Here is a 56,057-nt window from a genome sequence, read left to right on the forward strand (position 1 = left end):
GGACGCCGGCTACGACGCACCCCGCATCGCCCACTTGCTGGGCGAGCTGCCCGTCGAGATCCTCGGCCGCCTCCGCTCCGACCGCGTCATGCGGCGGTCGACTCCACCGCGGGTGTGCCGCCCGGGCCGGCCGCCCAAGCACGGTGGCGAGTTCGTCTTCGGCGACTCTGCCACCTGGGGTGCCAAACAGGCCGTGACCGTCACCGACACCCGGCTTTACGGGAAAGCGACCGCACAGGCGTGGGACCGGCTGCATCCGAGGCTGACCCGGCGGGCGGCTTGGCTCGACCACGACGGGCCGTTGCCTCCCATCGAGGGCACCGTCGTCCGCCTGGTCTTGGAGAAGCTGCCCAGCGGCGGGGTGAACAAGCCGGTCTGGTTGTGGTGGTCGGGCACGGCGCCACCGAGGACGACGTGGACCGCTGCTGGCAGTCCTTCCTCCGCCGCTTCGACATCGAGCACACGGTTCGCCTGTTCAAGCAGACTCTCGGATGGACCAAACCCCGGCTTCGCAGTTCGGAGGCGGCCGACCGGTGGACGTCTACGCGGTCACGAGTCTCACCGCCCACCAGGCCGCCCCGGCCCAGCTTGCGAAGCTGGTCCGCGGCCAGTGGAGCATCGAGTCCCTGCACCACGTCCGCGACACCACCTTCGCCGAGGGCGCATCCCAACCGCGGACCGGCAACGCACCACGCGCGATGACCGCCTGGCGGAACCTCGCCATCGGCGCCCTGAGGCTGAACGGCGTCACCAACATCGCCACCGCCCTCCGCCGCAACGCCCGTGATCCACGACGCCCACTGGCCCTCCTCGGCCTCGCGTGATCACAAAACGGAGATCAGGTGACTACGCCGAAGCCCTGCCTGCGGGATGCGTGCACGGTGGGACCGCCTGCCCCACGTTCACGGCAATCGGATTGCAGGCCAGCATGCAGCGGGAAACAATCTCGCCTCCGTCGGCCGTTAAGGCAGGCGGAGGCAAGAAGGGGTGGACGTGTCAGGTCTGAAGTTGTTCAACGTCGGGGCGGGCGGCGCGGAGGAGATTCCTGCGCGACCGGTAGCGCGCGAGCGATGCCTGCAGGAGCTGGTCGAGCAGCACATGGAGACCTTCCTCGGCGTGCGCTTCCTGGCCAGCGAGTACAGCACGGGACCACGGCACGGCGGCCGGATCGACTCCCTCGGGCTTGATGAGAACGGGGCGCCCGTGATCATTGAGTACAAGCGCGGCCAGGATGCAGGTGTGATCAACCAGGGGCTCTTCTACCTGTCGTGGCTGATTGACCACAAGGCCGAGTTCCAGCACCTGGTCCGCGAGCGCCTCGGCGCAGCCGCCGCGGCCCAGGTGCTGTGGAACGATCCCAGGCTGATCTGCATCGCTGAGGACTTCACACGCTACGACGCCCATGCCATCGGGGAGATCCAGCGCACGATCGACCTGGTCCGCTACCGGTACTTCGGCGGTGACCTGCTCGCGCTTGAGCCGGTCGCCTCCGTCACGGGACGGGAACGCCAGCCGCGTCCTCGGCGGGTCGGTGCTCGTCCAGGTCGGCACTTCGGTGGTGTGGCCGAAGAGCTGAGATCGGCCGTCGGCGAGGTCTTGGTCTCCCTCGGCGATGACGTGACCCACGTGGACCGTAAGCAATATCGCGCCTACCGGAGACTGCGGAATTTCGCCTGTGTCAGCCGCATGCATAAGCAGCATGTCCTTATCTATCTGAATGCTGACCCGGGCAAGGTGGATCTGATCCCCGGTTTCACTCGTGATGTGACGAATGTCGGGCATCACGGTACGGGCCCGTTGGAGGTGCGCCTTCGTACGGAGAAGGACCTCGAACGGGCCGTCCCTCTTTTCCGTCTCGGGTATGCAGGCGCGTAATTGGTGCGCGATCCCACGCGTGGCGGTGGCGGATGGTGCATGAACTACCGCGACGAACTCGATGTCGGTGCACGCGGGGCTGAGTAGCTGGGCCCGAAAGGGTTCACCGGGGCGATCCTCGGGGGTGGGCGAGTCACGGAGCGTTGTGTCGGGGGCCGGGAGGAACGTAGAGGCGGGGCCGGCGGTCGTTGGTGTGCATGGTGCCGCCGTAGCCGCACGGCGGTGAGGTCTCGAAGGGCGCGGCGGCAGACCGTGATGAGTTGTTGTGGCGTCATGGTGGGGTCGTCTACCGCGAGTTTGATGTGTTCGGCGGAGGCGGCGGTTGTGCTGAGCAGCGCGTGGTCCAGGATCCGCGTGGCCCAGTAGTCGGGATCGTTGCCGGAGCGGGCGCAGGTGGTGAGGACGGTTTCGGGGGTGGTGCTGGCGAGGACTCCGCGGTGCTGGGCTTCCCAGAGCACGGTGATGGGGTCGATGGGCTCGCCGCGGTGATGCAAGGCGGTCAGGCAGCGGTAGAGCTGTTGGTGGAGAGGGTCGGCGAAGTCTCCCGGGCTGAGGTAGGAGCGGATGCCCCCCAGTTCGTTCGGTCGGGTCGTGACTGCGGAGAGGAAGGCTTGTTCGTCGGCGTGCCGTTGGTCGTTCGGGGGAAGCTCGCGGAGCGGGGGAGGGGAGCCCCCGCGAGGCGTGGCTCCCGAATGGGCGCGCCAGCGCCGGGATATTCCAGCTCGGCGCGCCGCTTCATGGTCGACCGCCATGTCGCCCACGAAAGTGGCTTGCGCCGGATCAGCACAGAGATCGACGAGCGCGAGCAGCAGAGGATCGGGGGCCGGCTTGCTGCGGCCAGGACCGCCGGCTGCGCGAACCGAGCCGAAAGGGCACCCGAGCTGCGCCAGCAGAGGGGCCGCACGATCCAGTGGCTTGGACGTGACGACACCGAGGAGCCACCCGCGGGCGACGAGAGTGTGGAGCACTTCCTCCACGCCATCGAACGGTCGAGCGAGATGGGCGACGGCCTTCGACGCTTCCGAGTACGTCTGATGCACCGCCTCGGCATCGGTCACGGTCAGGCGCCTCATGATGTCGTTGAACGGGCGGCCCAAGTGCTGCTCGTACTGTTCGAACGGCACCTCGATGCGGTGGCGCTGCTGGACCGCGCCCCACGCCTTCTGCATCACCGGTCGTGTGTCGAGCAGGACTCCGTCGAGGTCGAGGAGCAGCGAGCGCTGTCCGCCGCGGCGCGCCGGATCGGTGTGACGGCTCTGTATCGCGGGGCGAGGTGTCGAGGCCATGTTCTTCTCCCTCGAGTCCGGGGTGGGACTGCCGTGGTTCGAAAGGGCGTGCCGAGCCTTCGGATGCCGGTGAGAGCGATGCGTGGACGATCACTCCTCGGCCGGCAGATCGGGCACGCTGGCCGACGGCGGGTTCGGGACGGCGTTGTGGTGGTGTTCGAGCCGGACGAGCTGCCCGAGCAGCCCCAGCGTGGCGAGGACGCCGACCCCGTACGTCCACTTGCACACGGTGCCGACGGGGTCGTACCAGGCGAGTCGGCGTCGAGGCCGTGCACGGTCGTTCATGAAGCGGCCGCCGGAAAGGGCTGCTCGAAGCCCGGCTCGGCGAGCGCGAGAGCGAGGAGGCCGCGACAGATGTGGGCGAGCTCTTGGGCGTACACACAGCGCACGACCGCGGGTCCGGTCTTCGGCTCGTTGTTCAGCCTGTCTCGCACGGACGCGGTCATGAGGCGGATCTGGTCGTCCTGGCCGTACCGCGCCCAGCCCTTGGCCTCGATCTCGGGCAGCAGCAGCTGGATGTGGCCGCGCAGGCGCAGCAACAGGTGCTCGACGGTGGCGGCCAGCGGCAGCCTGCCGAGGGTGACGCGGACCGTGCTCATGATGTCGTCGACATCGATGGGGTAGTCGACCTGCCTGGCCGGGGGAGCGCCCCGGCGAGTAGCGCGAGGTCGGCGACCAGCGGCGGTCTTGACGGTTCTCACGACACGACCACCCGCCCGGATGCGGTCGGCCTCGCGGCGGATCGCGAGGCGGGCGCGAAGCCGCGGAGGAGGGGGAAGCGGGGTTCGCCGAGGACGCGCCAGCACAGGCGGTTGCCGGTGAAGGATTCGCGGGCGTGGAGCCAGCGCTGGTTGTCGATCAGGTAGCCCTGGCCGGCGTCCAGCGGGAGCCGGATCTGGTAGGTGGTGAGCGTGCTTCGGAGATCCGGCAGGTAGCTCTGCACGGTGGGGTTGAAGCGGGCGAGGCCGTCGAGCCTGAGCCGCACGGACACCCGGCCATCGGGATGCTCGGTGAACACCTGCGTCGCGTGGCCGTCTCCGCCGCCGAAGAACGCCGTGCGCTCCTTGCTCAGCGCCACGATGGCATCGCGGTGGCGTGCCGCGATGTCCGCGTAGACCGCTCGGCCGTCGGTGAGCAGGCAGTCGCCGCCGTGGTGGGCGGGGGTGCCGCAGACCAGGAGCATGAGCCGGGGCGGCTCGGGGACGCCGGAGCGCTCGGTGTGCGGGGCGAGTTCGCCGTTGCCGAAACCCCCGTATCCGGCAAGGCGCATGTGGCGGCGGGTGTCGCGGAGGGTGGTCAGCCCGTCGGGGTCGCTGTCGCGGTGAGGAGTGATGTCCATGATTCGGGAGGCGAACTCGCGAACGACAGTTCGGGAGGTGAAGCCGCTGAGGGTGATCATCCCGATGTCGCGTAACCGTTCGCGGACCACCTCTTCGGCCCGCGACGACTGGACGTCGACGTAGTGGGCCGTGAACGGCTTGGCCTCGCGCATCAGTGCGCTCCTCTCCTCGGGGACGGTGCGGCCAGGGTCGACTCGGAGCGGCGGCGTGGTACAGCGACGGATTGTCGACTCGGACAATTCGCCTACGCAGGCAGAGAGTTGCCGGGCGCGTGCTATGTTCCGCACGCTCCAAGGACCGGCGACGCACGAAGGACAGCGATGACCTACAAGCCCCCGACCTGGCCCGTTTCCGTCAAGGCCGTCGCTCTCGACATCCGCCAGCGCGTGCTGCTGCTCAAAAACGAACGCGCGGAGTGGGAGCTGCCCGGCGGCCGCCTCGAGCACGACGACGACAGTCCGGAGACGACGGTCGAGCGGGAGCTGCTGGAGGAGACCGGCTGGGAGGTGAAGACCGGGCCGCTCATCGACGGCGGCGTGTGGATCTACGAGCCGATCCCCGGCCGACGCGTGCTGATCGTGACGTACGGCTGCACGGTGCTCACCCCGGATCGCGAGCCGGTCGTCAGCCATGAGCACAAGAGCATCGGCCTCTTCACGGCCGACGAGGTCCCGGAGCTGAACATGCCCGACGGCTACAAGCGCGCCATCGCCACCTGGTACGGGCAGCGGCAGCGCTGACCGGCCGCCGGGAGGTGCGACGTCATGCCGTCGGCGCCCCGCCCCGCCGCCCGCCATGTGGTCTGGCACTGGGCGACCCCGCAGGCCGAGGCTGTCCTCGCCAGCCGCGAACTCGGCACGATCCTGCGGTTCCACCGGGCCGTCCACCGGCTCAACCAGACCGAGCTCGGCGAGGCCCTGGGCTACGACAAGACGTACGTCTCGGCCCTTGAGCTCGGCAAACGCTCGCTGGACGATGTCGGCTCCCGCCGCCGCGTCGCTGAACGGCTCGGCCTGCCGCCGCACGTCCTCGGTGTGACCGACGTCGCCGACACCGACCACCGGGCCATGGTGCAGTTCGGGGAGTCGACCGTCCGGCTCGCCGAGATCGCCCGCCAGTCCGGCCACGCTTCCGAAGCCGTCGCCGAGCTCTGGCCCCTCGTCGCCCGCCTGGAAGCCCGTGTCGAGGACGGGCACAGCGAACGTGACGTCGTACGGCTCCTCGCCCGTGCCCGCGTGGGCCTCGGCGTTGCCCTCGGCAACGTGCTCCCCGAGGAGCGACTGGCCACCGCGGCCCGCTGGACCGCCCGCAGTCTGGAAGCGGCCCGCCACCTCGGCGACGACCCCGCCCTGCTCTCCGGCATCCTGCGCATGCACGGCAACGAACTGCGCAAGGCCCGCCTCACCGGCGCCGCTGTCGAACGCCTGCGCCACGCCGCCGCCATCGCGCCCACGTCCGACGACCGCGCCGCCGTCCTGCCGCTCCTGGCCCGTGCCGCCGGGGCCATCGGAGACCGGAACCTGTTCGACACGGTGATGCGCGAGACCGACAGCCTTCTCGAGCGGGCCGCGCACACCTCGCTGTTCAACCCCTACTCGCTCCACGAGATCCGCCTGCGCGGACTCCTGGCCACGGGCCGCGCACCGGCGGCGATACGGCTCGTCGAGGAACGGCCGGCACTCACGACCAGGGTGGCGCCGCAGTGGCGGGTGATCGAGCTGGTCACCGTCGCCCAGGTCCGTCTCATCGGCGGGGACCGTGCTGGGGCGGCCGAGGCCCTGGACGTGGCGCTGGGCGAAGCGGTGGTGCAGCGACTGCCGCACCAAGTCCAGCGGATGATGCGCGCCGCCGGTCAGCGGCTGCCGGACATCCGGGTCGCCGCAGGCGAGGCGCTGGACCGGATGCGACAGGAGATGGCCGCGTAGGACCGCGGCCGCGAGCCCGCTCACCGGATCTGCCCGGGGCCGAGATCGGGGAAGGGGACCGCGCGGGCGAGGTCGTAGTAGACCTCGAAGTCGTGGGCGGGCCAGGTCGTCGCATCGCCGTGCGCTTTCCGGTAATGGGCTCCGACGGGGGATTCGGCGGGGCTCTCGAGCTTCTGCTCCGGACGGGGGGTGGGTCCGGACATGGCCGTGCCAGGAAAAACGGGCATGGGGAGGCTCCAGCCTGAGCGGTCTGCGGGTGCGGCGAGTCATCGTTGTTCATCGCTTCGAGACGATGGCCCACCGCGTTGTGTACGGGGGATGGAAGACGGTGCCCAAAACCGGGGAGAATCATGGTCGTTGGGCCTTGTGCCTGGGCACGGATACTGCACTTCGCTGCCACGGCTGTGAAAGCAGCGGATGCGTACGGTCCCCGGGTGTACGCATCAACGGCGTGGACGATGAAGGAGACGCGATGCCGCAGTCGCCGAAGCCACTGAACCCGACAGGATCGGTCAGGGAACGGTTCGGTGCCCACCTCCGCCACTGGCGCATGGTCCGGCGCCTGTCGCAGACGCAGCTCGGCGCCCTGGTCCACGTCAGCGGCAACCAGATCGGCAAGATCGAAAAGGGCGAGCGGATATGCCGGGCCCCGCTGGCGCGCCTTCTCGACGCCGCGCTCGACACGGGCGGAATCCTGGAGTGGATGTGCTCCTACGTCGAAGCCGAAGCGGACAACGGCCGGCCTGATGCGTACAAGACCAAGGACGGGACAGACTCTGGCCGTATGGGTGTTCCCGAGGCGGTCATGCTGTCACTCGACGATGACACGCTGAGTGACAACTGGAGTGACGTGCGACGCCGTTCCTTCCTCACCGCTGGAGGCGCAACCGCGATAGCGGCCTCTCCCTTCTCCCACCTGCTCGCGCCCACCGAGCCCGCGCAGCTCCCGGCCGTCGTGCGCCTTCAGGACATCGAGCAGATCCAGGACGCCGCGAACGTGGTCTCCGGCTGGGACAACGCCTATGGCGGGGGCGGCATCGTCCGACAAGTGGCCACCGCACAGCTGAAGTGGGCCTCTGCCCTCCTCGAGTGCCGCTGCCCGGAGAAGATCCGGCCGCAGCTGTTCGCCGCCGCCGCGCGGCTCGGCATGGTCGTCGGCGCCACTGACTTCGACGCCTACGCCCACGACGACGCTCGCCGCGTGTTCGCCTTCGCCGCAGCCTGTGCCGAGGAAGCCGGGGAATGGCATCTGCGTGCGAAGATCTACAGCTTCCGCGCCCGCCAGGCCATCTGGCTCGACGACGGAGACACCGGCTTGACCCATGCCGAGCTCGGCCTCGCCCGCTCCGACCGGCTGACCGCCACCGAGCACGCCATGCTCCACACCGCCCGGGCCCGCGCCTACGCCAAGCTCGGCGACACCGAGGCGGCGCTCAAGGCCATCGGCCTAGCCGACGATGCCTTCGCCCGGCGCGACCCCGCCGTCGACCCTCCGTGGATGGCCTACTACGACGAAGCCCAGCACCAGGGCGACACCGGCCACGCTCTGTACGACCTGGCCCTCGCAGGCCACCACCAGCCGGCGGCCGTGGAGCGCTTCGACACCGCGGTGAAGCTCCACACCGATGCCTACGTACGATCCCGGGCGATGTCCAGGACGAAGCTCGCCGCCCTGCACATGGCCGTCGGGGATCCCCACGAGGCCGTCGCCATGGGAACGCTGGCCTTTACCGACGTCGGGCAGATGCGCTCTCGACGCGCAGCGGACGGGCTGCGCGAACTCGCGAGTCTCGGATACCGACACCGCGGCATCCCAGAGGTCACGGAGCTCCGCGAACGCATAAAGGAGACGATCAACGCGTGAGCACCGTTGCCGTAGAGTCCCGCCGGGTCCTGGAAGCCGCCTGCCACCAGGTCGGGGTCTCTGCCGAAGGTGCGCAGCCGATCCGCATCGCGGGCAATGCCATCTGGCGGCTCCCGGGCGGGATCGTCGCCCGCATCGGCCGCCCCAACGGCCAGGAGACCGCTGAACGAGAACTGGCTGTGGCCCGCTGGCTCACCGGCAATGGCGTTCGCACCGTCCGTCCGGCCGTCGTCGATCAACCTGTCCTCGTCGATGGGCAACCGGTGACATTCTGGGACGAGCTCCCATCCCACCGGCCGGGAACCGCCGCCGACATCGCCCGGCTGCTGAAACAGATGCATCAGCTCACCCCACCGGCCTCCCTCACCCTGCCGCCGCTGGAGCCCCTCACCAAGCCCATACGCCGCATCGCCAACGCCGGCATCCTCACCACCGATGACCGCCGCTGGCTCCAGGACCACGCTCGCCGGCTCACCGCGGACTTCGCTGGCCTCCCGGCCGGCCTTCCGCCGTGCGCTCTGCACGGCGACGCCTGGGACGGCAACGTCGCCGTCGACACCGACGGCACCGCCTACCTCCTCGACCTGGAGAACACCTGCTACGGACCACCGGAATGGGACCTCGTCTCCACTGCGGTGAAGCACCTCACGACCGCCACCGTCACGGCAGCCGAGTACGAGGACTTCTGCTCCACCTACGGCATGGACGTCACCTCATGGTCCGGGTACCCGGTCCTGGCAGCCATCCGGGAACTGCGCATGGTCGCCTTCGCCCTCCAGATCGCAGACGAACACCCCCACGCCCGCATGGAAGCCCAGCACCGTGTCGACTGCCTGCGCGGTCGCAAGGGCCCACGCCCGTGGACATGGACGGCCGTACCGTGAACGAAACGGGTTTCTCTCCGGCCCGAGCCGTCCGGTGTTCCGGACAGTCGATGCGCTGGGCCGTCCGCTCGCCTTGGTGGTCACGGGCGCGAACACAGCGGCTGTGCAGTACGCCGGTCTCCGCCACCTGGTCGTAGTGTCGTAGGAGCGCCTTGTCGAGGAGCCGCAGCAGGTCTCTCTGAGCTTGGCCAGCAAACACGTCCTGCTCGAGCGCGGAGGTCAGCGCCTGACGCACCATACCGAGTTGACGCCGACGTGACGTTCCTAAAGGTGATACCGCAATGCTCGATAACGGCTGGATCGCGGTTTGCCTCGGCTTCCTTCTCGTTGGTCTTCGACAGGTACGCGGTCTTCGTGGCTGCCGATGTCACAGTAAACTCCGGTAGAGGGGGGTGGAAAAGTAGGCAGAGTGCGTCGAGTTCATAATTTTCATTCGCGTGCGACCTATAGCCGGAGCGTCAGCGATGCTCAAGCATCGGAGTGCAGCCGCACGACGCGCTTCGCTCCATCACGATCGCTTACTCGGCCCGCACACCCCCGGCTGGCGGGGCGTCCCGGCGGGAGGCATGAAATCTGCAGGCGTGTCGATCCCCCGGGGGTGGGACAGCGCTTCAAGTCGAAACGCTGCCGGCCGAGCCGTTCCCGTCCCCCAGCCTGCAAGGCGATTGGCCGTTAAACATCGATTTATAGGCACATTCAGTGTTAAGACAAGTATTCACTCACTCCGTCAGCTCGTCTTTTCACCCAGGATGGCCGGGTCAGTAGCGGCTCGGGGAAGGATGTTTCGGCATGGCGGATTGGGTGAAGGTCGCAGGGGCTCTCACGGCCATCTCCGCGGGGTCCAGGACGACGGTGTGGGGTGTGAACGCAGCCAGCGCGATCTACCGGTACACCAACTACGACGCCAACCCGTGGATCAACATCCCAGGAGGACTCAGCGACATCGGGGCGGCCTCCGACGGTACGACATGGGGTGTCAACGGCGGCAATCAGATCTACCGGTACACCGGGGACACCGACGGCGCCAACCCCTGGAAGGGCATCTCCGGAAGCCTGGTCCGCATCGACGCGGGCTCGCGGACGAACGTGTGGGGCGTGGACTCCGCAGGCGGCATCTTCCGGTACACGAACCACGACGCCAACCCGTGGATCAAGATCCCCGGGGCCCTGAGTGACATCGGCGCGGGCGCCGACGGTACCGTGTGGGGGGTCAACGGCGGCAACCAGGTCTTCCGGTACACCGGGGACCAGGACAGCGCGAACCCCTGGAAGAGCGTCAACGGCAGCCTCAAGCGCATCGCGGTCGGCTCCCGGACGAACGTGTGGGGCGTCGACCCCGCCGGCAGCATCTACCGGTACACCAACAACGACGCCAGCGGCGGCAACCCATGGATCAAGATCCCCGGCACGGCCATCGACATCGCCGCCGGCGCTGATGGCACCGTGTGGCACATCAACAGCGGCGCCGAGATCTACCGGTACATCGGCGACCAGCCGAGCTGATTGCTGCCCCGGCCCGGCACTTCACCCTGACAGCGGTCCGGGCCCGGCGGGAGACGCCAAGAGGGCCTTTACTCTCGTCGAGCCCGAGCCTGGCCGCGGCGTCAGGCCGATCGGCTGTGCTAGAAGCTCATGATCATCGGCTTAGCGTTAACCGGTGTACCGATGTGCCCCAAGGCCGTAGAGCCCCGCGGGTTCGCGGAAACTGAAGGTTCTTCAGCCTGAACCCGAGGGTGGGGTGCCCTGATTCCGGGGGATGGACCCGCGGGTTCGCGGTCAACTCGCGGGGTCGGTCTCGGCGGCCTGCTCCAGCAGGGCCCGTGCGGAGTCCGCATAGCGCATCGCGGTCTTCTCGTCGAGCCCGAACACCTCGGCGAGGTGGAGCGGATCGGGCCCGTGGGTCAGAGCCTCTTCGAGTTGCCGGTCGACGCGGAGCCGTTCCAGCGTGGCGTCCTGCCCGCGCATCGCGGCACTGATCCAGTGGTTACTGGCGCGACTGGTCTTGGTGGCGGTCTGGTTGTTGATCAGTAGATGGAGGTTCGCGGTGTTCGGCCACCGGCGGCGCCGGTGCTCCAGCCAGTCCAGCAGCAGCTTCCGGGTGAGACCGTCGAGCGGGCGGACGCGCCCGGCGATGGTCAACCGAAGGTTGCCGAGGTCGACGTCGTCGAGCATGAGGTTGGCGATCTGGGCGACCCGGGCGGCATGGACCGCCGCGAGGGCGAGGATGAGCCGTGTCGCCGGGGTGGTGGCCGCCGCGACGGAGCGATCGACCTGCCCGGGGACGAGCGGTTGCAGTACGGCGTACTCGTATTGCCCGACCTTGATCCGGCTGGTCGGGTTGCGGAAGATCAGTCCGTTCCGCTTGGCCCAGGTGAACAGCGAGCGCAGGGCGACGAGTTGGTCGTGGCGCTGGTGGCTGTGCAGTGTCTTGATGTAGGTGAGGACGTCGTCGCGGGTCACTTCGCGCAGGTGGTCGTAGGGATTCGACCATTCCAGCAGGGCCGGGCGGACTCGGTTGAGGTAGAGCCAGACCGTGCCTTCCCGTCGCGGGAGGCTGCGGGGGCCGCCGTCGCGCAGGACGCGGGTCCAGCGCTCGGCCTCCGAGCGGATGCCGGGTGCGAGACCCTCCAGCCTTTCTGCGATCCAGCGTTCGAAGGAGGGTTCGCTGTCGTCCTCGAAGATTCCCATCTCCTCTAGGACAGTGACGGTGTGGCCGACCGGCAGGTCCAGGGCCCTCAACGGGGCGAAGACCTCTGTGTGCCGGATGACGTCGCCCTCGACGTAGCCGGTGAGGACGAGTGCCAGGCCGCGGTTGACGGCGAAGCGGATGTTGCGTCCCCAGCCGCGGGTCTCGGCAAGCCGGTGAGCGAGGTACTTTGCCCAGCCCAGCCACGGGCTAGCCAGGTCGGCGTCGGCCAGGGCGAGCCGGCTGTAGTCACGGGGGATCTGCGTGAACAGCGGTAGCTGCCGCCAGCCGGGATCCGGGCGCCAGGCCGGTGCAGGAGGCGGCTTGCGCGGGGCTCCCCGCCGTCCTCCGCGCGTCCGAGCCGCGGGGGTCGGTCTCCTGCGGTAGTGCATCCCGACGAAGAACAGTTGGTGATGCCGGACGGCGGCAAGCCGGTCCCGCACGTCCTTCTCGTCCGCGGGCTGGCCGACGACGGCCTTCGCACTGAGGCGGGCCTGGCACCAGCACAGGCGGCAGTAGTTCCACTTCAGCGGCTGGACGCGGCGGCAGCCGGTGCATGCGGCCGAGTCGTGGCCGCGACCGAACATGTAGCAGGTGGGGCAGAGGCGCCCGCTGAAGATTCCCCAGGCCAGGCAGCCATCGCAGGAGTCGGTGGGCTTGACGTAGCCCTTCGGGAACCGTGCCATCGGCTCACTCCGGCGGCAGCGACCGGCCGTCCCGGCGCTTGGGGATCACCTTCGGCGCGGCGGTTCCCGCACCGACCGCGGCCCGTTCCGTCTCCTCTGCCTGGCCGGGGTGGCTGACCTTCTCCGGTTCAGGGATCAGCAGGTCGCCGATCTCACAGCCGAGGACCACGCAGATGACGTCCAGGTCCTCCAGCTTGAGTGAGACCGGCTGGCCGGACCACAGCCCGGACATCTTGCCGGCCGAGATCACCAGGCCGTGCTCGGCCAGGCCCCGCTGGAGCTCGGACGCCTTCCAGATACCCTTGTTCGCGGCGGTCAGCCGCAGGTTCCACCTCATCGGGCCAGTCCTTCCAGCCGCTTCGCGGCCCGTTCCATCCCGGCGACCCAGGCGTCCTCGACCCGGGTCTGCTGCACGTGGATATACCGCATGGTCGTGGCGATCCACGAATGCCCCAAAACCTCCTGGGTTGCGAGCAAGTCCAACCCGTTTCTGTAGAGTTGGGACGCGCAGAAATGCCGCAGGACGTGCGGCGTCAACTTGTCCGTCCAGCCCGGCAGATGAGCCTTGACGGCGTTGTCGAGACCATTGCGCAGGGCGTCGTCGCCGACCCGGCGGGCGGAACCGTCGGTGTTCTTCCGCTCGCTTGGGAACAGCGGGGCGCCGGGCCGGGTGTGATCGTCGTCGAACTGACCCCACACGTCCTCGATGAACCACCGCAGCGTCCGGTCGGCACCGTTGATCAGCGGCACCATCCGCTCGCGCGGCCCCGAGCCGCGGGCACCCTTGCCGTGGCGGACATGGAGCTTGCCGAAGCGGCCCAGGTCCCACTTGATGTCGTCCAGGTCGAGCCCGCATGTCTCGCTCACCCGCAGGCCGACCTGGGACATCAGCTTCGAGGCGGTGTAGTTCCGGGCGGTCGGAGCGAACTTCCGGCAGGTCGCCAGCCCGCCGCCCCAGCCCGTGAACAGCGTCCCGATCTCCGGCTCACTCGGCGGGATCCGCAACTGGGCGTCCTTGGCCCCGCGCGGCCGGTTCATCTCGTCGATCGGGCACTCGACCACCCGGCCGGTCATCCGGTGCAGTTCGACCTTGTGCCGCAGCTCCAGGAACATGAAGTACGTGCTCAGCGCCTGCGACCGGCCCAGCCGAGTGCCGCTGGGCGAGTGCCGCAGAACCTTCCCGAAGTACACGTCCGCGTCGGCGGGCCCCATGTCCCACAACGGCCGGCCGAACCAGGACCTGATCTGATCCAGGTGACCGACGTCCCCGCGGATGGTGCCGTCCGCCAGCCCTGCCGAGGCCCGCGCCAAGACGAACCCGGACAGCACGTCGGTCTCGAAACGCTCCAGTTCCTCCGCCGACGCGGGCGCCCAATGCTCACGCAGGTCCCGTACGACCGCCAGCGCCGCCAACCCGAGCCTCCTCACCTTCGGCCCGACTGCGGATCGGTCGGACGAGATGAGAACGCTTCATGAATCCCGAAGTTACGTCACAGGCCAGCAGGGCACACGAAGGAGGAAGAACCTCCCGGTCACGGGCCCGGGGACTCAGCAGGGCTCAGGGGAACCCGCAGGGTGTCGCACATTCCTCTTCGAGAGCGCGACGCAGCTGTTCGAGCTTCGGGGGCAGAAGGTCCGTGAGCCCGTAACGATGGCGTCCGCTGTTGTAGCTGCGGATCAGCCCGCGCTGTTGCAGAGGCATGCCCTGACGACGCCTGGTGTACGACCCGTCGTCCCGCAGCGTTCCGGCGTGATTGTGGGCGAGCGAGACCCACAGCGCCTCGGCGCTGCCCTCGAGCGTCTCGGTCAGCTCCGCGCGCATGGGCAGCCAGTGGTCGAGGGCGGCTCGGCTCAGGGGCGACAAGGGCATGGTTTCGCTGTGCGGTGGGGCATCCGTGCCGTGTTGTGGACGGCGCAGGACATCAATGCTGCGGCCATCTCCCGACAGGTGGTCGATGCGCTGGGCCACCAGCTCGCCGGCCCGCGCGCGAGTGTCGAGAACCACCGCCAGTACGGCGACGAACCTTGCTTGACCAGGCGATCTCACCCCGGACATGTCGCGATGCAGCCGACGTCGCAAAGCTCTGAGCTGCTCGCTCCGGGGGGGGACGGGCCTCAGCGCGACAGGTTCCGCAATCTTCACGGTGAGGGCCGGAAGTCCTGCCACCCGGCAGATGATCTCCAGGCAGGCCAGCCGGGCCGCGTTCGTCGGCTCCGATGTGGGGGCTTCTCCCCGTTCACCAGGCGGCTACGCAGCACGCCCGTTTCTGCCACCTGGATATAGCGCCGCAGGACCGCCTCGTCGAGGAGCCGTGGCAGTTCTTGTCGGGCTTGCCCGGGCAGCAGGTCCTGTTCGAGCGCGGCGGTCAGTTCATGACGCACCATGCCGAGCTGACGTCGGCGTGCCCCCCGACGGCCAGACCGTCGATGAGCTCGTCGAGAACCGCGATGGACGGATGTGACACAGGGACATTGTGCTGCAAGCCGCAGCGCGAGCATTAATAACAGGCCCCAAGCCCGACACAGCACCGGTACGACGACTGCTGTAGTACGTGTTTCCAAACCCGGCGGCGAAGCGTTCGGCGAGCGTGCGCCATTGCTCGCGTTTGCGGTGCCAGTAGACGAGGTCGGCGCCGGAGAGTACGAACTTGTCGCAGTTATGACCGTCCAGTTTCCAGGGGCAGGAGTCGCCGCTGACGACGGGCTGGAAGGTGCAGAAGCCTCCCTCGGCTGGCGTCGAGCGGCGGGTGAGGTCGATGGACAGCGCCATGGCCTGTTCTCGGGACATCGGTTCGTCGCCGGAGAGGACGAAGCCGGGTTCTGCGGAGCCGGGACCGGTGCCCCAGACGGCGTTGAGGGCGTCGTTGAGCCGGGGGTCGGGGTTGGCGATGTGGGTGTAGTGCTCGGCCATGCGCTCGGAGACTTGTCCGAGGTATCGCTTGATGTGGGCGAGGTTCGCGCCGGCTTTGAGGAGGTTGGTGGCCAGGGTGTGGCGGGCCTGGTGGGGGACACAGTGGGCGATGTCGAGGGTGTCGACCCAGGCGCGGAATGCCTTGTGGAACCAGGGGTAACTGATGCCTGAGGTCGATCATTCCTGAGTGCATCGAGGTCAATTGCCGCCGTGCTGACCAGCGCGCATCGCACCCTGGTCGGCCAATTCTTCATGCGGCTGAGTACCCCCGCACCGGCACCACGGGCCAGACCGCAATCATCGATGCCACCGAGATCCAGGTCCGCGGCCTGGCCGCAACCGGTTCGTCGCCGGCAAGAGCAAGCAGGCCTCCATGAAGGCCCTGGTCCTCAATGAGACTCGCGGCCGCCCGCTGTTCTGCGGCGAGACCAGGCCGGTTTGTGCGGACCTCACCCAGGCCCGCCAGACCGGCAGTGTCGCCCCCCTGGCCGCCGCCATCCACGTGCAGATCCTCACCGAAGTCGGCAATTGCGAGCAGTGGACTGCTGCATGCGCGTCACCGGTTGCCGACGGCTGGTCGATTTCGTGGGGAGGATGCGGCGGGCGTACGCGCCTTCTTGTGTCGGCGGTCGCTCAACGCGCAGGACCCTGCTCGCAGGATTCACTCTCCTGCTCTTTCGCGTCCAGGGGGCTCGGGGCGATCGAGTCGGCCACGTTGCCGAAGGGTAGCCAATAAAACCTGCATGCAGCCTCATCTAGGTACGGAGCATCGAATCCGATGGTGAACTTCTGGTCTTTCGCGACAGGGACAATGAACGTGCCTTCTCCTTTCTCTGTCACCGTGGCCAAGTCCGTCTGTACGCTCATTTCCCCGGTTTTTGCAGGGGTATAGGTATACGTCATATAGCCCGTACCGCTCCCGTTAGAGCCCCAATATTGACTCTTTGGAAGGGGGCCCGTTTTCCGGCCATACACGACTCCCGCTGTTTTGGCCGTGAAGGCCAGTCGCGACCAGCCACTCCCGAAGTGTGCGATTTCGGTGAGAGGTCCGGTGATGGTGACCGGCCCGTCCACGGTGATGCCGCGTCCCTGGACGATGATGCCGCCCGCCAACGTGGTGTCGTCTTCCATCCGCGCCGGGCTCTTGAGTGTGATGGGGGTGTCGGAGTTGCTGTGGATCTGGTCGACGTGCAGCTCCTTGTTGATGTGTACGGTCTCGTTGGCGGTGACGGTGCCGTGGATGGTGAGGTTGCCGACCTCCAGGTCCGGCTTGATGACGCTCACCGTGGTGGTGAGCGTCCGCCCGTACCGTTGTCCGTCCTGCTCGAAGAGGGCCTGGAGCATGAAGCCGGTGGGGGCGTGGAGGGGCCGGGAGACCCAGGTGCCGAAGGGGCGGTCCTCGTCGAACTGCAGGTTCCTCTCCTCGCCCTGATCCCAGAACATCGAGTACGCGGCGGTCTGGGTGCCCTGCCACCCCAGCGTGACCGTCTGCCCGTTCTCGACCATGAGGTCTTGTGGGCTGAAGCTGTGGAAGACGAACTCCTTCGGGGCCTTCTGGACCCGGTGGCTGGTGGTCTTCGGCGTGGTGCTGCCGCTGGTCGATGTCATCTCGTCAATCTTGACGTCGGCCCAGCCCGGCGCGTTGTTGATCTCGATCTCGAAGACCTTGAGGGTGAGCTGCCAGCCCTCGAACTCGGCGTCCGTGGTGGGCTCGAAGTCGAAGATGCGCCATTCGCCGTCGTCGCGGGCGCTCCAGCCCCAGCCGTCGCCCTGCCCTGGCCCGTCGCCGCCTTCGATTCCGCCCGTCATCACCGATGGGTTGTCGGTCCAGGCCGAACCGCCCTCCCCGGTACGGAGCCAGAGCGAGAGCTTGCCGCATCGCACCTTCTCCGACGGTGCCTTGCGGCGGACGGTGACCATCAGCGTCGCGGTGACGGGATCGCTCGGGGTGCTGGCGTTGAGCTGCGGCGGGTAGGTCTCGATGGCGTACTCGAGCAGCGAGGAAGCGGAGCGGATGAGCTGGGACATGGCGCGGGTGTCTCCTTCGTCTACTCGGGACGGGTCGGGTCGAGCTGGAGGTATCCGGCGCGGGCTTCCGGGGCGGGGTCGTCGGGGTGGAAGCGGGTGTCGGCCGGGGCGATGACGGTCTCCGACCACTGCGGGACGTCGCCGTCGCCGTTGAGGCGGGATGGCTCGGCCCATGTCCACGTCCCGTGCCAGGAGGCGGGCTGCGGCATGACGAGGCCGGGAGGCAGCGGTACGTCCTGCTCCTGGGGCGCTGTCTGTCGTACTGGTGCCAGCAGCGGGTTGAGCCGGAACGACGCCCGGATCCGGAGCAGGGCCTGGTGGACCAGGTCGGCCGGCAGGGCGAGGGAGACGACCGGCAGGATTCCCGTCGTGGCGTGCACGGGGACATGCGGGTCGGCGAGCAGGGTGAGGTGGTGGGTCAGCGGCTCTTGGCAGGTGGTCCTGGCGGGCATGGCCAGTCCTTCGCCCTTCCCGATCGGGACGGTGTAGCCGCTGTCGCCGAGCGGGTCGACCGCGTGCAGACGGTCATAGCTGATCTCGTCACCCGGCTCCCCGTTTGTGGCGTAGTACCCGATCAGACCGTCCGAGAGGCGGTCCGCGTCGCCGAGGCGGATCGGCCACCGATAGGTGGGGTAGTCCTCCTCGGGCGGGGACAGGACGTTTTCCCAGCTGCTGTCGGTGAGCGGGGGCCCTTTGAGGTCGACGCCCAGGCCGGCCCGGATGAGTGCCACCGGGCGGCCGACGAGCCGCGCGACCGTGCGGTCGTCCTCGGCGTGCGGGGAGTCGATGCTGTCCAGCGCGCCGTCGATCGTCTCGAGCAGGTCCTCGAACCGCCCGGTGTTCTCGCCACGGAGTGGGATGACCCAGCGCGCGAGGTGGGGGTAGGCGGCCTCGAACGCCTCCGGATCGGGGTACGGCGCATGCGGGAGCGGGTTCCAGGCGGTCTCCTTCTGCCCGTCCTCGTTGTGGATCACGCGGAGTTCGCCGAGGCCGGTGCCGTCCGGGGCGTACACCAGCAGGGTCTTGTCCAGGTAGTTGAGCATCAGCCACCCGGCCACCGGTCCGCGCTCGGCGTCCGCTGCCTGCGGACCGCCCGCGTACCGCGCTCCGTCGCGTGCCTTCACAGCCTCCAGGCGTACGCGCGATTCCTGGAAGATGCGTGGCGGGAGCTGGACGAATCGCTGGCCTCCGCGCAGGTGCGGGTAGAGCTCCGTGCCCTCCGTCGGTGTGACGCTGGCGGCTCGCAGGAGAGGGAACTGCTCCGGGCGGTGGTCGTTGTCGGCGACGATGTCGTAGACCCGCCCGAAGCGGTCGATGATGCGCAGGTCCATGAAGAAGAACTGCCCCGCGCGCACGGGCTGGAAGGTGTCCTCCGGCTCCCCGGTCCGCGCCGGTGACCCCGGCCGGGGTACGACACTGCCGTCGCCGGTCAGATGCGCCGTGGCGGCGTCCGGTACCAGTCGGGCGGCGCCGTCCTGGCGGAGCAGCCAGTCGTTGAAGCCGTCGAGGCTCTGCGAGAGCACGTCGATCTTCTCGCAGTCCCGGGCGAGTTCGCGCAGCCCGGCTGTCTCCCGTTCCGGGAAGGTCTGCAGGTAGCGGCGGATCTGTGAGCGCAGCACGTACACGGTCGTGGGGGCGAGGAAGGACCGCCCGCGGAAGGCCCGCTGCCGGGCGTCCTCTTCGCTGCCGACTTGCGACCCGCTGCCGGCCCAGTCGTAGTCGGTGCCGTTGAATGTCCAGTTGTCGGTGTCTGCGGTGCGGTACGGCACCGGGCTGTAGCGCAGGTCCCATTGCACGTACATCGGCAGCCAGGGCTGCTTCCATACCGCCGTGTACTCGGCGAGGGAGCCCCGGACGTACTCGCCGTCGGATCCGGAGAGGATGGTGTGCAGGGCGGTCGGGCCGGCGCCGGACCCCGGAGTCATGACGGCCCGGTCCAGGAGGGCGAACTCCGGAACCAGCTGTTCACACATGGGTGGGATGTCGCCGCCGAGGTTCGGCAGTGCGTACTCGCCCGGGACCGGGACCCAGTCGCTGCCGATCATCACTTCCCGGAGCAGACCGTTCAGCAGCCGGCACGGCAGGGGATTGTCGGGGTCCCGGCCGAGCGGCTGGCGGGCTCCGGAGCCCTCGATGAGGATCACGGGGTCGGCGGGCTGGTGGAACGGTTCGTGGGCGATCCGCTTCAGCTCCAGGTGGTCGGGGAGCCCGTTCCCGGCGGCGAAGTCGTCGATGGCGGCTTGCAGCGCCTCCGGAGTGCTGCCGTGCGGGATCGCCTTCAGCAGCGCCTCGGCCCGGTCGTGCAGCTTCCTGGCGTCGTCGGCGAGGTTGCCGGGTTTGTCCGGGCGGATGTGTTCCCATGCCTGGGCGGCGAAGCCCTCCGGCCGTTCGTGCTCGGGCAGGCCGTGCAGCCAGGACAGGGTCCAGAAGCGCTGTTGGCTGCGCCTCAGTTCGGGCTCCAGGGCGTCGTAGGCAGCCTGGTTCGCGTTGAGTGTGTCCAGCCAGGCGGGCTCCTCCGCCCGCAGGTGGCGCGCCGGCGCGTCGCCTGCGCCGGGCCGGTCCACGATCTGCCAGGCGTATCCGCCGTTGCGGCCGGCGAACCAGGTGGAGCGGGTCGCGTCCGCCACCTCGCATCCGCCGTCGGCGCTTTCGAGGGTGTCGATCACCCCGTGGTACAGCGCCTTGAGCAAGGACGCGGTCCGCAGCGAGCCGGTCTGCTGCTCGGCCAGTGCCTCCGCGGCGTCGTCGGTGCTGTGCCCGGCCGCCACCTTGACCCGTCCGACGGCCGGCATCTCCGGCGGTGGCGCCTGGGTCCGGCGCCAGGTGACGCCGAGTGCGCTGCCGACGTACCGCGAGTCGGTCAGCTCCTGGCCGTCCGTGCCTTCGGGCAGTGCCCATCCCAGCGCCTTGAGGACGTCCTCGGGACCGTCCGCGTCCGGTGGCAGCAGGCCGGGAATGTCGGCGGCCCGGGTGAGGAGGTCGATGTCCCTCTCGGAGTACCAGCCGACGGCCAGATAGCTGAACGTGCTGTCCTCCGGGGGGAGATTTTCATCCTCGCGCAGGTCACCCAGGTCGTCGTAGAACGAGAGCACGTTGCGGTGGTACGGCTCGAACGCGGCGAAGGCCGGAAGGCCGGGGCCGATCGCGGTGAGGAACGGCTGGGAGAGCTCGGGGTCGCGGGGCCGCGGTTCGCGCCACGGCTCGTGCGGCCCCAGCTGGTGCCACCGGCCGATGAAGTCCAGGAACGGGGCCCCGGGCCCGCGCGGGTTGAGGAAGTGGGTGCTGCGCCCTGGGCTGGGCGGCACGTCGTACTCCGAGCGCAGGTAGTCGCTCTGCACCACCCACCCGGCGGCCTGCCGCCTGCCGTTGCTGCCGTTGGCGTACCGGACGATCAGCCAGCGGTTGGGCATCAGAGGGAAGGTGGTCTCGCCGCTTTCCGGGTCCACGTGGCCGGTGGCGATGGCCTCCGGCAGCTGCCACTGCAGATACACCCCGAACTTGTCCTCGAGGTCCGCCAGCGGCGGCGCGGGGCTGGCCTCCGGCTCGGCCGGGGCCTGTTCCTGAAGCATCTTCTTGAACGTAGGGTTCCAGCGGTGGAAGGGTTGCGACTCCTGCACGCCGAGGTTGTAGACCAGCGCGTGGAGCTGGATCGGGACGATCAGATCGGTCTGGCTCATCGCGGATCGGGCTCCTTCGTCACGGCTGGTGCCCAAGGACGGTCAGGTGCTGCTCCAGGGGTGCGTTGACGAACTGCACGGCCAGCTGCGCCGGGTGCAGATCATCCAGATCGATTCCGGGTGCCTGGGCCAGGGACCTGACGAGGCCGGGCCGTCCCTCGCCGTCGAGCAGGTGCAGGACGCCGTTCGGGCCGTCCTCGCCATTGCGGCGCAGATAGGCGGAGAAGACGGTGTCCTCACTCGTGCGCGGAGGGAAGTCCTTGCCCGTGAGGGACGCGCCCAGCGGCGGCTGGGCGTTCTCCTTCAGCTGCCGCAGGTTGATCTGGTCTCCAGCGTCGATGCCGAAGTGGATGCCCTGCCCGGGCTCGCGCAGCACCACATGGTCCGGCACGCCGTCGAAGAGGCAGAGCAGGACGTCCTGGTCGGGGTGGTCGCGGCGCAGCTCGGTGAGAGCGTTGCCGTCCTTGTCGGTGGCGAAGATGCGGATCTCGGGCCAGGCCGGCACCAGTGCCGACCGGATCAGCAGACCGGCCCTGGGCTTGGAAGAGGGGGAGCGGTGGGCGGCGGTGGCCTGCCGGAGCAGCGGGGCGAGGCGCCGGTCCATCGAGGTGTGCAGGCCGACGCTGTTCGCTCCGTCGACGAGCGCGTCGATCCAGGCCTCGTCGATGCGGAAGAACCGCAGCGATTCGGGCGGCAGCATCCGTGCGTCCGGTACGAGGTAGGGGAACGGTACGCCGCGCAGCAGCCCGAGCCGGTCCAGCCAGCCGGGCATGGTGCCGGTGTTGCGTGCGGCGACGGTGCTCAGCACGGCCTGTGCGCGCTCGCCGGCGAGTGCGGCGCGGGCGTCGGCGCGGCTCATGCGCGGCCTGCGGGCCGCGGCGGTCCGCAGCTGCGGGTCGGGGGTGCGCAGGGGTGCGGTCAGGGCGTCGACGAGGGTGCGGCCGCCGCGGTCGCGGGCGAGCTCGCGCAGGGCCCGGAGGTTGCGCCCGTCGTCGGGGTCGTCCAGGGCCGCCGCACAGCGCACGGGGTCGGCGGAGCGGGCCATGAACCTGGCGGCGGTATTGGCGAGTTCGCGCCGGGCGTGGGTGGCCTCGGTGGCGTACTGCGGGTCGGCCAGGGCGATGGTGCGGCCCAGCGTCCAGGCGGTGGCGTAGCTGACGTCGAAGAGACCGTGTTCCTGGTCGTAGATCAGGGCGTGGTCGGCGGTGGTGTGCCCGCCGCCCTGCCCGCCCCCGGGGACGGGCGGGGCGGTGACGGGGGTGAGCGGGCCGCGGTACCAGGCGTAGGTGCGTTCTCCCGAGAGGACCCGGTGCGGGACGGGGACGTAGCCGAGGCGGAGCCGCTCCAGGGCGACACGCTGGGCGGCGTCCGGGGCCGGCGGCGTGGCGGCTTCGGGGACGAGCCGCAGCTCGAGCTTCTCGGCCTTCTCGCTGCCGGGTGCTACCAGGTTCTCGAGGATGGCTTTGGCATCGAATGCGGCGTCGGTGTCGCAGCGGAAGGACCACGACCACAGCGAAGCGAGACGAACGTGGTCGTATCCCGGAGGAGGTGTGGGGCCCAGCCGCCCGTTGAAGCCTTCGAACGACACCAGGTGGACGGCGTAATTGCCGGCGTCGCGCGGGAAGCGGTTGGCGGTCAGGACGGAGAACTCGCCCTTGGTGAACATCTCGCCGTCGGCGAGGAGGCGGGGCTCGGTCACCTTCCGCCCGTGCGCGAGGTAATACATCTCCTCCTCGCGCGGCACGAGTGCGCTGAACAGTGCGACCGGCACGTCGATGGTGGTGCACTTGCCGGCCAGCGCCGTCTCCGGCAGGTCCGTGAGTTCCGGGCCGAGGATCCGGTCCCCGGGCGTGACGAGGTCGGGGACGCTGCGCTGGACGCCCTCCCCCAGCGCCTCGGGGTCGTCGGGAAGTTCGCCCTCCCGAAAGACCAGCAGGGCAAGCCACGGCGCCCGCCGACTGGCCCGTGACCAGCGCTGTTCACGTTCCCAGGGCAGCGGTGCGCGGCTGAGGGTGATGTGGGGCAGGACGCGGGTGAAGTCGCCGCTCGCGCCGGGGGCGGGGTAGAAGGCGTGGAGGGAGCCACGGTCCAGGACGAACTGCGGGGCCCGGATCTCGAAGGCCTTCTCCGTCGAGATGGCAGCGTTGCTGGGGTCGAGCGAACCGCCCCCGCTCTTCTTGAGCGCCTGATCGACCACGACCTTGTACGTGCCCGCGGTGGCCTTGGGACGCAGGTGGTCGAGGAAGGTGATGTCGAGGTCGGGCTGCATGGTCATCCGGTCACCTCGTGGCAGGGGCGGTCAGGGGTGGGGAGGTGAGAGAGCTACCGGCCTGCACGGCCCAGTGGTCGAGCGGGCCGTCGGCATCCCCTTCCGGGCCGCCGGGAGCCACGCCGAGAAAGGCGAGGGCGCAGTGCACCGCGGTACGGTCGTCCTTCGTGGCGATGAGGGTCCGGGTGATGATGCCGACGCTGTCGTTGTTCTCTTCCGGCGCAGGCCCGTCCACGCCGGCGTGGCGCAGCGGCACTTTGCCGTCGTCCAGCCTCTCGACGTCGAGGGCGGCGGAGGTGATGGGGCCGACCTTGTCCCCTTCGGCCGGCTTCGGCACGTCGAAGCGCAGGCCGATGAGATGGTCCGGGAGCAGGTCGGAGTCCCCGGGGCCGGGCTTGCCCTTGCGCCACAGGGCTCCGGGAACGCCCTGTTCGACAGCCGTAGCGGTCCAGCCGTAGTCCTGCCAGTCGTCGAAGGGACGGCCGTTGCGGTAGAGCTTCACCCGGTGTTCGGAGGTGATCCGCTCTTCGCCCATGGGGCGTACGTCCACCTGCTTGCCGTCGTAGACCTTCACGTCGTTGACGAAGGCCTTGGTGACCGGGACCGCTGCCCTCGTTGTGAACGTGAACCCGAAACCGGAGACCAGTTCGGGCGCCTCGGCGGCGCTGCGGGCGGCGAGCTCGGCCGCGTCCACGTCCGGCAGCGTCCCCCGTTCCGGGGTGATGGCGAGCAGTTCCGGAAGTTGCTGGCGGAACTCACCCCAGCCGATCGGTGGGACCGGCGGGCGGCCGGCACCGAATGAGAAGGAGAAGGAGATGAACCACACCTTCACCGTCACACGACCGCCCAGCGGCGGAGTCCACAGGTCGAGGTTGATGCCGACCTCGATGGAGACCCGCACTTTCACGAACCACACCTTGATGGTGAAGGCGACGCCGATGCGGATCCCGAGGGAGAGCTCGAGGCGGAAGGGGTTCCACTGGATCAGCGCGTCCAGGTATGCGGTGAACCAGGCGGAGAGGATGCCCTTGTCGTACCGGGCGTCCAGCTTCCCGCCGAGCATGAGGGCGTTCGGAGTGAGCGCGGTGTAGCCCTGGGCGCTGACCCGCAGATTGTCGTCGGGCGACCAGACGAAGCCGAGCCGGGCGGGGGTGGGGTAGTGGGCGGGTTTCCGGTACGCGGGGTGGTAGCCCCCGATGCTGATGACGAAGTCACCCGCCCGCTGCCCGCCGGTCCACACGTAGACGGCGATCCCGCCGGTGAGCTGCATGGCCGGGTCGAAGACGAACGAGCCTTCGGCCACCGCGATGTCCAGGGAGAGCAGGCTCTCGGCGGACACGTACGCCAGCTTCAGATCGATGTTGATGCGGGCGTGCACCTTGCGGCCGGCATCGGCGTTCTTGGGGAAGGTGAGGGAGGTACGGCCGAGGATCATCACCTTCAGCGCGTCGCCGAACTCCACCAGCGCCAGGGCGCGGGTGTCGATGAACTTGAACGAGGTGAAGTCGATGCCGACCGCCGCCCAGTAGCGGTCGGGATGCGGGGTCACCCAGCCGACCTGGCCGGGCGCACCGATCAGACGGTCGAGCATCTCCTCCGGCTTCGTCCCGTCCGGTCCCCCGGCCAGCCGTCCGATGAGCGGAAAGTCCGGGATCTGGGTGACGGCCGGAGTACGTACGGTGCTGTTCACCCCGAAGCCGGCCGAGAGTCCCCGGACCTGGAACGCCGGCGGCCCGAAGAGCGCGGCGCCGCCCGCCGCGCCGGCCTCGCCGAAGAGGAAGACGGACGACCAGCCGTCCTGGCTGCGGGCGTAACTGCCCACGGCCTTGAGGGAGAAGAATCCGGTCTCCACCGCGAGCGCCCCGGTGATCAGCTCCTTGTACCCGGTGCCGGTCCGCCGCTCCAGCGCGCCGACGACCCTCAGCGGTGGCTTCTCCAGCAGCAGGGCCGCACCCCGCAGCACCGGTACGGGACGCATCTGGGCGTCGATCCCGATACCGAGGCCGAGCAGCGCGAACTGTACGGGGCCGGTGGTGAAGACCGCGTCGATCGCGACGAAGACCGTGCCGTTGGCGAATCCGAGCGTCAGGCCATTGAGGCGTACCGGACCGAAGGCGAGCTCCAGGTCGCGGGAGGCGCCGTCGCCCGGCGCCGCGGGTTCGGCGCGCGGGCCCTCGATGGCGGCCGCGGGAGTGCGGCCGGTGCCGGTGGTGATCGGGAGGACGAGCGGGGCCTGCCGCACTCCGCCGACGGCCAGCTCGATCTGGACGGCGGTTCCGGGCCCGGCCGTCGCATCGGCGGCAAAGCGCGGCAGCCGGCGCTCGGCTCCGGAATCAAGGAGGTCCAGCGCGGCGTTGAGGGCCACAGCCTGGGGTGGGGTCCACCCCAGCGGCGTCGAGGTGAAGGCGATGCCGTCGAGCACGAGGTCCGAGCCGGGCGGAATCGACTCACCGACCAGCGGAAGGTGTGAGGCGCGTGCGTCCAGGTCGACTCGTACCGCTGTGAGGTTTGTGCGCGGGGCACCGGGGACAGCTCCCGGCTGAGTGACGAACACCCAGCCGGTGTGTTCGGTGGCGGCGGTGAGAATGACGCGCTTGGTTGTGGTGTCGTAGCGGATGCCCAGGGACTCCAGCTCGGGCTGGAGCACTTCGGGCAGACTGGGCAGCTCCATGCCGAGCGCGGCGACCAGATCGGTGAGCGCCACGCCGGGGCGGGCCGTCCAGCTTGCGGTCACGGTGGCACCGCTGGCGGACTCGTCATAGATGACGGCGAACTCCAGGACGCGCGGGCCGGGCTGTTCGGTGCCGAGAAGATGATCCCGCAGGGCCAGGGCATCGCCTTCGCCTGTGTCCGGGGCGGGGAGCGTGAGCCGGAGCACCCCGCTGATGTCCTTCTCGTAGCCGGACCCGGCCCCCTGCCGGGTCAGGGAGGCGGTGAGCGTGAGGGCACAGTCGGCGTCGCCGAGAGGGAAGGCCAGCGTGGTGGACAGGCCGATGTTCTTGAGAGGAACGTCGAAAGCGGCGTGGAGAGAGGCCAGCTCCAGGTCGTCGAGGATGGCGGGCGGATCGGTTCCGAAGACACCGAACAGGTCAGCGGCCGTGACACCGTACGCCGTGCCCGCGAACTTCCATACGTTGTCCCGGCGCTCCGCACTGATCCGCAGTGAACCGCTGCCCAGCAGCCAGTTCGCGGCCACGAGCCCCTCAGTCTGTTTCCCGTCCACGAGGACGGACAGCTCCATCCCCGAGAGCGCGATACCGTCCGTGATCTGCCAGGCACCGCCGATTCCCATGTCGAGCCCGTATACGGGACCGCTTTGCCCCCTGGCGGCCTCGAACCGCAACCGGTGCACGGAAAGATCCCCGGCGGGCAGACCGGAGCCGGGCAGGAACAGCTCCAGGAGCGGCTCCAGAGAGACCTCCTCGACCAGCTCCGCGACCACGCCCAGTTCGGGAACGCGGACAGCGGCCGACAGTTTGACGTCCTCGGCGAGAGTGAGCAGCCCACCGAACTGTGCGCTCACCTTGAGGCCGCCCGGCCTGGGCAGCACGGCGAACTCCGCACGCAGCCCGGAGATCTCGAACAAGCCCGGGAAGACCTCCCAGCTGGTGTCGAGGTCCACCCGCACCCACGCGGAATAGACCTTCCCCCCGGGGCCGTCGGCGAAGTTCACCGACAAGCCGGTGACGGACAGCTCGGCGCCGTTCGAGAAGATCTCGGGTACCTGGAAGCCGTTCGCCCCGGCCCCGGGCGCAAGGAAGCCGAGGTCGCTCAGGGAATGGAGTGCGACGGGCGGGAACTCGCCACTGACGTTCCAGGCCACAGACGCGGAATCGGGTGGAAAACCGCTCACGTACGCCTTGCCGTCACTTTGCGCACTGCGCCCGGGAAGCGGCAGTTCTGCACCGAGGCCGACGCGGGCCCTGGTCGTCCCGAGACCGTCGGGGCTCACGTCGAGCAGCAGGTGCAGCACGTCGAAGCCCAGGTCGCGGAGGGCGGCAGGGTCCGCAGCGAGGTGACCTTCCGGGATGGGCCCGTCGGGCAGGGCCACATCCACCTGCACGCCGGTCACCGTAGCGCTGTCGTCCTCGAGGTCACCTCCCTCCGGCAGGAAGGAGACGGACGCAGGCAGGAGCTCGGTCAGGTGGAGCAGGCTCAGTTTGCCGGCGACGGTCAGGTGCTCGGGATCCGTTTGGGCGCCGGAGATGGCCAGCGCGGGATCGCCGAGGTGCGCGGTGAAGAGGGCATCCGCCTCCGGGATCCCCAGCTCTCCCGGGGCCAGACGGAACTCCTCGCCCGCACTGTTGGTCAGTTTCTCGCGCAGCACGGCAACAGTGAGTGGCATAGTGCGCTTCCCTCCGCCTCGTCAGGAATAGGTGAGTCGGTAGGTGTTCGGGCCGGCCACGTCGATCGTCAGGTGCCAGTCGTATCCGACGGACTCGATATCTGTACGCCCTGCGGCTTCGTCGACGTACCGAACGAGGCTGGTAGCCACACCCCGGATTCCGGGCTCCGTCAGGAATTTGTTGAGCGGCTTGTCCGGAGCGACAATGCGCGGCAGCTCTCCCGCAATATCGTGGTAGTACCCGATCTCGGGGAGCAGCGGGTCCGCCGGAATCAGCTGGACCTCCGGGATCACAGGAGAATTACTCTTCCACTTCTGCACAATCTTCGCCAGGTGGGAGAGCCTCGGATGCTTGTAGTTCTTGGACGTCCCTGCACTGATGAAGATCCCGTCGGGCTTGATGAAATCAAGCCATTCTGGGGTAGTCGAGACGGCGCTGCCGTGGTGTCCTGCTTTGAGCCAGGACATTCCGGTCTTCCGGAGTCCGATGTCCCAGTCAGGGCCTGTCCTGCTCATCAGAACCGACTCCACCTCGTGGCCGGTGTCAGCCATCAGGAAGACCCGCTGGGCCTTGCCGTCCGCTGTCGCCGCTCCCAACAGCATCAGCGCGATGGAGTGACGGTTGGCCCTCTCCTCCGAAGGGAGCTCTGCGTCCGGCTTCGCCTTCTTCGCCGCAGGCGGACCCAGGTCCGGGCTGGCGGTCATGCCCGCGATCAGATAAAGACCCGCCTTCGCGCCGCCGCCTGGCATCGGCACGAGGAGTTCGGGGGTCACCACTTCCGCAGCGAGTCGGCGCGGGAGGTTCTCGATCGCCTGGTCCCCGGCTGCGGTTTTGTGCTTGTTCCAGTCCTGCAGGACCTTCTTCATGTGCGGGCCCCGGACCCGGATACTGGTGTACTCGTCCAGCTTTCCCGCGTAAAGCACGTTCCTGACCTTGAACCTGAATGTGGTGGTCTTCTCCTCCTCCGTTGTTCCGCGCGTGAACAGGAGGTGGGACATCAGGTTGTAGTGGTCCTGGTCGGGGTGAGTAAGAATCAGGAGGTCGAGCGTGTTCGGCGACTTGAGCGCGGCCAGCTTCTTGGCGATCTCTTCGGGGACGTGGTTGTACATGCGGACCGTGTCTTCAGCCACTGGGCCGTTGAACTTGTGCGAGATCTCGTTGGTGGTTCCGAAATCCACAAGGACGGCCGCCTCACCCTTAGCCGGATCCTTTCCGTAGAACACGATCAGTGTGCAGTCCCCCTGACCGACGTTGAAAAAGGTCACTTCTGCCGGCATGGGAAATCCCCCCAGTCGTGACGCGGATTCGGGAACGTGAAGCTGCCCCGCAGGGGCGCCTTGAATGGCCGAGGCGATGGAGAGACAGAAAGGTCACCACCTCGTGGCGCGTACCGTCAGATGCTTAGCGGCGATGACCTGCCCGGTGATCCGAAACCCCTTCGGGTCGCACGCCACGTTCCCTGCCGCAGTCCGCCGCCACGCAACGCCGGGCACACGTCGGGGGCGCGGCCACGCAGCGCAGAGGCCGGCACCTTGACCGGTGCCCCCGGAGCCGCTTGCTCAAGGATTTCCTGGACGCCGCCCACACGCACTGCCACAGAGACCCAGCCCCCGAACCACAGCAGAAGGGAAGAACAGACCAGCAACTCGCCTTACCTGAAGGAACCACCCATATCTGACGCCGGGCCGCCGCCAACTGTGCCTGGCATGTGACGGGCGACACAAGCACGCCTGACCGGCGCGGGCTGCGGACCAAGCATTTTCCGCCAGCAAACCCCTGGGCAACGCCCGCCACATCCACGCGACAGAGGCACACCCCCAGCACGCCTACCGGACACGGACGCCGACCGGCACCCGGCCGCGCCGGGCGGGCATGCCACCCGGCGGTGCGGGGCTACCCGGCCCGCCGGATCCTGCCGGCCGGGCGATTTCCGCGACGGCAAGGCGGTGGGACCGGGCCACAACTGGAAGCCGGAGGCGGCTTCCAGGCGGGCCAGAGTGCCCAGATCCGGCATGACCTTGCCATGCATGACACGGCTGATGGTGGAGTGGGTGATCCCGGTGTTCTCAGCGAGCGGGCGCAGACTCTGATGCGTGACCTCCAGGGCACGCTCGAGGTTGCGGGAGAGGGCCCGCCCGTAGTGAGCGCTGTCCGGAGCGTCGCCCGCCAGCGTGGTGGCAGGGGGTGCGGCGACCGACCGGCATCGGAGATGGTCAGCTGACGGCACGTGGGAGAAGGTCCTGCGGGCCGTGCAGACCGATGCCGATGCAGAGGGCCGGATCGACCGGTCCATGGTCAGCGTCGATTCCACATCATGCCGCGCCCATCAGCACGCCGCCGGGGCCCGCCACCGCCCGGCGCGGTTACCAGGCCGACGCAGGCAACCCGTCCATCACCGGCCGGACGAAGCGATCGGCCGCTCACGTGGCGGGCTCACCACCAAGATTCATCTGGCGAGCGACGGAGGCTGCCGCCCGCTCGCCGTTCTGGTCACCCCGGGGCAGTGGGGTGACGCCCCGCAGATGATCCCGGTCCTGGAACGTATCCGTGTCCCGCGCCCGGACGGCGGGCATCCGAGGACGCGCCCGGACCACGTCAGCGGCGACAAGGCGTACAGTTCCCGCCGCAACCGCCGATATTTGCGACGGCGGCAGATCCGGCACACGATCCCCGAACGCCGGGACCAGCGAGCCAACCGCCAACGCCGTGGAAGCCGCGGCGGCCGACGCACCGGCTTCGACCGGGCCCGCTATGTGCGCAGGAGCAAAGTCGAACGGACCGTCAACGCCCTTAAGAGCTTCCGGCCGTAGATACCAGATACGACAAGAGAACACGTCTTCCAAGGCACGGTCACCGTCGCCGCGATCCGGCTATGGCTCCGGTGAGGACCTGACGAAAGCCCCTAGTCGGGGATCTAGGGCGTGTCCGATGGGTCACTACTGCGGCCCGACCAACGATTCGTGCTCAGGCTCGTCTTTAATGATCACGTCCGGTTTCGTGTGCCGGGCTTCCGTCACGCGAGACCGTCCGCTTCCGACAGAGGAGAGTGCATGGACATCGAAGAGCGTGTGAAGAACATCGTTGCCGCCCAGTTCGGGATCCCGGTGGGGGAGCTCACGAACGACGCCTCTTTCATCAATGACCTCGGCGGGGATGAACAGGGCGTCAAGGAGCTGTTCACAGCCCCGGAAAAGGAGTTCGGGGTGGAAATATCCGGCGAGGAAGCAGAGAAGATCCGCACCATCCGGGACGCCATCATGTACGTCAGCTATTCAGGCTGAGCCCCGCACGTGACACCTGATCGACAGGCCCTGGTCCCTTCCGGGGTCAGGGCCGTCGTGCTGGCGTGTGCTCTGGCGCCTGTGCTGACAACGGTGTGCCTGTCTCCACAGTCCAAAGGTGTCCCGTCGTCGGTGAGTCGCCGGCCCCCCGTTGGGGGCCTGCTCGGCACCGGCGGGCTTGATGCCTGGTCAAGCTGTCGATGGATGGTTGCGGCGGTGACCCCAGGAGTCGTTCGCCTGGGAACGAGTTCTCGTCTCGGTTCGTCACCGACCCATCAGACAGCCCCTAGGTGTATTGACCCGCAGGGTTGTTCACGCAGGTGATCGGTGGCTTGCCGCCGAGTGCGGTGTGGCAGCGGTGGTGGTTGTAGGTGTGGAGGAAGCCTGTCAGGGCGGCGGTGCGTTCGTCGTTGCTGGTGTAGGGCCGCAGGTAGGCCCATTCGTCGAGGAGGGTGCGGTTGAAGCGTTCGACCTTGCCGTTGGTCTGTGGCCGGTAGATGCGTGTGAGCTTGCCGGTCGCGCCGAGGTCGGTCAGTGCCTGGCGCCAGGCGAAGCTCTTGCGGTAGGGCCAGGCGTTGTCCGTCAGGACGCGTTCGATGCGGTCGATGCCGCAGGTGGCGAAGAAGGCCGCGGCCCGGGTCAGGAAGGCCGCGCAGGTGGCGGCCTTCTCGTCCGGGTGGACCTCGCTGTAGGCCAGGCGGCTGTGGTCGTGGCCCTGTCCTCCCGAAGCTGCCGCGAAGTGACAAGTAGCTCTCTGTAGCAAGGAGGGGGTGCGCTTGTCCGGGTTTTCGATCTTCTGGGGTCGCTGAGAAGGCAGTTCCGCGACGTTGGTCCGGTCACGACGACCTTGCCCCTACGTTTACCGGCTTCGAGATCGGTCAGTGGGCTTGCCGGGGTGTCTGGGAGCGGAAGCTGTGGCCGAGTTCAGGGCCCAGTCCGTAGTAGTGACGGAAGTTGTAGATCAGCGGGCTCCACGTGGCCGGGTCGACGTGCTGGGAGCCGGGGACGACGATACGCGGATCGGCGTGGACCTTGAGCACGTGGGCTTCGACGATGAGGAACGCCCCGGAGGCGTCGGGTTGGACCCGGGCTGCGCGTGCCTCCAGCTGGATAGGACATTCGGCGGCCCTGGGCGGCCGGACCAGCTCGGAGGGTTCAGGTCGCAGGCCGGCTGCGGCGAACTTGTCCGGCTCGAAACGGAAGGTGTCGCGCTTGTCCACGGGTACCGGGGTGCGTCCGGTCAGCGGCGCCAGCCGCTCCACCGCCGGCCACTGGGCAGGCTCAGGGAGGTTCACCACGAGATCGGGTCGGCTGCGGAGATTGTGCGCGGTCTGTCCCCCGGGGCCCAGACCGAGGACGATGACGTGGCCGAGTGCCCAGGCCGAGGACATCGGCGCGAGGTTGAAGGAGCCGTTCTCGTTCTCTGTCGAGAGCAGTACGACCGGCGTGCCGAAGTACAGGATGCTCGGCTCGACGGTCACATGGGCGGCCGACGTGTTGCCGGGCGTGGTGCTGCGTGTAGCGGTGTCCATGGGAGTCGACCGTAGGGTGAAGACACTTCGGCCCTCACCGAAGGATCGCTGGTGGATGATGGACGGCGATGAGAAACCATGACGCGCACCCGGAGGGCCCGGACCTCGCCGCTCTGGCCGGACTCCTGGCGGACGGCACCCGCGCAAGCTTCTGCCTGGCCCTCCTGGACGGCCGGGCATGGACCGCGACCGAGTTGGCGCGCCATGCCGGGGTGGCCGCCTCGACGGCCACCGAGCACCTGAACCTCCTGGTCGGCGGAGGACTGCTCGCCCAGGAGCGTCAGGGTCGCCATCGCTACGTGCGCCTCGCCGATCCCGAGACGGCCCAACTGATCGAGACCCTTGCCTCCATGGCGCCTCGTCGCGTCAATCCGCCCCGTTCACTGCCCGCCGTCAACCGGAGCCGGGCGCTGGCCCGCGCCCGCACGTGCTACGACCACCTCGCGGGCGCCCTCGGGGTCGCGATCACCGAGGCGATGACCGACCGGGGGCTGCTGGACTGGGAGCAGGGGCTGACGCTCACCGGCAACGGGATCGCCTGGCTGGCCGGTCTCGGCATCGCGCTACCGCCCGCCACACGGCGTCCGCCCGTCCGCGCGTGCCTGGACTGGACCGAACGCCGCCCCCACTTGGCCGGTGCCGTCGGTGCCGCCCTGTGCCGCCACGCCTTCGACTCCGGCTGGATCACTCGGATCGGCACCGGCCGCGCCGTCGCTCTCACCGAGATCGGCCGGCGTACGCTTCAGGACCACCTCGGCCTGTCCGACGAGACGGGCACTCCCGTCAGCTGAACACCGATCCCGCCCGGTCAGACGCTGCCGCTACCCGCGCCTCACCGCGCCGCACCCTTCTGTGCTACTGAGACACGCCCCTAGTAGGACTCCGTTAGGTCTTCCTGGCGGGTTTGTTCGGTGGCATGTTGGGTGTATGGACGCGCTTGAAGTGGGCCGTGTTCGGGTGAAGTTGGGGTTGTTCGTCGCTGATGTGTTCGCGTCGGTGCCGCGGAAGGACCAGCGGGCCAAGAGCGACTGCTATCTGCGGGGGCTGATGCTGGACGGCCGCCGGAAGTCCGTCCAGGCGATGGCCGCGCGGCTGCCGGACGGCAACGAGCAGAACCTGCAGCAGTTCGTGAACCAGTCGACGTGGGACCCCGTTCCGGTGCAGCGCCGTATCTGTGAGCGGATGCTGCCGCTGATCGACCCGGTGGCCTGGGTGATCGATGATGTGTCGGTGCCCAAGGACGGCCGGATGTCGGTCGCGGTGGCCCCGCAGTACTGCGGGGCGCTGGGCAAACAGGCCAACTGCCAGGTCGCGGTCAGTATCCACGCCGCCACCGACACGGCTTCCTGCCCGCTGCAATGGCGCCTGTTCCTGCCCGAGGAATGGGCATCGGACACCGCCCGCCGGACCACGACCCGGATCCCGCCCGGGGTCACGCACCGCGAGAAATGGCGACTGGCCCTGGACATGCTCGACACCCTCGCCGGCTGGAACATGAGCCCACCGGTCGTGGTCGCCGACGCCGCCTACGGCACCAACGCACACCTACGGGCCGCACTGGCCGACCGCAAACTCGCCTACGTCCTGGCCATCCGCGCGGACGTGACCGCCCACCCCTTCGACGCCGAGCCTTCGGCCCCGGCCCGCAACGGGCCCACCGGATGCCGGCCCCAGCCCCGCTACCGCCACCGGGCACCCTCGGTAGCAGCCCTGGCCACCGGCCTCGGACAAGAAGCCTTCACCACCGTGACCTGGCGGAACGGATCAAGAGGGAAACTGCGTTCCCGGTTCGCCGCCGTGCGCGTCCGTCCCGCGGGCAAGGCCGTCGAGCGTCCGGTCAAAGCCGCGGCCTCGGCCGGGCAGGGCTGGTGGGACGGGGTCCTGCCCGACTGCTGGCTGCTGGCCGAATGGCCCGAAGACGCCGAGACCCCCACCGGTTACTGGCTGTCCAGCCTCCCGGCGGACACCCCCATCGCCGACCTGGTGCATCTGGCCAAGATCCGCTGGCGGATCGAGCACGACTACCGCGAACTCAAACACGGCCTGGGCCTGGACCACTTCGAAGGCCGCTCCTGGCCAGGCTGGCACCACCACGTCACCCTCGTCACCGCCGCCCACGCCTTCCTCACCGAACAACGCCTGGCCCCAAAAGCCCCCACACCGGTCTCACCCTCTACCAAATCCTCGACACTCTCCAGGACATCCTGAGGTGCTGGACCGGCATCTGCACCACCTGCCACCAACCCCTGCCCACCAGGACACACACAACAAGACCAAGACAGACCTAACGAAGTCCTACTAGCTGCTGGTTTCGGTCCGGTAGGGGCGCAGGCCGCGTTTTTGGTAGTTGCCGAGGGCGTGGGGGTGGTCGTTGGTGTTTGTGCGGAGCCATACCCGGCTCACCCGTGCGGCGCCGGGGGACGGGGTGGCCCATGCCTGTTGGAGGGCGAGGGTCAGTGCGTAGCCGCCCAGGCCCTTGCCGAGGTGGGCGGGCAGGAGGCCGAACGCGGTGATTTCTACGTCGCCGCCGGGGTGGGGTTCGAGGTAGGCGACGCCGGCGGGTTCGTCGTTCAGGGTGATCAGCCAGTGCTGGCGCAGGGGCCGGGACGCCAGGTGTTCGTCCCACTGCTGGGGGGTGCGGGTGGAGGCCCGCCAGCCGTATGCCGCACCGACCTCGGCCTGGACGCTGCGGATCAGCGGGGAAGCGGCATCCAGGCGGCGCAGGGCCAGTCCCGGCACGGCGGGAGCGGGGGCCAGCTGCCCCGGGTTCGTCATCTTGAGGTAGGTGACGGTCTTCGTGGTGGGGGCGGGGCTCATGGTGCCTCCGTGGGGTGCGGAGGGGTGGCGGGCGAGGCGCCGGGCTGAGGGGCCAGCCGGGTGCGCAGGGTGGTGTGCAGGTGGTCGAGAAAGGCGTCGAACTGGTCGAGGAGTTCGGGCGGGTAGGTGTCGGTCATCTCCTGGAGCACGGTGGTGACCGGCCCGAAGTAGTCCTCTGAGCGGCGCTTGGCGGCGTCGCTGGCCCGCAGGGTGGTCACGCGCTGGTCCTCGTGTTCGCGGGTGCGGCGGATGTGGCCGCTCTTCTCCAGCCGGTTGATGAGGGCGGAGGTCGCGGACGGGGACAGGCGCAGGCGTTCGCTGAGGCGGGTGGCGGTGAGCGGCTGGTCGCGGCGGTCGTGTGCGGCGATCTCGTAGAGGGCGGTGGCGTCGGAGGGGTGCAGGCCCATCCAGTCGGCGTGGTGGCGGCGCAGGTCTTCCCAGTCGGCGTCGTGGGTGCGCAGCCGGTCCATCAGCCAGCCGTCCTGCTGCGGCGTCGGCCGCCCGGTGACGCCCGGCGGGGTCGTGGCGGCGGTGGGGGTCTCGGACGGTGACGGGTCGGGCACCGGTCCTCCTTCAACGGGATGGGGTGAACGGGGCTGGTCAGGCCACTCTACCCGCCATTTGCTTCGATGGTGGAAGTAATTTACGGTTACTTCCACCATCGAAGTAATTCGTGCAGGGAAGGACGACTGGTCATGACCGGAACCGAGGCGCAGGCAGATCCGCGGCGCTGGAAGGCGCTGGTATTCATCTGCCTGGCGCAGCTGATGATCGTGCTGGACAGCACGATCATGAACATCGCGCTGCCCTCCGCACAGCGGGACCTCGGCTTCGCCGATAGCGGCAGGCAGTGGACGATCACCGCATACGCGCTCACCTTCGGCGGGCTCCTGCTGCTGGGCGGGCGCATCGGGGACCGGTGGGGGCGCAAGCCCACCTTCGTCACCGCCGCCACCGGCTTCGCCGCCGCCTCCGCCCTGGGCGGTCTCGCGGCCAACACCGGCATGCTCCTGGCCGCCCGCGCTCTCCAGGGCGTCTTCGCCGCCCTGCTGGCCCCGGCGGTGCTGTCCTTGATCGCGGTGACCTTCACCGCGACCAAGGAGCGGGCCAAGGCGTTCGGGATCATGGGCGCGATGGCCGGCAGCGGCAGCGCGATCGGCCTCCTCCTCGGCGGGGTGCTCACCGAGTACTGGGGCTGGCGCTGGACCCTGCTCATCAACATCGCCTTCGCCGCCCTCGCGGTGGCCGGCGCGCTCGCCTACATCACCGACAAGCCCAGCACCGCAGCCCGCGCCGCCCGCCTCGACCTCCCCGGCGCGATCCTGGCCACCGGCGGACTCGTGGCCCTGGTCTTCGGCTTCACCCAGGCCGAACAGAGCGGCTGGACAGCCCCCGCCGCCCTCCTCCTCTTCGCCCTCGCCCTCGTACTGCTGACCGCGTTCGTGGTGGTGCAGCGCAAGGTGAAGGCCCCGCTGCTGCCCCTACGGGTGGTCCTGGACCGCAACCGGGGCGGCGCCTACCTGGCACTGCTGCTGTCGGTGGCGGGCATGTTCGCGATGTTCCTGTTCATCACGTTCTACCTCCAGACCGTCAAGGGCTTCACCCCGTTGCAGACCGGGCTCGCGTTCCTGCCCATGTCAGTGGCGATGATGACCGGCTCCACGCAGATCGGCGCCCGCCTCGCCCCCCGCCTGCCCGCCCGCGCGCTGATGCCGCCCGCCCTCCTGGTGGCCGCCGCAGGGCTGGTCGTGCTCGCCCAGATCACCCCGCACACCTCGTACGCGGCCGTGGTCCTGCCCGGCATGCTCCTGCTCGGCCTGGGCCTGGGAACCGTGTTCACCACCGTCTTCGGCCTCGCCACCGCGGGCGTCCAGCCCCAGGACGCCGGCATCGCCTCGGCCATGGTCAACACCAGCCAGCAGGTCGGCGGCGCGATCGGCACCGCCCTCCTCAACACCATCGCCACCACCTCCACCGCCACCTACCTCAGCGCACACGCAGAAGCCCGCACCGCGGGGACCGTGCACGGCTTCGCCACCGCCACCTGGGCCGGCACCGCCATCCTCACCGCGGCCGCGCTCGTCGCAGCCCTCCTCATCAACCACCGACCCGCACCCGCCGAGACCCCGGCGCGCACCCCCCAGCCCACCCGCTGACCTTGCCTTCCACCCCGTACCGACCGCCAGCAGGAGTTCTCATGTCTGTCCCTCAGCCGGCCGCCGTCCAGCCGCTGCGCGTCGCGGTGATCACCGCAAGCACCCGGGTGGGCCGCTTCGCCCCCACCGTCACCGACTGGTACACGGCCATCGCCCGCACCCGCCCCGACATGGACCTGGACCTGATCGACCTGGCCGCCACCGAACTGCCCGCGGTCATCGACTTCACCGCCGCCGACCCCCGGGTGGTCGCGTTCAACGAACGCATACAGAACGCCGACGCGTTCGTCGTCGTGACTGGTGAGTACAACCGCAGCATCCCCGCCGCCCTCAAGCACGCCCTCGACCTCGTCCCCACCGCCTGGCGGGCCAAGCCCGTCGCCGTCGTCTCCTACGGAGGCATCTCCGGCGGCCTGCGCGCCGCCGAACACCTCCGCCAGATCTTCGGCGAACTCCACGCCCACACCGTCCGCAACAGCGTCAGCCTCCACAACGCCCTGACCTGCTTCGACGACACCGGCCGCCCCCACGACACCGCCAGCGACACCGCAGCCGAGGAACAACTCGACCAACTCGCCTGGTGGGGCACCGCCCTCCGCAACGCCCGCACTACCCACCCGTACCAGGGTTAGCCGTCACGGTTCAACCCAGCGGTACCTTCCCCGCGACGGCCTGTCGCGGGGATTTCTGTGTTCAACACCTGAGGCCGTCATCCATCCCTCTCCGCCTCGGACTGGGGTCTGAGGAACATCCGTGTCGGATCGTGCGCTAAGGGTTCTCCGGTCTGGTTAGGGCTTTGACCTGGGGTGATTGAGCGTCGGAGCCTTCGAGGGTCGTTGTTGTCGATCACGTTGCCCTTGCGGGACTTGCGGGTGGTCTTCTTCCTGACCGGCCCGACCAGGTGGATCTGGTGCTCGCGGGCTGCGCGGTCGCGTAGTGCCACGGAGGTGTAGCCGCCGTCGACCAGGTGCTCGGCCGGCAGGAGGTTCCGGCGTTCCAGACGGGCGTGGATCACCGGAAGGCTCCGGGTGTCGTAGACCGGGGCCGGGGTGGTGGTGACGTCCGTGATGATGTTGACGGCGCCGTCATCGCAGCTCTCGGTCACATGCGCCAGGAACCCCCTCCACCGGGTGCCACCGCGGCGCGCATATCGCGCGGTGAGGTCATAGGGCGACACGACGGCGGTGGCCGACGGCGGCCGTCCGGTCTCATCAGGCTCCCGCCACCGGACGCGCTCCCGGCTGTCGATGAAGTAGTTCTGCAGGAAGACCTGGCGCAACGCCTGGATCTGCGGGCCGTCCCACAGCCCGCGCAGGTAGGTACGCACGTAGCGCAGGAGCAGATAGGTGTCCTCACCGAGGTACTTGATGCGCGTCTTGGGATGGGTGGGGTTCTTGCCGAGGCGGGCGGCGCGTCCGTATCGCTGCCCCCACTCGTCGGTGACCAGGCCCACCAGTTCCTGCGGGGCACGGCGGGCGAGTTCCTCCAGGGCCGCGCGCATCGCCTCGGTGACCAGCTCGATCCGGGTCAGGTCCCGGACGGCGGCCAGGATGTGGGTGGAGTCGGTGCGCTGCCGCCGGCGCTCCTTGACCAGCCCGGCAGCCTTGATCCGTTCCAGAGCCAGATCCAGCAGCCTGTCGGCCCGGCCCTCCTCGGCCAGACGGGCGCGAAAGTCCGTCAGGACACTGTGATGGAAGCCGGGATCGTCGAGATCCATGGCGAGTGCGTACTTGAAGTCGATGCGGCAGCGCACAGCCTCAGCGGCCTGGCGGTCGGACAGTTCCATGAGGAACTGCAGGACACACACCGTGGCCAGCTGAGCCGGCGACAGGCCGGGCCGGCCGTCCCGCGGGTACCACTCGGCGAAATCGTCGTCGCTCCACAGCCCGTCCAGCTGGTCGCGGATGCACATAGCGGTGGTGCCAGCGGGGTTGCTGGCACGGGCAACTCGTACGGTCAGTTCCGGGACTGTCGAGCCAGGGCGGGTGCGGACGCACATCTCGGTCACCTCCGGTGCAGCGGACCCGCCCACTGTCCCGCTCCCGTCAGACGCGAAGGGCGGATCTCGTCAAACCGGGCACAAGGACGACCCACCCGCGCTAGCCATCCGGGCATGCGCTGGACCACACCCGGCGACTTCATCCCTCAGTGCCCGAGGCTGCCGCAGGTCAGCGAGTCGCTCATCACCTGGGCGTCCATCACGCTGATGACCCGCCGCCTGACCCGCAAGCCGGCCCGGAAGACGACCCCGCAGCCAGCTGGCTTCGCCTCGATGCCGGCTGCTGCCTGACCAAACATCCATCTCATCGTCGTCACGACGACGATCCCGCATTCCTCGAGCTGTCTGGTGCAGCAGCAATGCGGGCCTCCAACCTGCTTAGCAGATTGGAGGCGCCAGCCACAGGGCTACAGAACAGCGAGGTGGAAAGGCTGGTCGAATGGGGCGCCGTTGCGGCCGGTGAAGACCGTCACGATGTGGTCGTTGTTGGAGGGATCGGTGCGGACATGGATCTCCGCGCCCCAGATGGCCCCACTGCCGCCGGCCACAGTCGCCTGGCACGCGGCGCTGGTGGTGTCGATGTTCTCGCCGACGGTTACGCGGTACACCCCGACGTCGGTCTTCTGGACGTCGGCGGTGACGTTCTTCGCGCGCACGAGGGTGCCGTCCCGGTCCACCAGGGCGGCCGCGCGGGCGTAGGGAGCGATGATGGGGTTGGGCATACCGGACTCCTGCCTGTTGGGGCGGGCAGCCAACGGCTGCTAGGGAATTGCGGAACGGCACGACGACCAGCTGTGCCGCCGCGCTGTCCTGAGGTGGGGGCGTGGTGCGTCATGCACCTCACCAGTGAGACGTCAGGGCACGATGAGGTGGAAGGCGTAGTCGTGGTCCGCGTAATCGGGCAGGTTGCAGGTGCTCACGTGGATGGTCTGGCCCACGATGCGGTTGATGCAGATGCCGCCGTACCGCGTGTGCCACAGGACGGCGATCGGAACGGATTTGTCCACCTCGATACTGGCGTCGACCTCGATCACGTAGAAACCGGGGGAAGGATGGGTTACCCCGACTACCCCCTGCGAGCGCACCACGGCGCCGCCCGCGGTCACCACGGCTGCGGCCTGAGCGTAGGGAGCAATGGCAGTGTCAGGCATTACTGGCCTCCTCACCTTCTAGCTCCGAAGCCAGCCCCATCGAAGGGGCGACAGGGCAGGGACCCTAGCCCCATCAAGGGGTCATTGCTCGGGAAATGTGACTACGTCACCATTTCGAGGGGCAGAGTCCGCGATGTGCATGACAAGTGACCTGGCGGGGAAAATCCCCCAGATTCCACGCGATCACTCATGGGAGACCGGCACCAGCGGCAGCGGGTTGATGGCGTCGACCCACCCCGCCGAACGTTACGACGCTCGCCCTGACCATCGAAATCAGGCACTCAGGCCACAACAGCCTCCACAGTTCCGTTCACGGGAACGTCGCGGCCGGGGGAGCCCAGGTCCTGCCAGACAGACCATCAGGCCGCTGAACAGGAAGTTCCTCGCGCCGTGGGCAGAGCTTGGATGGGTGCGATCACGCTCGCCACATCGCCATTCTCAAGATCACCGACAGAGTCGGGCACTAAGCCGGTGATCACGGTCTTGGGGCCGGTCACGGGCTGATCCAGCTGTACGGCGAGCCGTCTGGGCAGGGGTGTGGCTGCGGGGCATCCTGGGTGCCCGAGGCGCGGGTCAGCTGAGCGTGGGCCCCGGGATCCACAGCTTGCGGGGCCCACGCTTTCGGTTTGCCGGCACAGGACAGAGCGGCTGAACGGGTGTCCTGCCCGTGTGGCTTCCACCGATCGGCGGGTGGGCCTGCCTTCGGAGAGGACCGGCGCTCACGCCCGGTGATGGTCGAGATGGACTGCGACGACGGCCGGCCGCCTCGGCCCCAAGCTGGTGAACCGTGGGTGCCGTCGTCGCCAGTTGGCGATGACGGCACCCACGGCGATGATCAGAAGTCGGCGGAGCCGTAGGCGAAGTAGAGGTCGTCGGTGTTGGGTGCGGCGATCGCAGGTGCCGTGAGGGTGATCACGGTGGGGGTTTTCTGGAAGCCGCCCCACCCGGCGCCGTCGAACCCGGCGAACCAGATGTTGCTGTCATGGCCGCGGATCGCGCAGTAGAGGTTGCTTCCGCGGACGGCGAGTGCGGGGCCGTCCGGGGTCGTCCCGGCCAGGCGGGTCGGTGCGCTCCAGCTTGTGCCGTTGTGCACGGTGGTCTGAATGTTGCCGCCGAACGGGTCGCGGTAGGCCAGGTGCAGTTTGTTCTGGAGGGTGGCCAAGGCCGGTGCGTGGAGGCCGGCGAACACGCCCAGGCCCGGCACGGCTGCGAGGGGCTGCCAGGAGGTGCCGTTGGAGGAGTAGGTGAAGTAGATCTGCAAGCCGTGGCCGAAGGCGTAGACCAGGGCGCCGTTGCGGACAGCCAGGGTGGGGGCGGTGCTTCCTGCGGTCGCCACGCGTACGGGGGCGGACCAGTCAGCACCGTTGGTGGAGGTGGTGACGTAGGAGCTGCCGTCCCGCCCGGTATGGGCGAGGTAGAGCCTGCCGTTGAAGGAGGCCAGGGCCGGAGCGTGATGCGTCCCGTGTCCGGAGACTGCTGCGAATCGGGTCCACGTGGTGCCGTCCCGTCGGCTGACCCAGATCTGGTCGTCAAAGCCGCGCACCGCGCAGTACAGCTTGGAGTCGTGGACGGCCAGTGCCGGTGCGGACGGGGTCGCACTCCCGGGCCACGCCTGGACCGGCGGCAGCCATGTGCCCCTGCCGCCGGAGAAGAGGGCGACGGTGTGCTTGGGGTTGGGGCCCGCCCACTTCATGTACAGCCGGAAGACGCCACCGTCGCCGACGAAGTCGAGGGAACGGGTCTTGTCCGGCTGCGTGGCCAGGACTGCGATGGCGGCGCGGTCGAAGACGATGGTGTGTTCCTGGATGAAGTCGTCGTCGTTGCGCAGCCAGGCGATCAGTTCTTCGATGAGCCGCACGATCATCGAGCCGAGCATGATCCACTCAGCCATGTTCTCCCACTGGCCGGCCGGAAGGTCCCCGATCAGATTGGAGAACTTCGCCAGCTCGTCGGAGATGATGCGCAGCTTGCGCCCCATCTCGTCGTAGAAGCCGCTGGTGCTGTCGTCGGCTTCCCAGCAGGCGATGTGACAGGCCACGGAGTTGTTGATGGACCCGTCGAAGAGGGTCTTGTCCTCGGTGCGGAAGGTGGCCCAGTCGCCGGTGTTGATGGCTCCGTACTCACCGGTCCGGTGGGCACGCTTGCCGCCGCCGTCGGAACCGGAGCTCAGCGCCCAGTAGATCTCGTCCTTGCCCGACTCTCCGTTGGTGGCGTCCACGCAGTGGAACCTGTCCAGCAGGATCCGGGCGTGCAGGGCCGCGGTCGGCTGCTCGGCCGGAGCGGAGGAAGTCACGAGGGTGAGCCCGTACCCGGCTTCCTCCACCACCCGGCCGAACTCCTCACCGGCCAGGCACTCGTCCCCCTCGCCCGCACCGATGTCGACCACGTTGACGTTGGCCTGCGCGGAGACGTCCTCCATCTGCGGGAGGTCCTTGATCAGGTCCGTGACGGAGTACCCCTCGTCCAGCGGACGCGCCGCCAGCGTCTGGGGGAACAGCTCGGGCGCGTGGCGCACCGAACTCTCCTCCGCGAAAACCCGCCCCGCCTCGCGGATCTCCTCCTCACTGAGCAAGTGCCCCAGCGGCACCAGCAGCCGCGCCTCCAGGTCCGTCAGCTCCATGCCCGCATCCAGCCGGGCCGCGCCGCGCAGCAGTACCCCATACAGCAGGCTCGTATCCCGCGGCGCCGCGGCCAGCCGCCGCGCCTGTTCAGTCGCAGGCCGGCCCTGCAACTGGGCACGCAGCCGCTCGATACGCTCACTCTGGGACAGGAAGACAGATGCCACAGAACACCCTTTCGGCGTGAGCGCCCCCAGCCCGCGTAAGGGCTGAAGTACGCCCGCCGACCCTCCTAAATGGCGCACTGTGCGCAACAGACCTTTTACGGACAGTTTCGACTGCCCGCATCCCTTTTCCCGTGATGCAACAGCTGTTGCGTGCGCTGCGGTCACTCGAGCCAGTGCTGACCTGCGCCAAGGGGGGCACACTCGGGTTACTGCGACACTCCGCTCCCTGGAGAATCCGCTGTGCCCGTCGTGCCGGGAAGGCCAGGGGCGGCCCGCACGCCGTCCTCCCGCTGACTCCGTTGAACTGGACGGAAGCCGTGGCTGAACCGTCGCGCCGTGCTCCTCTGCCGCCGGATCTGGACGCACCCGGGTGTGAGTAGTGGCGGTAACAGGATGCAGCCCTGAAATTGATCAAGGAGACGGCCCAGGTGCACTGGGCCGTCATGTGCGATTCATGGGGGCGCGGCGGGATTCACGAGTCGGGGTCGTCGTCGTTCTGGTGGAGGTAGTAGCCGTCGAGTACGTGGTACAGGCGTGTGGTGGTGGGCGTCGTGGTGCCGGCGGTGTAGGCGGCTGCCGGGTTTCCTTCGCCGTCGAGGACTTCGATGTGGGCCGGGATGCGGCTCCCGCCGTCGGCGATGAGGACGGGCACGCCATCCCGGAATTCCAGCGTGAGCGCGGCCACCTCCTCGGGCTTCACCTCGGATTCCGGGGTCGGGGCCACTTCGGGTGTGCCGGTCGTCAGCTGGACCGGTGCCGGGCCCTTGGCCGCGGGGTTGGTCTCGGACATGTCGTTCTCCTTGCTGATCGGCTCGCTGCCGACCTGGCCAGAGCGTGACATGACGCGCTGTCACTGGACAACTACGGGTTTCGGTCCAGCGGCTGATACCCCATGCTCGCGGTGCACCTCAGGCGCCGGTGCAGGGGTCCGAGGGCCGGGAAGGAGCGGTGCGGAGGCGCTGGTCCGTCGAGGCGGATCTACGCTCCCAGGACCTCGTCGAAGTAGCCGGGCCCGGCGTGAGGGAGGATCCGGAGCGCGCTGGTGTAGCGGCGGGTCTGGGTCTGCCAGGCGTGGTAGCCGGTCATCCAGAACCCCATGACCTCGACATATGTGGTCACAGCCTCTCGCTGCGGGCCGGTGAGGCCGAGTTGCAGGCACATGGCCGGGACCTGGCGGACCTGTTCCCGAAACCGCTCGACACGTTGGTCGACTTCGCTGCGGGCGGCCGTGACGGCTTCGTCGCGGGTGCACGTCTGGGCGTGTTCGAGGACGAGGACGAGGTTGTCCATGTCGCCGCGGGCTTCCTCCTTCTCCAGGGAGTAGACGTCGTTGCACATGAAGGTGACGTCGATGGCGGCCTGGCGCATGATCCTCAACTGCGGGCTGTGAAGGGCGCTGGCGGGGACGGTGACGCCAGCCGCCCGCTCGCCCAGGGACAGTGGCAGGTCGGTCCCGGCGATGCCCCGTCTGACCTGCAGATAGGTTTCCATGTCGGCTGGTGCCCCCCGGAGCCGGCCGATAGCCTCATGGGCCTGGGTGGCGAAGTAGTACTCCCACTCGAACGCGGTACGGGCCACCCAGCCCGGGTGCGCGCCGTCGGTGCAGCGAGCCCACAGGTCAGCGAACGCCACCGAGCACGCATCCGCCCCGGGCGCGGGGGCGGTGCCGTGCACGATGTCGATCAGCTGCTGGCTCACGGCTGCGGCGCGGGCGGGGTCCTGACCGAGGGGGCCGTCGAACTGATCGTCGAACACGAAGAAGAACGCCATCGCGTCCGCACACAGGTCCAAGGCCGGCCCTTGCGCGTACGGGAAGCCGCAGGCGGCCAGGAGCGGCATGTCCCACGACGCGAACCACTGAAGCGAGCGGCCCTCCCTGACCAGCCCCATACGCCGCACCCAGGCCAGATTGCGCTGCCGCGCACCCTCCAGATCCCGGCTGACCGAGCTGGGGAAGGGCAGGCGGAACTCGATGTCCTGCGGCACGCGTCCTCCGTGAAGCGAGCTGGCCACAGCAGGACAGAGCCATGACCGGGATTCCGATACGGGCTTCACGGTCTCCCGGTTCCACGGCGTTACGAAGCAGCCCGTCGGCCAGATCGTGGCCGGTTTCCACTGACGTTGACCACACTTTGTGCATGTCGGCGCCTGGGTCGTCTCGGCCGTTCTGGAGACCCTCTTTGAACCCCAGCTGATCTTGTACACGAGCCCCGATGGAGGGATCGATCCATGGGCGGAGGTGTCACGGTTCATAGTCATCCAGCAGAGGCTCTGTGGGGAGTTCTTGCTTCTGCGAGTCCTCACCCGGAAGTGCAGCGCGTGATCCGAGCCGGCCCGCTGGTCTGAGTGGCTCGTCGTTGGGGTATGGCCAGAGGACGCCTCCGATGCGGCAGAGGGTGATGGCTTGTTGACGGAGGATCATGGGAAGGTCCCTACGGGCCGACAGAGCGTCGGCCGGTGAGGGGCATTGGACATGGCAGAGCAGGTAGACCGGACCGACTCGCTGAATGACGGTGAGCGGTACCTCTATGACGGCCAGGGACTCAGGGTCGGCAAGGTAGGTCCCGAGCGCATCGGCACGCCGGTGATCGAGTACCGCGACGGTGTACCCGTGGTCAGCGTTAGGGGCGGGAGCTTCATCCCGGCCGCGATGGTGGTGGTCAACCCGGACAACTACGCCGTTGCGCTGTACGACCTTCGCGTCGGCACCACGGAAGCCACGAGCCCAAGCGGAAGCGATTTCGCGTTTTGGGATGTCCAGCAGGATGACACCGCCACGGACCCGACGAGCGCCCCAACGGAGCTGGTTCCGGCACCGGACGCTAAGCCCGAGGACGTCAGCGCTCTCGGCCTGCGTTACGCGGAGGGGAGGCCCGAGGTGCTCGTCAGCGGAGGAAGGGGGGTCCTTCCGGTAGAGCTGACGGTCGTTAACGGGTCGGGGAACACTGTTGCGGCGTACACGGCCAGTTCCGCGGCGAACCAGCCGGACCGGGCCTCGCGGGGACTGCTGGACGGCGTGGTCGACTATCTGCCTTCGCCCGCGTTCCTCCCGGCCGACCAGGTCAACCCCGAGGACCTGGGCGCGCTCAGCCTGCACTACGTGGACGGGCAGCCTGTGCTGGTCGTCAGCGGCGGGAAGTACGCTCCGGCAGTGCTCCCGGTCGTGAACGGTGCCAGGTTTTCCCGGCCGTCAGCCTCAGGCATTGACGGCAGCGTGACAAGCGCGCTATCCATCAACTTCTTTGTCGCATCGCCAGTTGACCTGTCTTCGCCTGGCTCCTTGCCTGAGCGCACGCTGAATCTGCAAGCCGGCTCGATCATCAGCGGTGTCGTCGTGGATATCGACTACCCGGTGAGGTGGTAAGCCCTCACCGGTACCGGGGGCGCCCGGCGGACGTCACGCGTCTGCCGGGCAGCGGCCTGACTCCTGTACCGCAACTCTCACGCCCGGCACCCGAGGACGCCAGGAGCGACGTGGCACGCTCTCAGAAACGGCCGTTTATGAGAGGCTCGTGCCACCGAGACTGTCACGTGACTTCGCATCCATGTGATCGTTGGTCTTGTATGACCAAGACAGCACGCGCTCTGACGGTCCTCGCCCTCACCGGCGCCGTTCTCGCCTCAGCCGCAACGGCCCATGCTGCCCCCACGCCCGACGACGTCCCAGAAAAGGGACCGAAGCTTATCGACCGCCTTCGCTCAGAGGATACGAAGCAACTGGCGAAGTCGGCCGTAGGGACGATTCCCGGAATCCTCGGCCAAACGGCGAAGTACTCCCTGGCGCCGGCGCTGCTCGGAGTGCTACTCGGTCCCCCTGGGATCGTGGCCGGATCACCCGTCGGGGGCTCCTACGGGTTCGCCAAGGGCTCAATCTCAGGCATCAAGAAGGTATAGGAAGACACTGACGATTTGTCCCGATGAGGGCAAATGGATAGCTTCTCCCGCCCGCGCGGTCCGCTTCGGTTTCGCCCGCCGTCCTTTTACCGGTCGCGTGCCAGCCGCTGCACTCCAGCCGGAACCGGTGGACACCGTGCGTGTGTTCCAGCTCGCGGGCGTACGGCTGCCGATGACAGCCCCCGTGCCGCTCGGCCTGCTCCAGGTGCGCACGGACCACGTCCAGGTAGAAGCGACGGGGAAGGGGCCGCTGTTTGAGGCAGCCGAGGCACTCCAGGAGGTGCAGTGCGGCGCCTTCGACCTGGAGGAAGTAGTACGGCGGGGTCTTGCCTTCGCGGGTGTTGCAGCTGCCGCAGAGCGGCCCTCGAACATGGCCGTGCTCGTGGCAGTGATCCCACGCCGACGCCTGGCTCTCCTGGCAGCACAGGTAGTCGTCGGCCCGTGTGCCGCGCCGACGGGCCGACTCGTACCGCACCCCGCGCAGGTGACCGGTGTAGGGCTGGAAAGCCGCTCCGGAGCACGGCGGGCACCTGGTGACGTAGCCCTTGCTGGTCGATGTCCGCCAGCCGCCCCAGTACGGGCCCTGGACGCCGCAGGAGGAGCAGACCCGGGCCCGGTCGACCAAGTTTCCTCCTCCCGCTGCGCCCAGCGGTTCAGGAGCTCGATGTAGGCGCGGGGCAGAAGCCGGCACCAGCGACTCCGGCTTCCGAGCCGAAGTCGAAGCCGAACAGGCCATGCAGCGCGGCCAACACCTCCTCGCCCTGACCACCGACCACCAGCACATCCTGCGCGGCCCCGCCGCCGACGAAGCCTCCGCCCGCCTCACCGATTTCCACCACCGCACCGGCTTCGCCGGTTCCGTCGTCACCGACCCGCACCGCCTGCGCCGCGTCCTGGCCCGTCACGACCCCGAGGTCTACCCCGGCACCTACGTCACCTGCGTCTTCAACCCCGACAAGGCACTGTGTCGGCCCCGCGCCGCACCCGACGGGCACCGCGCGGTCCCGGCGCCGTCGGAGTGCAGGCCGGTGGAGTGCCACAACGTCGCGCTGACCGCCGACAACACCACCGCCCTCGCCGGCCACGCCGACCTCCTCGACCACCGTCTGCAGACCCGGCCCACCCCCCCGACCCTGCTGCACGCCGACCTCGTCCGAAACCGACGGGCCCGCTGATTCCTGAAGGCATGTGGGAGGGAACCCGCGGGTCCCTCCCACATGTCAGGGACTGTGTGCGATGGGTTCAGATGCCGTGCCAGGGAGGCGGGATCAGCGTCAGCGCCTGAGTGGCTGTCAGACGATGGTGACGTCTATGGCGCTGGGGCCTTTCTCTCCCCGCTCGTCGATCGCGAACTGGACCTGCTGGCCCTCCATCAGGGCACTGACCCCATCGACCTTGATCGCGGAAGAGTGGACGAAGAGGTCCTTGCCCTGGCCCTCGGGAGTGATGAACCCGATCCCCTTCGATTCGTTGAACCACTTCACGGTGCCTCGCTGACGAACACCCCCACGCCCGCATGGAAGCCCAGCACCGTGTCGACTGCCTGCGCGGTCGCAAGGGCCCACGCCCGTGGACATGGACGGCCGTACCGTGATCGAAACGGGTTTCCCTCCGGCCCGAGCAGTCCGGTGTTCCGGACGATAGCCCTGGGCTCACGTTGCTTTTGCTTAATCTCGGCGGTCGGCCCATCACCTGCCCGAACCGCCGGATGCCCTCATCGAGCAAATGCCCTGCTCTCCTCCCACAGCCCGTGGCTGTTCCCTGGGCGGCAGTCCAGGCGACCCTTGTACGAGAGCAAGCTTTAAGGCTTTAGGGGTGAGAAGGGAGAATTCCCGCGCTACGGTGCGCGGTTCAGAATTCGTAATGACTGTAACGCTGGCGTCCTCGTGGCGCCCCGACCGCCCTTTTGGGCCGAACGTACATCGCTGATCAGGTCTCACCACAGGGGGTGTACATGCGCTGTATCGATTGCACGGAGCCCGCGACGCGCCGGGGGCGCCGTGAGAGGCACTACGGGGTGTTCGAGAGGCGGCCCGCTGTTGGTGCTCGGTGTGCTCAGGGCCGGCGGCGGGCGGTCCGGTATGACGGTGCTGCACGGCTGCACCGGCTCGTCCAGGAGAGGGGCACGCGTGGTGTGACCGGTATCTGGACACCTTCTCCGCGGACCTGGTCGACGCGGACCATGTGCGGCCCCTCGCGCTGGGCGGGACCGACACGGGCGGGAACGTTCAGGTGCTGTGCCGCGAGTGCCATGGGCTGAAGTCGGCGATGGAGTTCGGCGGTGCTGCGGTGCTGCGGTGCCGCGTAGAGATACCGCCCCGTCCGGGCCTTGACCAGGTTCGCACAGGGCGGAAGGGGTGCGGTGCAGGCGTGCGCGCTGCACTGGTGGGTGTCCAGTGGGTCGGAGGGCGGCGCGTAGCGGTAGGGCTGGTTCGAGTCCGCGCCCTGGTAGGCGAAGGAGCCCCCACTCGGTGGGGGCTCTCATATCTCCGCCGGTCCAGGCCGGGGTGGTGACTGAGGTCGCGGATTCGGCTCGCCCGCGCCCTGGCAGAGCGGCAGTTGGCGGCAATGATCCCGCGTTCCAGCCGCCGACGAATCATTGGAACCTGACGGAGCGGAAGGTAAAGTCGTTGATTGTTTCCTTACCCGACCCCAGGGTCATTTCCTCACCGGTGCAGCCTTCATCCGTGTAGACGATGGCCCACAGGTCGGTGCCGTTCTTGCCGTGTTCGTAGGCGGCCTCGTCGTCACTTCCGAGCTTGTGGCACACCTCGTCGGTCGGATCGGTGAGGCGGAGAGCCTCTGTGCTGCCATAGGGGTAGTAAGTGAACGTACCGGTGGCCGCGTTGGCAGAGGTGGGAATGGTGACCACCAGCGCGAGGGCGCCGAGGGCCGAGCCGATTGCGTAGCGAAGGCGCATGAAAGAGGGGCTCCTTTAGCTCGGGGCGTTGACCGGCGGCCAACCATCCGAAAGAAGACATGTCCCACATCATGGACCTGTACGCGGAATCGTTCCGGCGCACGGTGGCGTCACGGGGCGCGCAATAGCCATATCGGCACACACCGTGCCCGTGCGCACCCTTGACCAGGCGAGTCCATCGCCCCTGCAACGGACCCCATGCGAGGAGGAGGCGCCCCCATTGCCCCGTAGCCCCCGCCCCCCCCGTGCTCGACCCCCGGGTGCCCTGAGCTGACCCGGGCCGGTGGGCGCGGTGAGCGTCGTGAGGAGGTTTCCCTTGGCCTGGACTGGCAGTGACCGCCGGCAGCGCCTGCCCGCGGACTGGGCAACCCGGCGTGCTGCTGTGCTGCGTCGTGACGGATACCGGTGCGGCCGTCCTGGTGACGGGTGAGCGTTGCCCGGAGCCAGGGACGGACGTCGATCACATCATTCCTGGTGATGACCATGACCTGTTGAACCTTCAGCTCTTGTGTACCTGGCACCACGGGAGGAAGACCTCCAGGGAGGCGGTACAGGCCAGGGCTGGGGCACGCTGATCCAGCCGCCCGCCGACCTGAGCCACTTCAACCCGTTCAACGTCGCTGTCCACCACATCACGTCGGACGCGGTGGCAGCGCACCCGATTGGAAGGCCACGCTGAGCGAGGTCCTCGCGTTTGCCGACGGTCTCCCCCTCGTGGCACACAACGCCGGCTTCGACATGAGTGTCGTACGGGCCGCCTGCACCGCTGAGGGCCTGCCCTGGCCCGAGCTGCGATACACGTGCTCGCAGGTCATTGCCCGCCGCACATGGAAGCTGCTCTCGTACGGTCTGCCGTACTGCACTGATGCTGCCGGGATCGTCCTCGACAACCACCACGATGCCGACGCGGACGCGAGGGCCGCAGCGCCAGGGCCCGCACACCGCTGCCCGGCGTGAATCCGGACGGCGAGCTGTACGGGGCGGCCGTGTGCATCACCGGCACGCTGACATCCATGACCCGCGACGAGGCGTTCCGCAAGCTCGCCGAGGTCGGGGCCCAGCCGGAGAAGAACGTCACCAGGAAAACCGAGCGTCCTCGTCTCCGCCTCCCAGACCGGGCTCAAGCCCGGCGACGCCCTGAGCGGCAAGGCCAAGAAGGCCCAGACCCTCCTGGAAACCGGCCAGGAAATCGAAGTCCTGGACGAAGACGAATTTTTGCGCCGTCTGGGCAGCTGACCCCGGCTGCGCGTCATGACCACTGCGTCCAGAGGCCGCCGTAACCCCCTGACCTGCAAAAACAGGCACCGCGTGGTCTCGGTTCCGATCCCGGTCGGCCGGGAAACTCCGCTCACCAGTCGCGAGCGGCCCTCGTCACCGGCGGTCGCAGCCGACAGCCGGCTTCGCCTCGTGAACCGTGATCGTCAGACAGTGCCAGGACCCGACACGCGGGGCACGCGTGCCGAAGCTGCCGGTGTCCACAGGCGGTCCCCGTCGTCGCGCAGTCGCCGGAGGAAGCCGAGGACACCGGCGTCGCCGGTCGCCCAGGCGGTTCGCCGATCCGCGGAGGGGTCGTCCACGGGCCTCGGGTCGTGGCACAGTGCGGGCTCGCGGCCGGGATCAGGGCTGCGGGTGAGGACGAGGGCGGCGACGTGCCGTGCCCGGGCACGCCAGTGGTCCGGCCGGCCGGTGGTCCGGGCGAGGTCGAGGAGGAATTCGCCCAGGCCGGCCAGTCCGCAGCACTGGTTGACCGCCGTCATCCGCGGTGCGACGTGCAGTGCGGCCCGGGCGGCCCGCTCCGCCAGATCGGCGTAGTCGGGCCGGTCGAGGTCGTGGGCGGCGCGCAGGAGGGCGGTTCCCATGCCGGACAGGCCCTGACACCAGGAGCCGGCCAGGGGGCGCACCCCCGGGCCGGTGGTGTCGGCGATCGACTGGCGTGTCTGGCGGGCGAGTTGGGCGATCCAGTCCTCCAGGGCCCGGTCCGTCCGACGGTCCGGGCCGAGCGCGCTGCGGTGGGCGAGTGCGAAGGCGACGAGGCCGGCGGTGCCGTGGGCGAATCCGTGGAGGGCGCTGGCTCCGGAGCCGGGGGTGTCGGCGGCTCGTCGGCAACCGGCGTCGAGCAGGCGGCGGGCGCAGGCGTCGGCGACGTCCAGGTGCCGGTCGTCGCCGGTGAGGGTGGCGAGCAGCAGGTGTGCCGTGCCGATACCGGCCAGGCCGTGGGTGTGGTCGTCGCGGGCGTCGGCGGCGGACGGGAGTCGGGAAGGGTCCGGCGGGGCGAGCCGGTGTGCCGCGTGCAGGAGGTCCTCGGCGTCGGCCGCGCCGGGGTGGGTGGCGGTGGTGGCGAGTACCACCGCGGTGCCGGTGCCGCCGAACATCAAGCCGGGCGGCGGTGTTCCGGCGGGCCCGGGGCGGGCGGCCCGGCGGGCCAGGCGCAGCGCACCTTGGCGTGAGGTGGTGTCGGGGTGCTGGAGCAGTTCCATCGCGACGCCTGCGGTTCCCCGGTAGACGCAGGTGGGAAGAGGTGTCCCGGTGTCGTCGGCGGGGCGTGCGGCGTGCCGGTGCAGGCGGTGCAGGAGCCGCTCGGCGCTCGCCGTGAGGCGTTCGTCCGTACAAGCCGGTGGCGGGGCGGGGGCGGCGTGCGCGGACCGCCGGGCGACGGTACGCGGTGGTGGGCCGGCGCGCAGGGCGGCGGCGGCCTCGGCGCGTGCGGCGGACTCCTCGGACAGCAGGCCCGGGATGAGCGCGAGGGCGCCCTTGGCTTCCCCGCTCGTGAGGGCGGGGTGTACGGCGGTCAGGCAGTCCAAGGTGGCCGCGGTGCACGGCTGTTCGCCATCGTCGGCGACGACCGGTTGCAGGCCGGTCGCGGCGTGGAAGAGCGTCGCGCCGAGGGCGTAGTAGTCGTCCTCCGCACGGGCCGGAGGATTGTCGCGCTGGCCCGGTGGGGCGTAACCGGGTGTGTGGCCGGCGCACTGCACCCCGGCATGGTGCGCGAGGTCGAAGTCGATCAGGTGCAGACCGCCGTCGGGGGAGATCACCACGTTCTTCGGGGCCAGGTCTCGGACGATCACCCCACGGGCGTGGATCCGGTCGAGCAGGCGCAGCAGCCCTTCGGCCAGCCCGGACAGCGTGCGTCCGTCGGCGCGTGCGACCAGCGGGGGCCGGGTGTCACCCGGATCCAGGTACAGCCCGCGGGCGGCGACATCGGCCGACAGGGTCTCCTCGCCGAGGTCGCCGGTCACGAGGAACTCGTCCTCGCCGTGGCGGAAGTGGTCGACGAACCGGGGAACCCCGGGCATCCCGTCGAGCACCTCCAGGATCCGCCGCTCATTGCGCAGGTGGCCGCGCACGTCATGGCCGTCGGACTTCTCGTCGACCCAGGCGTACGCCTCCTTGATGACCACCGGCGCACCGGTGCGGGTGTCCTCGGCCCGGTAGACGTTGCCGCGTGCGGTCCGCTGGATGCCCGCGACCGGACGGTACCGGCCGCCCAGCAGAACACCGGAAGCCACAGCGGTACCCGCCGAGGATGTGGTGAACGGGTCGGTCACCCAGGGCGGACACCGGTACACCGGCCCCGCCGCCCCGGGGAACTCATGCCCCTCGGGGCCGGTCACGACCAGTTCGGCCCGGCCGTCGTCGTCGAAGCGATAACGCGGCAGGAACGGACCGTAGCGGTAGTGGACCGGTGCGTCCGCCCGTACCCTGCGGTCACTGCGCACCACCGGGGCTGCCAGTCCCGACAGCGCGTCCGCGAGAGCACCGGCGAGCGCGACGGCCGTCTCCGGCCGCCCCTGGTCCGGATAGACCGTGACCGCTTTACCCACGGCACCCGGGGTTGATGTTGCGGGCCGAGTTCAACGCGGCCAGATCCGCCTCGTCCAGGACGGTCTTGAAGTCGCAGTCCGCCCGCAGCAAGACGGGCAACACCCGCTCCAGGGTCTCCCGCAAGGTGACGGGACGCGCCGCCACGTGCAGCTTCCACCCCTGATCGGGCAGGACGGCACCGGGACGGTGCACATAGAGCCACCGGCGGACCCGCACGTGACGCCCGGCCGCGCGGGCCGCTCCGCGCACCAGGTCCTCGACGGAGTCGTCGCGTGTCACCACGCCCGGCGCGGAAGTCATCGAGGGAGCACATCCTGACGTCGACGGATCACGTTCCCGACGCGGGGGCCGGGGCGCCGACGCCCGGCGAACGCCGTGGCACCCCGGGCACTGGAGGAACTACCACGTAGATCCGGTGCACAGGAGGGTCCCACCCCGGTTACAGGTGGAGCGGCAGTAGTCCTCGGCGTGCAGGGAATCGTCCTGCGCGAACGCGAGCTCGGCCGCCGCATCCTGTACATCCTGCGGGCCGGCGTCGCGCGGCGTGAACTCCGGGAACCCCATGGCGATTTCCTTACGGTCATGGCGCCCGCACTGCGGGCGCACCCCATTCCCACCGAGTGACCCCGCCATGGGCGCCGCTCGGGGAACACGGAAGTAAGCATCGTCCGCAGAGAGCCGGCTAATCCGACGGTCTACGTAAATCACCTGAATGAGGGGCCCTTTGGCGATCAATGATGCCCCCGCGGAACAGCCAGGCGGCACCGCGGCGACGGCCGTCCCTCACCTTCCGGATACGGTCCGCCTCCCGCCCGGCGACCAACTGGGCGCATGCTCAAGCGCCTTGCTGCCCCGCGCGAACCCCATCGGGTCCCGCCCGTCGCCGGGATCACGAAGACCTGTGACAGGTCCAGCCCGCCGACGGCGGAAGAGGTGTTGCCGGCCAGGCAACTGGCGTGGCGGGGCCGCGCCGTGGACGCGGGCTTCCGCCGGGTCGGCGCCCTTCCGTGCAGCCGAGACCCCGCTGCCGTTCCTTCCTCCGTCCATCGACGCCCAACCGAAAGGCAACGAGACGACCCGCCTCGCCCCCAGCGCTCTCACCGGCGGAAAACAGAAGAGACACGGCTTATGAGCCCACAACGAGGGGCTGCACAAGGGGCTTTCGTGGTGGAGCGTCGGAGCGTGGGGTATCCCGGGTGGTGGGAGCGGCCTGGGGGCGCTCGCTCGTTCGCGTGGTCGTGGTGTTCTTGGGATCAGCCGCTGGGACGGCTGGGCAGACCCGTGGTGCGTGGCCCCGTGTGAAGGGCCGATGTCGCTGAACAGCTCCCGTGCCCGTCACGGCCGGAAGGCTCTCACTGGTGCTGCCGTGACGGCAGCGACCGGGCGCCGTCCGGTCGATCCGCATGCCGTGCCGCACGCCCTGCGGGGTGCCCGAGAGGGGCCGGTCCGTCTCTCCGGCTCTCGCCAGTTCGTGCTCGAGCAACTCTCCGGAAGGAATCCCGCCATCGTGAAACTCCGTCGCGCCGCGTCCGTCGCCGTGGCCGCCCTCGCTCTGGTCCTCATGCTGCCCGGCACATCGGACGCCGCCCGGCACGTTCACCTACGGGGCTTACGACACGAAGAGTGACGCCGACAAAAGGTTTGCCCTGACCGACCCGAAGAACGTGGGCACCACGCCCTGCCACACCCTCCCGCAGACCCAGGACGACAACCGCTCGTACGCCGATGAGCCGCAAAACAGCACCGACGCGTATGCCCACGTCTTCGACCTCTCCAACTGCACCGGAGAAGAGCACGTGCTGAAGCCCCACGGGGCGATCCAGAGTGCCGACGTCCGCCTCCGTTCGGTGAACTTCGACGTTTCCTGACCCCAACAGCCGACCCCAGCAACTGCGGCATGCGTCCAGGCCGCCCCGGTGTTCC

The 56,057-nt window shown here is 68.9% G+C and carries 50 protein-coding genes and 3 pseudogenes (1 of these 53 only partly in view); 22 read left to right on the forward strand and 31 right to left on the reverse strand.

Going from position 1 to position 56,057, the window contains the following annotated elements:
* From EKH77_RS26810 to EKH77_RS26815, 3 genes and pseudogenes are all read left to right on the forward strand, one after another.
* Nucleotides 1–540: pseudogene (locus EKH77_RS26810) on the forward strand (transposase) (its annotated part extends 586 nt beyond the left edge of the window); the annotation flags it as partial.
* Nucleotides 492–824 carry a hypothetical protein gene (locus EKH77_RS34830; protein WP_430981045.1) on the forward strand — a complete coding sequence of 111 codons (333 nt, stop codon included), beginning with the start codon at nucleotides 492–494 and terminating at the stop codon, nucleotides 822–824. The pseudogene EKH77_RS26810 and the gene EKH77_RS34830, both read left to right, overlap by 49 nt.
* A gap of 169 nt (nucleotides 825–993) precedes the next feature.
* Entirely contained in the window at nucleotides 994–1,875 is an 882-nt protein-coding gene (locus tag EKH77_RS26815) for a DUF5655 domain-containing protein (protein ID WP_126916843.1), read from the forward strand.
* A gap of 44 nt (nucleotides 1,876–1,919) precedes the next feature.
* Here EKH77_RS26815 and EKH77_RS34015 read toward each other — a convergent pair whose 3' ends face one another.
* The 4 genes from EKH77_RS34015 to EKH77_RS26835 form a co-directional block, all read right to left on the reverse strand.
* On the reverse strand, nucleotides 1,920–3,161 hold the full coding sequence (locus EKH77_RS34015) for an HAD-IA family hydrolase (RefSeq protein WP_240667550.1): 1,242 nt from the start codon (nucleotides 3,159–3,161) through the stop codon (nucleotides 1,920–1,922).
* 90 nt (nucleotides 3,162–3,251) lie between these two features.
* Nucleotides 3,252–3,446 carry a hypothetical protein gene (locus EKH77_RS26825; protein ID WP_126916844.1) on the reverse strand — a complete coding sequence of 65 codons (195 nt, stop codon included), beginning with the start codon at nucleotides 3,444–3,446 and terminating at the stop codon, nucleotides 3,252–3,254.
* Nucleotides 3,443–3,760: a DUF6415 family natural product biosynthesis protein gene (locus tag EKH77_RS26830; RefSeq protein WP_126916845.1), complete on the reverse strand. Its 318-nt coding sequence runs from the start codon at nucleotides 3,758–3,760 to the stop codon at nucleotides 3,443–3,445. The genes EKH77_RS26825 and EKH77_RS26830 overlap by 4 nt, the downstream gene beginning before the upstream one ends.
* Nucleotides 3,761–3,858: 98 nt before the next feature.
* Nucleotides 3,859–4,653, reverse strand: a complete 795-nt coding sequence (locus EKH77_RS26835) for a TauD/TfdA family dioxygenase (protein WP_126916846.1) — start codon at nucleotides 4,651–4,653, stop codon at nucleotides 3,859–3,861.
* Between the two features lie 168 nt (nucleotides 4,654–4,821).
* Here EKH77_RS26835 and EKH77_RS26840 point away from each other — a divergent pair, with 168 nt between their 5' ends.
* Complete coding sequence (locus EKH77_RS26840; protein ID WP_126916847.1) at nucleotides 4,822–5,241, forward strand: NUDIX hydrolase; 420 nt, start codon at nucleotides 4,822–4,824, stop codon at nucleotides 5,239–5,241.
* Between the two features lie 24 nt (nucleotides 5,242–5,265).
* Complete coding sequence (locus EKH77_RS33410; RefSeq protein ID WP_206279932.1) at nucleotides 5,266–6,426, forward strand: helix-turn-helix domain-containing protein; 1,161 nt, start codon at nucleotides 5,266–5,268, stop codon at nucleotides 6,424–6,426.
* Between the two features lie 20 nt (nucleotides 6,427–6,446).
* On the opposite strand, the gene EKH77_RS26850 is transcribed toward EKH77_RS33410, so the two are convergent.
* Nucleotides 6,447–6,629 carry a hypothetical protein gene (locus EKH77_RS26850; RefSeq protein WP_126916848.1) on the reverse strand — a complete coding sequence of 61 codons (183 nt, stop codon included), beginning with the start codon at nucleotides 6,627–6,629 and terminating at the stop codon, nucleotides 6,447–6,449.
* A 269-nt stretch (nucleotides 6,630–6,898) separates the two neighbouring features.
* Here EKH77_RS26850 and EKH77_RS26855 point away from each other — a divergent pair, with 269 nt between their 5' ends.
* From EKH77_RS26855 to EKH77_RS26865, 3 genes are all read left to right on the forward strand, one after another.
* On the forward strand, nucleotides 6,899–8,290 hold the full coding sequence (locus EKH77_RS26855; protein WP_126916849.1) for a helix-turn-helix domain-containing protein: 1,392 nt from the start codon (nucleotides 6,899–6,901) through the stop codon (nucleotides 8,288–8,290).
* The gene (locus EKH77_RS26860; protein WP_126916850.1) at nucleotides 8,287–9,174 is read left to right on the forward strand and encodes an aminoglycoside phosphotransferase family protein; all 888 of its coding nucleotides are present in this window, start codon (nucleotides 8,287–8,289) and stop codon (nucleotides 9,172–9,174) included. The genes EKH77_RS26855 and EKH77_RS26860 overlap by 4 nt, the downstream gene beginning before the upstream one ends.
* A gap of 789 nt (nucleotides 9,175–9,963) precedes the next feature.
* Nucleotides 9,964–10,677, forward strand: coding sequence for a tectonin domain-containing protein (locus EKH77_RS26865; RefSeq protein ID WP_126916851.1), 714 nt, complete (start codon nucleotides 9,964–9,966; stop codon nucleotides 10,675–10,677).
* Between the two features lie 273 nt (nucleotides 10,678–10,950).
* Here the strand turns inward: EKH77_RS26865 and EKH77_RS26870 are convergent, their stop codons facing one another.
* The 11 genes from EKH77_RS26870 to EKH77_RS34835 form a co-directional block, all read right to left on the reverse strand.
* Nucleotides 10,951–12,546: a hypothetical protein gene (locus tag EKH77_RS26870; protein WP_126916852.1), complete on the reverse strand. Its 1,596-nt coding sequence runs from the start codon at nucleotides 12,544–12,546 to the stop codon at nucleotides 10,951–10,953.
* A 4-nt stretch (nucleotides 12,547–12,550) separates the two neighbouring features.
* The gene (locus tag EKH77_RS26875) at nucleotides 12,551–12,883 is read right to left on the reverse strand and encodes a helix-turn-helix domain-containing protein (protein WP_126916853.1); all 333 of its coding nucleotides are present in this window, start codon (nucleotides 12,881–12,883) and stop codon (nucleotides 12,551–12,553) included.
* Nucleotides 12,880–13,959 (reverse strand): tyrosine-type recombinase/integrase, encoded by a 1,080-nt coding sequence (locus EKH77_RS26880; RefSeq protein WP_126916854.1) that lies wholly within the window; start codon nucleotides 13,957–13,959, stop codon nucleotides 12,880–12,882. The genes EKH77_RS26875 and EKH77_RS26880 overlap by 4 nt, the downstream gene beginning before the upstream one ends.
* 145 nt (nucleotides 13,960–14,104) lie before the next feature.
* Nucleotides 14,105–14,551 (reverse strand): hypothetical protein, encoded by a 447-nt coding sequence (locus EKH77_RS26885; RefSeq protein WP_126916855.1) that lies wholly within the window; start codon nucleotides 14,549–14,551, stop codon nucleotides 14,105–14,107.
* A 366-nt stretch (nucleotides 14,552–14,917) separates the two neighbouring features.
* Nucleotides 14,918–15,622 (reverse strand): site-specific integrase, encoded by a 705-nt coding sequence (locus EKH77_RS26890; RefSeq protein WP_126916856.1) that lies wholly within the window; start codon nucleotides 15,620–15,622, stop codon nucleotides 14,918–14,920.
* 468 nt (nucleotides 15,623–16,090) lie between these two features.
* Nucleotides 16,091–17,485, reverse strand: coding sequence for a hypothetical protein (locus EKH77_RS26895; protein WP_126916857.1), 1,395 nt, complete (start codon nucleotides 17,483–17,485; stop codon nucleotides 16,091–16,093).
* A 20-nt stretch (nucleotides 17,486–17,505) separates the two neighbouring features.
* Nucleotides 17,506–21,162 (reverse strand): hypothetical protein, encoded by a 3,657-nt coding sequence (locus EKH77_RS26900; RefSeq protein ID WP_126916858.1) that lies wholly within the window; start codon nucleotides 21,160–21,162, stop codon nucleotides 17,506–17,508.
* A 19-nt stretch (nucleotides 21,163–21,181) separates the two neighbouring features.
* Nucleotides 21,182–23,437: a hypothetical protein gene (locus EKH77_RS26905; protein WP_126916859.1), complete on the reverse strand. Its 2,256-nt coding sequence runs from the start codon at nucleotides 23,435–23,437 to the stop codon at nucleotides 21,182–21,184.
* A gap of 4 nt (nucleotides 23,438–23,441) precedes the next feature.
* Nucleotides 23,442–27,776 carry a DUF6603 domain-containing protein gene (locus EKH77_RS26910; RefSeq protein ID WP_126916860.1) on the reverse strand — a complete coding sequence of 1,445 codons (4,335 nt, stop codon included), beginning with the start codon at nucleotides 27,774–27,776 and terminating at the stop codon, nucleotides 23,442–23,444.
* A 21-nt stretch (nucleotides 27,777–27,797) separates the two neighbouring features.
* Nucleotides 27,798–29,054 carry a ComEC/Rec2 family competence protein gene (locus EKH77_RS26915; protein WP_126916861.1) on the reverse strand — a complete coding sequence of 419 codons (1,257 nt, stop codon included), beginning with the start codon at nucleotides 29,052–29,054 and terminating at the stop codon, nucleotides 27,798–27,800.
* A 374-nt stretch (nucleotides 29,055–29,428) separates the two neighbouring features.
* Nucleotides 29,429–30,070, reverse strand: a complete 642-nt coding sequence (locus EKH77_RS34835; protein WP_126916862.1) for a helix-turn-helix domain-containing protein — start codon at nucleotides 30,068–30,070, stop codon at nucleotides 29,429–29,431.
* Between EKH77_RS34835 and EKH77_RS26925 the strand changes: the two are divergent.
* Both EKH77_RS26925 and EKH77_RS26930 read left to right on the forward strand, forming a co-directional pair.
* Nucleotides 29,973–30,662 (forward strand): annotated as a pseudogene (locus EKH77_RS26925) (IS5 family transposase); the annotation flags it as partial. The gene EKH77_RS34835 and the pseudogene EKH77_RS26925 sit on opposite strands and share 98 nt — an antisense overlap.
* Nucleotides 30,663–30,827: 165 nt before the next feature.
* Complete coding sequence (locus EKH77_RS26930) at nucleotides 30,828–31,058, forward strand: acyl carrier protein (RefSeq protein WP_126916863.1); 231 nt, start codon at nucleotides 30,828–30,830, stop codon at nucleotides 31,056–31,058.
* A gap of 286 nt (nucleotides 31,059–31,344) precedes the next feature.
* On the opposite strand, the pseudogene EKH77_RS26935 reads toward EKH77_RS26930, so the two are convergent.
* A pseudogene (locus EKH77_RS26935) lies at nucleotides 31,345–31,767 on the reverse strand (integrase core domain-containing protein); the annotation flags it as partial.
* 169 nt (nucleotides 31,768–31,936) lie between these two features.
* Nucleotides 31,937–32,590: a flavin reductase family protein gene (locus tag EKH77_RS26940; protein WP_126916864.1), complete on the reverse strand. Its 654-nt coding sequence runs from the start codon at nucleotides 32,588–32,590 to the stop codon at nucleotides 31,937–31,939.
* Nucleotides 32,591–32,658: 68 nt separating this feature from the next.
* Here EKH77_RS26940 and EKH77_RS26945 point away from each other — a divergent pair, with 68 nt between their 5' ends.
* Nucleotides 32,659–33,381 (forward strand): helix-turn-helix domain-containing protein, encoded by a 723-nt coding sequence (locus EKH77_RS26945; protein WP_126916865.1) that lies wholly within the window; start codon nucleotides 32,659–32,661, stop codon nucleotides 33,379–33,381.
* Nucleotides 33,382–33,517: 136 nt separating this feature from the next.
* Nucleotides 33,518–34,798, forward strand: coding sequence for an IS701 family transposase (locus EKH77_RS26950; protein ID WP_126912897.1), 1,281 nt, complete (start codon nucleotides 33,518–33,520; stop codon nucleotides 34,796–34,798).
* A 90-nt stretch (nucleotides 34,799–34,888) separates the two neighbouring features.
* Here EKH77_RS26950 and EKH77_RS26955 read toward each other — a convergent pair whose 3' ends face one another.
* Nucleotides 34,889–35,407, reverse strand: a complete 519-nt coding sequence (locus EKH77_RS26955; RefSeq protein WP_126916866.1) for a GNAT family N-acetyltransferase — start codon at nucleotides 35,405–35,407, stop codon at nucleotides 34,889–34,891.
* Nucleotides 35,404–35,970 carry a MarR family winged helix-turn-helix transcriptional regulator gene (locus EKH77_RS26960; RefSeq protein WP_164737866.1) on the reverse strand — a complete coding sequence of 189 codons (567 nt, stop codon included), beginning with the start codon at nucleotides 35,968–35,970 and terminating at the stop codon, nucleotides 35,404–35,406. The genes EKH77_RS26955 and EKH77_RS26960 overlap by 4 nt, the downstream gene beginning before the upstream one ends.
* A 132-nt stretch (nucleotides 35,971–36,102) precedes the next feature.
* On the opposite strand from EKH77_RS26960, the gene EKH77_RS26965 reads away from it, so the two are divergent.
* Together EKH77_RS26965 and EKH77_RS26970 are read left to right on the forward strand one after the other, a co-directional pair.
* Nucleotides 36,103–37,563, forward strand: coding sequence for an MFS transporter (locus EKH77_RS26965; RefSeq protein WP_126916868.1), 1,461 nt, complete (start codon nucleotides 36,103–36,105; stop codon nucleotides 37,561–37,563).
* A gap of 41 nt (nucleotides 37,564–37,604) precedes the next feature.
* A complete protein-coding gene (locus EKH77_RS26970) occupies nucleotides 37,605–38,195 on the forward strand; it encodes an NADPH-dependent FMN reductase (protein ID WP_126916869.1) in 591 nt (196 codons plus the stop codon).
* Between the two features lie 77 nt (nucleotides 38,196–38,272).
* On the opposite strand, the gene EKH77_RS26975 is transcribed toward EKH77_RS26970, so the two are convergent.
* Complete coding sequence (locus EKH77_RS26975; protein WP_126916870.1) at nucleotides 38,273–39,562, reverse strand: transposase; 1,290 nt, start codon at nucleotides 39,560–39,562, stop codon at nucleotides 38,273–38,275.
* 114 nt (nucleotides 39,563–39,676) lie between these two features.
* Here EKH77_RS26975 and EKH77_RS33125 point away from each other — a divergent pair, with 114 nt between their 5' ends.
* Nucleotides 39,677–39,853, forward strand: a complete 177-nt coding sequence (locus EKH77_RS33125; RefSeq protein WP_164737867.1) for a hypothetical protein — start codon at nucleotides 39,677–39,679, stop codon at nucleotides 39,851–39,853.
* Between the two features lie 116 nt (nucleotides 39,854–39,969).
* On the opposite strand, the gene EKH77_RS26980 is transcribed toward EKH77_RS33125, so the two are convergent.
* From EKH77_RS26980 to EKH77_RS27000, 5 genes are all read right to left on the reverse strand, one after another.
* Complete coding sequence (locus tag EKH77_RS26980) at nucleotides 39,970–40,284, reverse strand: hypothetical protein (protein ID WP_126916871.1); 315 nt, start codon at nucleotides 40,282–40,284, stop codon at nucleotides 39,970–39,972.
* Nucleotides 40,285–40,416: 132 nt separating this feature from the next.
* Complete coding sequence (locus tag EKH77_RS26985) at nucleotides 40,417–40,713, reverse strand: hypothetical protein (protein ID WP_126916872.1); 297 nt, start codon at nucleotides 40,711–40,713, stop codon at nucleotides 40,417–40,419.
* 835 nt (nucleotides 40,714–41,548) lie between these two features.
* Entirely contained in the window at nucleotides 41,549–43,498 is a 1,950-nt protein-coding gene (locus tag EKH77_RS26990) for a hypothetical protein (protein ID WP_126916873.1), read from the reverse strand.
* A 472-nt stretch (nucleotides 43,499–43,970) separates the two neighbouring features.
* Nucleotides 43,971–44,288, reverse strand: coding sequence for a hypothetical protein (locus EKH77_RS26995; RefSeq protein WP_126916874.1), 318 nt, complete (start codon nucleotides 44,286–44,288; stop codon nucleotides 43,971–43,973).
* Between the two features lie 188 nt (nucleotides 44,289–44,476).
* Nucleotides 44,477–45,484 carry a terpene synthase family protein gene (locus EKH77_RS27000; protein ID WP_126916875.1) on the reverse strand — a complete coding sequence of 336 codons (1,008 nt, stop codon included), beginning with the start codon at nucleotides 45,482–45,484 and terminating at the stop codon, nucleotides 44,477–44,479.
* A 487-nt stretch (nucleotides 45,485–45,971) separates the two neighbouring features.
* Between EKH77_RS27000 and EKH77_RS27005 the strand changes: the two genes are divergently transcribed.
* Both EKH77_RS27005 and EKH77_RS27010 read left to right on the forward strand, forming a co-directional pair.
* Nucleotides 45,972–46,862, forward strand: a complete 891-nt coding sequence (locus tag EKH77_RS27005; RefSeq protein ID WP_126916876.1) for a hypothetical protein — start codon at nucleotides 45,972–45,974, stop codon at nucleotides 46,860–46,862.
* A gap of 200 nt (nucleotides 46,863–47,062) precedes the next feature.
* Nucleotides 47,063–47,392, forward strand: a complete 330-nt coding sequence (locus tag EKH77_RS27010) for a hypothetical protein (RefSeq protein ID WP_126916877.1) — start codon at nucleotides 47,063–47,065, stop codon at nucleotides 47,390–47,392.
* Here the strand turns inward: EKH77_RS27010 and EKH77_RS33130 are convergent.
* The gene (locus tag EKH77_RS33130) at nucleotides 47,379–48,017 is read right to left on the reverse strand and encodes an endonuclease domain-containing protein (protein WP_240667552.1); all 639 of its coding nucleotides are present in this window, start codon (nucleotides 48,015–48,017) and stop codon (nucleotides 47,379–47,381) included. The two genes, EKH77_RS27010 and EKH77_RS33130, sit on opposite strands and share 14 nt — an antisense overlap.
* Before the next feature lie 109 nt (nucleotides 48,018–48,126).
* Here EKH77_RS33130 and EKH77_RS33415 point away from each other — a divergent pair, with 109 nt between their 5' ends.
* Complete coding sequence (locus EKH77_RS33415) at nucleotides 48,127–48,567, forward strand: hypothetical protein (protein ID WP_206279934.1); 441 nt, start codon at nucleotides 48,127–48,129, stop codon at nucleotides 48,565–48,567.
* 117 nt (nucleotides 48,568–48,684) lie between these two features.
* Here EKH77_RS33415 and EKH77_RS27030 read toward each other — a convergent pair whose 3' ends face one another.
* Nucleotides 48,685–48,876 carry a cold-shock protein gene (locus EKH77_RS27030; RefSeq protein WP_240667553.1) on the reverse strand — a complete coding sequence of 64 codons (192 nt, stop codon included), beginning with the start codon at nucleotides 48,874–48,876 and terminating at the stop codon, nucleotides 48,685–48,687.
* 700 nt (nucleotides 48,877–49,576) lie between these two features.
* Between EKH77_RS27030 and EKH77_RS34025 the strand changes: the two genes are divergently transcribed.
* The gene (locus tag EKH77_RS34025) at nucleotides 49,577–49,906 is read left to right on the forward strand and encodes an HNH endonuclease (RefSeq protein ID WP_240667554.1); all 330 of its coding nucleotides are present in this window, start codon (nucleotides 49,577–49,579) and stop codon (nucleotides 49,904–49,906) included.
* A gap of 82 nt (nucleotides 49,907–49,988) precedes the next feature.
* Here EKH77_RS34025 and EKH77_RS27040 read toward each other — a convergent pair whose 3' ends face one another.
* Entirely contained in the window at nucleotides 49,989–50,312 is a 324-nt protein-coding gene (locus tag EKH77_RS27040) for a hypothetical protein (RefSeq protein ID WP_126916879.1), read from the reverse strand.
* A gap of 561 nt (nucleotides 50,313–50,873) precedes the next feature.
* Between EKH77_RS27040 and EKH77_RS34430 the strand changes: the two genes are divergently transcribed.
* Nucleotides 50,874–51,269 carry an exonuclease domain-containing protein gene (locus tag EKH77_RS34430; protein ID WP_126916880.1) on the forward strand — a complete coding sequence of 132 codons (396 nt, stop codon included), beginning with the start codon at nucleotides 50,874–50,876 and terminating at the stop codon, nucleotides 51,267–51,269.
* Between the two features lie 464 nt (nucleotides 51,270–51,733).
* Here EKH77_RS34430 and EKH77_RS27055 read toward each other — a convergent pair whose 3' ends face one another.
* Both EKH77_RS27055 and EKH77_RS27060 read right to left on the reverse strand, forming a co-directional pair.
* On the reverse strand, nucleotides 51,734–54,133 hold the full coding sequence (locus EKH77_RS27055; RefSeq protein ID WP_126916881.1) for a lanthionine synthetase LanC family protein: 2,400 nt from the start codon (nucleotides 54,131–54,133) through the stop codon (nucleotides 51,734–51,736).
* On the reverse strand, nucleotides 54,126–54,434 hold the full coding sequence (locus tag EKH77_RS27060) for a hypothetical protein (protein ID WP_126916882.1): 309 nt from the start codon (nucleotides 54,432–54,434) through the stop codon (nucleotides 54,126–54,128). Before EKH77_RS27060 ends, EKH77_RS27055 begins: the two co-directional genes overlap by 8 nt.
* A gap of 168 nt (nucleotides 54,435–54,602) precedes the next feature.
* Here EKH77_RS27060 and EKH77_RS33135 point away from each other — a divergent pair, with 168 nt between their 5' ends.
* Together EKH77_RS33135 and EKH77_RS27065 are read left to right on the forward strand one after the other, a co-directional pair.
* Nucleotides 54,603–54,758: a hypothetical protein gene (locus EKH77_RS33135; RefSeq protein WP_164737869.1), complete on the forward strand. Its 156-nt coding sequence runs from the start codon at nucleotides 54,603–54,605 to the stop codon at nucleotides 54,756–54,758.
* 1,040 nt (nucleotides 54,759–55,798) lie between these two features.
* Nucleotides 55,799–56,002 carry a hypothetical protein gene (locus tag EKH77_RS27065; RefSeq protein WP_126916883.1) on the forward strand — a complete coding sequence of 68 codons (204 nt, stop codon included), beginning with the start codon at nucleotides 55,799–55,801 and terminating at the stop codon, nucleotides 56,000–56,002.
* Nucleotides 56,003–56,057: the final 55 nt, after the last annotated feature.

The organism is Streptomyces luteoverticillatus (assembly GCF_003970715.1).
GTDB classification, from domain to species: domain Bacteria; phylum Actinomycetota; class Actinomycetes; order Streptomycetales; family Streptomycetaceae; genus Streptomyces; species Streptomyces abikoensis.

Bases quoted from the DNA above. Each gene is read 5' to 3' on its own strand.
- EKH77_RS34830 (WP_430981045.1), top strand. From the start codon at position 492: ATGGACCAAACCCCGGCTTCGCAGTTCGGAGGCGGCCGACCGGTGGAC.
- EKH77_RS34015 (WP_240667550.1), bottom strand. From the start codon at position 3,161: ATGGCCTCGACACCTCGCCCCGCGATACAGAGCCGTCACACCGATCCG.
- EKH77_RS26825 (WP_126916844.1), bottom strand. From the start codon at position 3,446: ATGAACGACCGTGCACGGCCTCGACGCCGACTCGCCTGGTACGACCCC.
- EKH77_RS26830 (WP_126916845.1), bottom strand. From the start codon at position 3,760: ATGAGCACGGTCCGCGTCACCCTCGGCAGGCTGCCGCTGGCCGCCACC.
- EKH77_RS26835 (WP_126916846.1), bottom strand. From the start codon at position 4,653: ATGCGCGAGGCCAAGCCGTTCACGGCCCACTACGTCGACGTCCAGTCG.
- EKH77_RS26840 (WP_126916847.1), top strand. From the start codon at position 4,822: ATGACCTACAAGCCCCCGACCTGGCCCGTTTCCGTCAAGGCCGTCGCT.
- EKH77_RS33410 (WP_206279932.1), top strand. From the start codon at position 5,266: ATGCCGTCGGCGCCCCGCCCCGCCGCCCGCCATGTGGTCTGGCACTGG.
- EKH77_RS26850 (WP_126916848.1), bottom strand. From the start codon at position 6,629: ATGTCCGGACCCACCCCCCGTCCGGAGCAGAAGCTCGAGAGCCCCGCC.
- EKH77_RS26855 (WP_126916849.1), top strand. From the start codon at position 6,899: ATGCCGCAGTCGCCGAAGCCACTGAACCCGACAGGATCGGTCAGGGAA.
- EKH77_RS26865 (WP_126916851.1), top strand. From the start codon at position 9,964: ATGGCGGATTGGGTGAAGGTCGCAGGGGCTCTCACGGCCATCTCCGCG.
- EKH77_RS26870 (WP_126916852.1), bottom strand. From the start codon at position 12,546: ATGGCACGGTTCCCGAAGGGCTACGTCAAGCCCACCGACTCCTGCGAT.
- EKH77_RS26875 (WP_126916853.1), bottom strand. From the start codon at position 12,883: ATGAGGTGGAACCTGCGGCTGACCGCCGCGAACAAGGGTATCTGGAAG.
- EKH77_RS26895 (WP_126916857.1), bottom strand. From the start codon at position 17,485: ATGTCCCAGCTCATCCGCTCCGCTTCCTCGCTGCTCGAGTACGCCATC.
- EKH77_RS26900 (WP_126916858.1), bottom strand. From the start codon at position 21,162: ATGAGCCAGACCGATCTGATCGTCCCGATCCAGCTCCACGCGCTGGTC.
- EKH77_RS26905 (WP_126916859.1), bottom strand. From the start codon at position 23,437: ATGACCATGCAGCCCGACCTCGACATCACCTTCCTCGACCACCTGCGT.
- EKH77_RS26910 (WP_126916860.1), bottom strand. From the start codon at position 27,776: ATGCCACTCACTGTTGCCGTGCTGCGCGAGAAACTGACCAACAGTGCG.
- EKH77_RS26915 (WP_126916861.1), bottom strand. From the start codon at position 29,054: ATGCCGGCAGAAGTGACCTTTTTCAACGTCGGTCAGGGGGACTGCACA.
- EKH77_RS34835 (WP_126916862.1), bottom strand. From the start codon at position 30,070: ATGGACCGGTCGATCCGGCCCTCTGCATCGGCATCGGTCTGCACGGCC.
- EKH77_RS26930 (WP_126916863.1), top strand. From the start codon at position 30,828: ATGGACATCGAAGAGCGTGTGAAGAACATCGTTGCCGCCCAGTTCGGG.
- EKH77_RS26940 (WP_126916864.1), bottom strand. From the start codon at position 32,590: ATGGACACCGCTACACGCAGCACCACGCCCGGCAACACGTCGGCCGCC.
- EKH77_RS26945 (WP_126916865.1), top strand. From the start codon at position 32,659: ATGAGAAACCATGACGCGCACCCGGAGGGCCCGGACCTCGCCGCTCTG.
- EKH77_RS26950 (WP_126912897.1), top strand. From the start codon at position 33,518: ATGGACGCGCTTGAAGTGGGCCGTGTTCGGGTGAAGTTGGGGTTGTTC.
- EKH77_RS26955 (WP_126916866.1), bottom strand. From the start codon at position 35,407: ATGAGCCCCGCCCCCACCACGAAGACCGTCACCTACCTCAAGATGACG.
- EKH77_RS26965 (WP_126916868.1), top strand. From the start codon at position 36,103: ATGACCGGAACCGAGGCGCAGGCAGATCCGCGGCGCTGGAAGGCGCTG.
- EKH77_RS26970 (WP_126916869.1), top strand. From the start codon at position 37,605: ATGTCTGTCCCTCAGCCGGCCGCCGTCCAGCCGCTGCGCGTCGCGGTG.
- EKH77_RS26975 (WP_126916870.1), bottom strand. From the start codon at position 39,562: ATGTGCGTCCGCACCCGCCCTGGCTCGACAGTCCCGGAACTGACCGTA.
- EKH77_RS33125 (WP_164737867.1), top strand. From the start codon at position 39,677: ATGCGCTGGACCACACCCGGCGACTTCATCCCTCAGTGCCCGAGGCTG.
- EKH77_RS26980 (WP_126916871.1), bottom strand. From the start codon at position 40,284: ATGCCCAACCCCATCATCGCTCCCTACGCCCGCGCGGCCGCCCTGGTG.
- EKH77_RS26985 (WP_126916872.1), bottom strand. From the start codon at position 40,713: ATGCCTGACACTGCCATTGCTCCCTACGCTCAGGCCGCAGCCGTGGTG.
- EKH77_RS26995 (WP_126916874.1), bottom strand. From the start codon at position 44,288: ATGTCCGAGACCAACCCCGCGGCCAAGGGCCCGGCACCGGTCCAGCTG.
- EKH77_RS27005 (WP_126916876.1), top strand. From the start codon at position 45,972: ATGGCAGAGCAGGTAGACCGGACCGACTCGCTGAATGACGGTGAGCGG.
- EKH77_RS27010 (WP_126916877.1), top strand. From the start codon at position 47,063: ATGACCAAGACAGCACGCGCTCTGACGGTCCTCGCCCTCACCGGCGCC.
- EKH77_RS33415 (WP_206279934.1), top strand. From the start codon at position 48,127: ATGCAGCGCGGCCAACACCTCCTCGCCCTGACCACCGACCACCAGCAC.
- EKH77_RS27040 (WP_126916879.1), bottom strand. From the start codon at position 50,312: ATGCGCCTTCGCTACGCAATCGGCTCGGCCCTCGGCGCCCTCGCGCTG.
- EKH77_RS27060 (WP_126916882.1), bottom strand. From the start codon at position 54,434: ATGACTTCCGCGCCGGGCGTGGTGACACGCGACGACTCCGTCGAGGAC.